Source organism: uncultured Psychrobacter sp. (genome assembly GCF_947488565.1).
In the GTDB taxonomy this organism is placed as follows: Bacteria; Pseudomonadota; Gammaproteobacteria; order Pseudomonadales; family Moraxellaceae; genus Psychrobacter; species Psychrobacter saeujeotis.
The window spans coordinates 403,700-461,370 of sequence record NZ_CANKZC010000004.1 but is presented as its reverse complement, the minus strand read 5'-3'; the positions used below and the strand labels follow the sequence as shown (position 1 = coordinate 461,370).

The following is a 57,671-nucleotide window of genomic DNA, read 5'->3' as shown; positions in this document are numbered from 1 at the left end:
TTATTCAGCCTGAGTATCTTCATGCTGCAGGTTATAAACGATTTGATCATACGCGTCACGTAAGGATGATTTTTGTTCATCAGGAATATTGTGAGTGGTTAGGCAGCGCTCAAATACCTCTGCTTCATTTAAGTCTTGGAGAGTTTCAGAGGTTTGTTGTTGGTTCAGTACTTTATTATAGGTGCGCGTGTTTTTAATCTTTAACACTTCACACGGCAAGCCATCTACCATTGATTGGATATGCTCATGCAGCTCGCTGATAACCTCATCGCCCGTATAAATAACTTCTAACCAAATAGAGTCTGTTGCATCAAGAGATTGAATGTTTTTATCAATATACTGATGAATAGACGCTAAATCACCTGATATTTGTGCCAGTTTTTGAAATTTTGGAATGGCTAGGGAGATGATTTGCATCTGATTAGAATCATTACGGTACAGGATTTTATTGGTAGTAGCGGCATCAATAGACAGTGATTGATTGTGTTCGTCTTGATTAGCAGAAGTGTTTTCTATGACAGCAGTTTTTACCATCTCATCTTTATTATCATTAACCGACGGCTCGTCAAAGCCAAACAAGTCATCCATAAAGTCAGTCGCCTGACTGGCTACTTTTTTAGCGGCTTTTTCTACCGATTTTTCAATCTTAGTCACTGTATCGGTAAGCTGAGGCATACTGCTTGCAGCAGTAGTATTTGATGCCGATTTTCGCTCGCTAAAATCATTTTTCACATCGCCAAACTGTACCAGCAATACTTGTTTTTGCTGGCGTGCCTCACCAAAACCCATCGGCATAGGCGAGCCTGAATAGCGAATATGCTCTTGCCCGCCAACGCGCTGCGGCACATGCAAATGACCAAGCGCGACGTAATCAAAAGCCTCATCAAACATATCAGCAGAGATCTTGCCAAGAGAGCCGACATAAAGCTCACGCACACCATCATCTTCCGTAGTCGTGCCGCCAGCCGCAAACAAATGCCCTGTGGCGATTATCGGAATGTGACGCTGATGGGATTTTATTAATTGAGCTTGCTTGGCTTTAGCAATGCTCGCAACGTCATCATAATGGGCGCGAATGCCTTTGATGACATTGGCGTCTTTACTATCGGCGGACTCACCAGCGCTGCTACTGCGTACATCACGATCACGCAAATACGGTACAGCGGCGATGATGCAATGCGGCGCGCCATCTGTATCGTTTAATACCAAAACTTCATCGTTTAAGTCTTCACAAGCGGTGCCGATGACGTGAACGTTTAAGAACTTAAGTACGTTACTTGGTGCATCCAAAAAAGTCGGCGAATCATGATTGCCTGCGACGATGACGATATGCTCACAGCATGACTTTGAGACTCGGCCCAAAAATTCATAATACAGCGCTTGCGCTCGGTTACTCGGGGTCATGGTGTCAAAGATGTCACCTGCGACAATCAGGATATCGACGTTTTGCTCGTCAATGGTTGTTTCAAGCCAGTGTAAAAATGCTTCAAACTCGTTATAACGCATGCGCCCGTATAGCCTACGTCCTAGATGCCAATCTGAGGTATGCAGGATGGTTAAAGGTTTAGCAGGTATGGACTTGGTATTAGCAGGTGTGAGCATAGTTAAGCTTAAGGATATTTAATAGAAAGCTGTCATTCTAGCAAGAATTGTTGCGGTTTGCTTTGTTGCAAGCGCATAAAAAACCCTGCCAATAACATATTGACAGGGCTATATTATAGTCCGTTCGAAATCAAGCAAACATTATCCAATCACTAACTGCTCTAAATCCTCTTTTTGCTGCGCTGCCAAATTAGCGACCATAGAAAGCGCATGGGCTTGCTGGTCTATCGGTTTTTTTGCATCTTGGTCCGTGACAGCTGTTCCTGCACGTAACCAGTTAGCCTCTGTATCGCTGGTATCTTTATTGTGTTTGTTGTACCACGCCAAATCATCATGCAGCGCCACCACATCTCCCATGATAAGTAAGGCGGGCGTGGGCAGCTGGTTTTGCTTTTGCAATTTGACGATACTCTCAAGCGTACCAGTTAATACTTGCTGATTGGGCATGCTGGCATTGGAGACGATGGCAATCGGTGTCTCAGACGAGCGGCCAGCGTTAATTAGACCTGTCGTCAACCGTGCCAGCGAATGTAGGCCCATATAGAACACCACAGTTTCATTGGTATCAAGTAAGTTTTCAAACTTCTCATTGGGCGCACCCGCCTTTAAAAACCCAGTGACAAAACGCACCGACTGCGAATGATCACGGTGGGTAAGGGGAATACCAGCATAGCTGGCTGCAGCATTAGCAGCGGTAATACCTGGTACCACTTGGTAAGGGATGTCATGCGCGCGCAGGCTCTCAATTTCTTCACCACCACGCCCAAAGATAAAGGGATCGCCACCTTTTAGACGTACCACACGGCGTCCTTCTTTGGCGCTATTGACTAATAGCTCATTGATGCCCAATTGCGCGACCGCATGATTGCTACGCTTTTTGCCGACAAACACTTTATCAGCATCACGGCGGCACAGATCCAATACTTGCGGAGAGACTAGCGCATCATAAAAAACAATATCCGCTTGTTGCATGAGACGTAGCGCTTTAAAAGTTAATAATTCTGGATCACCAGGGCCTGCGCCGACGATATAGACTTCACCAACAGCGGCTCGCGCGGGTTTTGATTGAGTAACCGTTAATTCATCTGTTGCTACAGGCGCAGTTGCCGATAGTGATTCTGTACTGTGGCTCTGTGAATGCTGGCTAGTCGTCGTAGCAGGACTATAGGCATTAGGATCAATAGTATGATTAACACTATTTTTAAGCGCTGCTACTGTGCTGTCTAAATCTGCTTGTAATTGTGCAGTAGCCTGACGCTCATTACCGGCAAAGATTAGCTGACTAACTTGACCTTCAAAAGCACGCTCCCAAAACTGACGACGGCCTGTCAGGGTTGGGATTTTACTTTTTACCTCGCTACGAAACTCGCCGGCAAGCTTGGCTAATTTGCCATAGCCTTGCGGAATAAGGGTCTCAAGCCGTGCGCGAAGTAAACGTGCCAGCACCGGCGCTTTACCATTCGATGAGATGCCGATGACGATGGGATTGCGATCGACGATAGCGGGGAAGATAAAGTCGCATAAATGCGGCGTATCAACCACATTGACCGGAATATTAAGCTCGGTGGCATCCGCGTGTACTTGATGATTGAGCGCCTCAATATCAGTGCCTGCGATGATAACGCGTGCACCTGTCATGTACTTTTTATGATAATTATCAAAAATAAGAGTGTGCTTATCATCGTGTAGTAAAGCTTGTAGTTCCTTGCAGATATCTGGCGCGACGATAGTAATAGCAGCACCAGCACGACTGAGTAAGTCAGCTTTGCGCAGCGCGACATCACCACCACCGACGATCAACACTTTACGATTATCAAGCTTAAAAAACAGCGGAAAGGTATTCATAATGGCACCGAATGTTATGCAAATTTATATATGTCGTCATTATGAAGTATCGCGCGTGGGGTCTCCTCTAGCGAATTGGCATTAACATAGTCATTTATGTCATAACAAGTGGGGTTTATGTCTTAAAAGGGAATAGATGAACATCTACGGCGGCTTGTTTACCTCTTTTATTTATAATCGATAGCTTATTAAAACGCGAAAGCCCTCTCTTAGTCTAAGAAAGGGCGTTTAGTTTCAGTAAACCTTTGAGCCTATAATTGCGTATGCAAACCACACTCGCGGTGCTCTTCTACCTTCGTTGGGTCAAAGTAATCAAACTCATTTGGCAGATTATGCTCAAGCAAATAGTCGTCTAAATCGCTATCGGTTTTTTCAAATAACGGCGCGACTTTTAATACCCCGTCTTTTGATAAGCTCAGTACATCAAGACCTTGACGGAACTCGGTTTGATCCTTGCGAATAGCGTTAAACCAAACATCAGGCTGTAGCTCATCGAGTGCACGGCGGAATGGTTCTAACTTGACTTGTTCGGTAAATTTATCATGCTGCTCATCATTGACACCCGGAATACCATTCATCGTGACATCACGGTGGGCGGCCGTTTGTTTAGGAATATAAGTAATGACGTTTAGATCTAAATCATTAATCACTTTATTAGCAAAGCGGTAAGTGGCATCGGTGTTATAACCAGAATCTACCCATAATACGGTGATATCCGGACGCTGCTTGGCAACCAAATGCAAAATCGCTGACTCGTAAGGACGGAAATTGGTGGTGATGATTGGGTTTTTCGCTTGGGTTAGTGCCCACGCAACGATTTGCTCAGGTGATTTGCCTTGCAGGTCTTGATTGGCTTGGTCAATGTCTAGGTTTGGGTGTAACTGGCTCATTGTTTTTCCTTAAGGGTAGTTAAAGTCGTAGGCTGGGTTTTTAACCCAGCTTTAATGTCTTGCAAAATTGATATGCTGGGTCAAAACCACAGCCTACAAAAGAAAGTTAAATCTTTATAAACAGGTCATTATAAAAACTAAGATGCTGCAAACATAGGCAGTTTTGAGGCGTCGCGACCGTCATAACTGCTAGCAAGGGCAGTAAATGCTTGAGAAATATCAAAGTCTGACTGTAAGTCGTGTTCACTGAGCACAAAGCTGTCGACGCCTACGCGTAGTAAGTAAGCAATTTGATCACGGCCAAATGCGCCTGCGACCCGAATCTCGCCTTGATAGCCAATTTGGCGCAGCGTTTGAGCGAAGCTAAAGCCGCGACCATCCGCAAATTTGGGCACATGTATGACGATAAGCGTCTGCTTTAATAGCAGCTCACTCAGTGCTGCTAGTGCCTCTGTGTCCGTATCAGCAGTCACCCATAGACCAGTACGGCTACTGTGCTGGACAATCAGCTCATACACTTCTTTTACCAAGCCCGTGGCCAGTGCCCCTGAGCCGTCTAAGAGATCGGCCAGCGGCACAAGCACATCTGGTTTTTCTTGTTTTTGTAGCAGCTCAAGTAGCGTTAGCTCTATCGAGGCGATACCATCTGGCAGCGTATCCGTGGCGAGAGCATACCAGCTGTCTTGAGCGCTAATATCGACGCCGCTACTGTCCAAGATATGATGATTAGCCATAGACCTTCTCCTTAAAGGGATCAATACCGACGCGCTCAACCAATTCGCCAAAGCTCTCGACATCATTGTCCGTGGTGGCTCGCAGCTCGACATAGACATCGACGATCTGTTGAATGGTATCTGCCACCGCTTCGGTAGGGACGGAGCGGCCAAGTATTTTACCCAGCTTGGCATCGTTGCTTGAATTACCGCCAAGGCTGATTTGATACCAGTTTTCACCTTTTTTATCGACGCCGAGGATGCCGATATCACCGGTATGGTGGTGGGCGCAAGCGTTGATACAGCCCGACATATTCAGACGTATATCACCAAGATCGTAAAGGTAGTCCAAATCGCTAAACTGCTTTTCGATTTGCTCAGCGATATTGTGGGTGGTGGCATTGGCCAGCGAGCAATAGTCCCAGCCTGGGCAGACGATCATATCAGTTAAGGTGTTGATATTTGGACGCGCCAGATGCAGGTCGGTCAGCTTTTGCCATAGCTCATACAGCTGGTTGGTTTGCACATCAGCGAAGACCAGGTTTTGCTGATAAGTGCCACGCAGCTCGCCAAAGCTGTATTGGTCCGCAAGATCAGCCAACGCATCCATTTGTGACTCAGTGACATCGCCTGATGGAACGTATTTACCATCGACAAGACCTGCCTTTAAGGAGATGACAATCGCGCGGTAGCCTGCGATTTTATGGGCCACTGTATTTTGGTTGTACCAATTGGCAAAGTCTTTATCCGCACTTAATTGCTGCTGCAAATCAGATTGCGCTTGCAATGCATCAAATTCTTTATAATCAGGCTCACTAAAAAAACTGCTGGCATGTTCAAAGTTGGCATCTGTCAGTGTTAACGGTCCGTCTTTGGTATGCGCCTCCCACTCAGCATCGACCAATTTCGCAAAGGCAGGGCCGCCCAAGGTATCGACTAAGATTTTGATACGTGAGCGGTATTTACTGCCTTTATCACGGCGACCATGCAGGTTATAAACCCGCAAAATAGCGTCCAAATAGCTAAGTAGATGCTGACGGGGCAAGAACTTATTGATAACTTTGCCAAGCACAGGAATACGACCAAGACCGCCGCCGACTAGGACTTCAAAGCCAAGCTCGCCGTCTTCATTTTTCTTTATGTGCAGACCAATGTCATGCACGCGGGTGGCCGCACGATCGTTTTCGGTGCCGATAACAGCAATCTTAAATTTACGCGGCAAAAAAGCAAACTCAGGATGAAAGGTCGACCACTGACGAATGATTTCACAATACGGACGCGGATCAGCAATCTCCTCTTGATGAATACCAGCATAAGGGTCGGTGGTGGTATTGCGAATACAGTTGCCCGAGGTTTGGATAGAGTGCATCTGTACTGAGGCCAGCTCCGCTAAGATATCAGGCACGTCTTCTAGCTTTGGCCAGTTCAGCTGCATATTGGTACGGGTGGTAAAGTGGCCGTAGCCTTTGTCGTATTTGCGGGTAATCTCAGCCAATTTACGTAATTGGTAGCTGGCAAGTAGTCCATAAGGAATGGCGATACGCAGCATGGGTGCATAGCGCTGGATATACAGACCGTTTTGTAGACGCAGCGGTAAGTACTGCTCCTCGGCAAGCTCGCCTGCCAAAAATCGCTCGGTTTGGTCACGAAACTGGGCGACCCGTTCCTCTACCAAGGTTTGGTCAGCGTAATTATATTGATACATGACGTAATCTCAATTTTTTAGACATAAAAGCAGCGACAAAAATGTTTTGCGTGTGTACTTGATCTTATTGCCAGTCGCAAGGTAAACAATTCAGAGTCACATCATATAAGCTTGCGTCTATAAACATAAATTCCTTTAAGACATATCTATATCCAAAGTCAGCATAAATTTTCATAACCAAAGTTAGGTAGCCTAGGTTTATCAAATTTATCACGACTCATTTGGTCACTATCTATAAAGGTTTTAAAAAATGACATCTACTACCGCTAATCAACAACCATCTAAACTCGTGCCACCACATGGCAGCAAGAATCTTAAGCCATTGTTATTAAAGGGTGAGGCGCGCCAGCAAGCTCTAAAGCTTGCCAGCACCTTACCAACTACTACGTTAAGCTCTCGTGAGCGTGGCGATTTGATTATGCTCGGTATTGGCGGTTTTACCCCATTAAATGGTTTTATGAATCAGGCCGACTGGCAAGGGGTGGTCGATGACATGCGCTTGCAAAGCGGCGACAATGCGGGCTTGTTTTGGCCGATTCCTATTACGTTGTCAGCACCGAAAGCGACTGCCGATAGTCTAAACCATGGTGATAAAGTTGCATTGGTCGCTCAAGATAATGAGATTATGGGCATACTGACGGTAGAAGAGACTTATACCATCGATAAAGAACATGAGTGTCAACAAGTCTTTACCACCACGGATTCTGAGCACCCGGGCGTGCAGCAAGTACTTAATCAGGGTGAAGTCAATATCGCAGGTCGCGTTGAAGTGCTAAGCGAAGGCGAGTTCCCAACCTTATACCCTGAGATTTATAAAACACCCGCTGAAACACGGGAAATACTAAATAATAAAGGCTGGAAAACGGTCGCCGCCTTCCAAACCCGTAATCCCATGCATCGCTCGCATGAGTACCTTGCCAAGATTGCTATCGAGATTTGTGATGGGGTGTTGATTCATTCATTGCTTGGGGCGTTAAAGCCTGGCGATATTCCAGCTGAGGTGCGCCAAGAGGCCATTAAAACCTTGATTGATAATTACTTTAAGCAAGACACCGTCATTCAGGCAGGCTATCCGCTCGATATGCGTTATGCTGGGCCACGTGAGGCACTGCTGCATGCGGTATTTCGTCAAAACTACGGCTGTAGCCATCTGATTGTTGGTCGTGACCATGCAGGCGTCGGTGATTATTATGGCGCCTTTGATGCGCAGACGATCTTTGAATACGTCGGCAAAGATGATTTGATCACGCAGCCGCTAAAGATTGGTTGGACCTTTTGGTGTAATGCTTGTAGCGCCATGGCGTCTGATAAAACCTGCCCGCATGATGTCTCTGAGCACGTCAAAGTCTCAGGAACCAAGCTGCGTAAAGCGCTATCAGAGGATCTGGAGGTGCCAGACAACTTCAGCCGTCCAGAGGTATTACAGATTTTGCGCAATTACTATGCTGGTATCGCTATCGATGACCGTGCTGAGGTGAAGCTTACAGGTGCTTCTGCGGTATAACTATCAGTTCTTCTATAGATTAAACAGAAACAAAAAAAGGTGTCAGATTTATAGTCTGACACCTTTTTTATTAATGAGCAGCTAAAGAGCGCTGTATTTAGGTGAGCTCTAGATGATTCGAGAGCTTCTGATAGTCGCCAACTAGCGTACCGCCACCAGAGCAAAATTGATTGAGTACATACTTATCCTGACTATCAATAGTCAGCTCACCGTCTTTGAATTGAAAAAAAGCCATACTGTCATCAACGGTGGTCTGAAAAACAACCCCATGCGCGTCGTCTTGACCCATTAAGGTGGCTTTTCCATCAAAATGACAGGTCGGTTTTTTTATATCGCTACGAGCGCGTACTTTAATATCAATCTGTTCGCTGTCATCTCTGTCATCTGCCCGTACGATGACACCCACCCAGTCATTACCTTGCGCCCGCTTGTCATAACCTACAGAAGCATAATCACCAACGACCTTTTGTACAGCAGGCGTTTGAATAACGGTAGCATTCTTCACCGCGCTCTTAACGACTAAATCATTATTGTAGCTACAGCCCGTTACGGACGTGAGGGCAGTGGTAACAAACAGTAAGGTTGCAATAGAAAGTAACGAGCGCTGGCGTGGGTAGTTGGTCATAAGAAGGGCTCCTTAGTATTGGTAAATGGGTGGCAAGATGTATGCCATGACTGAGCGTTGAGCGATTAAAGTATGCCATAGTCTACAACAGAACGCTCTGCTCACCTTATAGGATTAACGTTACGTAAACTTACCTGCCAGAGAGTAGAGTCAGGAAGTGGCTCATTAATTGGCTATATGTGTATATTATTCCATTTTGGCAATAACATACGCATATTAGTCATTAAACATAATAAGCCAGCACTGTTAGCATACTTGCATTACATAACAAACTTTTTTGAGGCATTTATGACATCTTACGCAGCAGGCTATCAACATAAAAAGAAAGCGCTTAGCGTCTTAAGTATCGCAGGCGTTGCGCTCACCCTTGGAATCGCTGGCTGTAGCAATAGTGAGCAGGCAGAAACCACTGCTAATGCTGATGGTACCGCAGCGACTACAGAGGGGCAAGATATTGAGCTGCTAAACGTCTCTTACGATGTAGCACGCGATTTTTACAAGGACTACAACCCGCTATTTGTAGAACACTATAAAAGCGAGCACCCAGACAGTAATATCTTAATTAAACAGTCACACGGCGGCTCAAGTAAGCAAGCATTGTCTGTGGCTAACGGTTTGCAAGCAGATGTCGCCACCATGAACCAAGGCTCAGATATTGAGCTGCTTGAGAAAAAAGGCTTGGTTGAGTCAGATTGGGAATCTCAGTTCCCTGATAACGCCGTGCCTTTTACCAGTACCATCGTATTTTTGGTGCGTAAAGACAATCCAAAAGGCATCAGTGATTGGGAAGACTTGACCAAAGAGGGTGTTGAGATTGTCATGGCCAACCCAAAAGTCACGGGTAATGGTCGCTATGCATTTTTAGGGGCTTATGGTTATGGTCTACACGCCTTCAATAATGAAGAAGCGCCTGCCAAAAACTATGTAAAAGACATGCTCAAAAATGTCAAAGTTTATGAAAATGGTGGCCGCGCCGCAACGACGACCTTTGTTCAGCGCGGTATTGGCGATGTATTGGTCACCTTTGAAAACGAAGCCAACTTGGCCGCAACTGATTTTGGCGCCGGTCAAGTAGATATCGTTTATCCAGAATACTCGATTAAATCAGAAAGCCCTGTGGCTATTGTTAAGTCGGTAACGGATAAAAAAGGCACAACTGATGCGGCAAAAGCGTATCTTGACTACCTATGGAGTGAACCTGCGCAGCAGTTGGCTGCTGACCTGTACTTACGCCCAAGTGTGAAAAGTGTCCTTGATAAAAATGGTGACAAACTACCGCCAGTTGAAACTTTCCGCCCAAATGATGCTTTTGGCACTTGGGATGAGATTATGGGTACTTACTTTACCGATGGCGGTGTATTTGATCAGCTTGCTATCAACGCCCCGCAATAAATACTTGGTACCAATGTAATAGAGCTGTTTAAAAAGTACGCTGGCTTCTCATAAGGCCATTTGACGAGTAACGTCCAATCATATAAAGGACATGGCCACCTGCGCTATGTCCTTTGTACCGTAAGCAGACCAATCTAATAGTATATCTGACACAACGTGGTCTGTACCCTAGGCATTACCGCCAAGTACCTAACAAGTACCTAATTACATATTAAATCAAGCTCTAAACTCAGTGCTGACGTTAGGCTATAGGACATCACTATGAAAGCAAAAACATCTTCTGCCAATAAACCCCTTCACAAAAAAGGCTGGTTGACCCGTTTGCGTCAACGCAATGTGTTGCCAGGGTTTGGTCTGAGCATGGGCATTACGGTCTTTAGCTTATCATTATTGGTCGTCCTACCGTTTGCAATGATGGCTTATACCACGACACAGATGGGCTGGGCTGGGTTTTGGGAGACCATCAGTCAGCCGCAAGTGACGGCTGCTATTAAGCTGAGCTTATGGATGTCGTTTTTGGCCATGCTGACCAATATGGTATTTGGTACGCTGGTTGCGTGGGTGCTGGTACGTTACGAGTTTTGGGGCAAATCAATGATTAACGCCTTGGTTGATTTGCCATTTGCGCTGCCGACCGCGGTCACAGGTATCTCTCTTGCCACGCTTTATGCACCTAATGGTTTGATTGGTCAGTGGTTTGCCAAGTTCGATATTCAGGTAGCTTTTACGCCATTAGGCATCTGGCTGGCTTTAGTGGTAGTTAGTTTTCCGTTTATTGTCCGTGCGGTACAGCCAGTACTCGCAGAGTTGTCTGTTGAGTTTGAGGAGGCTGCTGCGGTATTGGGTGCCAATCGTTTAACGACCTTTCGCAAGGTCATATTGCCGGAGCTACTACCAGCGCTGCTGATGGGCGCTGGCATGATGTTTGCGCGTGCGACTGGCGAGTATGGCTCGGTGATTTTTATCGCGGGCAATATCCCTATGCAATCTGAGATTTTACCACTCATCATTATCGGTAAGCTTGAACAGTTTGATATTCAAGGCGCATCAGCCGTTGCTTTATTTATGCTACTGATCTCATTTGTGATTTTATTAACCATCAATATTGCTCAGTGGAAACTGTCGCGCCGTGTGGGAGCTCGCTAACATGCAAATATCTAATAGCTATGATTATCAGAGCAATCCTGCAACCAAAGACACGCCTTGGATACGGCGCACCTTTATTGCTGTTGCGGTTTTATTTATGATTGTTATGTTGGTCATACCACTACTGGCGGTGTTTTACGAAGCTTTTAAAAATGGCTGGCAGTTGTATATCGCCTCGCTCGTTGATCCAGAAGCCTTGCAAGCTATCAAGCTGACATTGATTACCGCGGGTATCGTGTTACCGATCAATATGGTGATGGGTATTGCGATTGCTTGGCTGGTCACGCGTTATCAATTTAAAGGCAAACAGCTGGTCACCACCTTACTTGATTTGCCATTTTCGGTATCGCCAGTCGTCGCCGGTTTGATGTTTGTGTTGCTATTTGGTCTGAACTCTACCGTTGGCGGCTGGCTTGAGAGCATGGGTTTTCAGGTAATTTATGCTGTACCAGGAATTGTATTGGCGACATTATTTGTCACCTTTCCATTTGTCGCGCGTGAGCTGATACCGCTCATGCAGACGCAAGGCGATAGTGAAGAGCAGGCCGCGCTTACTTTAGGCGCGAGTGGTTGGCAGACTTTTTGGCATGTCACCTTGCCAAATATCAAGTGGGCACTACTTTATGGCTTGATTTTGACCAACGCGCGGGCGATGGGTGAGTTTGGCGCTGTTAGTGTGGTATCGGGTCATATTCGCGGCGAGACCAACACCATGCCGCTACTGGTTGAGATTGCTTATAACGACTATAACTTTACCGCCGCTTTTGCTTTATCAAGCTTGCTTGCTGCACTTGCCTTAGTGACACTGCTCATACAACAAGTGATGACCAAGCTACAAGAGCGCAAGTTTGCCAAATCCGAACGACTAGCGGCTGCGCCTGAGCTACCAGTGAGCGCTAATGCCACCGATGCTACGACGTCACAAGCTGTCAATAGCTCAGGGAATGTATAGGTGACAGGGTCTAAAATGGTGATAGCCGACTTGAATACAATTAATACTGCCGCCCTCAAACAATTTGCCACGATAAGCAAAATATAAATAAAGGTACCATTATGAGCATCGAAATTCGTAACGTAAATAAAAACTTTGGTAACTTTACCGCCTTAGATGACATTAATATTACCGTTCCTACTGGGAAATTAACCACTTTGCTTGGACCTTCAGGCTGCGGTAAAACCACCTTGCTACGTATTATTGCTGGTCTTGAGTATGCAGATTCTGGACAGATACTTTTCGATGAGCTTGATGTGACCAATACGCCAGTACAAAAACGCCGTATTGGCTTTATGTTTCAGCATTATGCGCTATTTCGGCATAAAAATATCGCGGATAACATCGCTTTTGGACTGACGCTATTACCAAAGAATGAACGTCCTAGCAAGACCGATATCAATAAGCGTGTGGCTGAGCTACTAGACTTGGTTCAGTTACCGCAATTGGCGAATGCTTACCCACATCAGCTATCTGGTGGTCAGCGTCAGCGAATTGCGTTGGCACGCGCTTTAGCGGTTAAGCCAAAGTTATTACTGCTTGATGAGCCATTTGGTGCGCTTGATGCTAAAGTACGTAAAGAGCTACGTACTTGGTTAAAAGATATTCACCACGAGCTTGGCATCACCAGTATCATGGTAACGCACGATCAAGAAGAGGCACGTGCAGTATCTGATGAGATTGTGGTTATGAATCATGGCCGTGTAGAGCAGGTAGGTACCTCAGAAGAGTTGATTCATCATCCAACCAATGCTTTTGTTAGTGATTTTTTAGACTTAGCATAATTTATATTTGCCATAACAAACGTTTTAATAAAATATAAAAAAAGACCTAAATAATGTAGGTCTTTTTTTATTCATAAAAGATGCATATAGCAAAGCTGACTACTAACTGGCTTCTGGCTGGCTTTGTAGCGTGTTATAAGTAATTTCTAATATTTCTTGACACCACTCTGGTAAATCGTCAGCCACTTCATACCACATCCATGTACCTTCGCGTGAGCAACTAAGGATGCCTAGCTTTTTTAGATGGTTTAGGTGACGAGAAACTGTAGGCTGCGGTTGATCAAGCAGATCTACCAGTTCGCATACACAGCGTGACTCTTTATTAAATAAAATCTGGAACAACTTCAAACGAGTTGGATCAGACAGTACTTTAAATAATTCAAGAGGCTGCATAGCAAAATTATTGTCAGACATAGAGTATATTCCAAATAGATTGTCACACTTACTTATGAATTTTATTCATCTTAATAAGAGAGAAGTTGAGTAGTTAATAAAATAGATAATCCATTACCTAGTAGTATCCGATAACTTACTATCTAATCAATCGAGTCATTAAAACGCATTCATTTCGTAAAAGATTTGAAGCATAATTATATTGATCTTGTAAACAGAATCGACTTAACGTCAGCTAACCAATATCACTTCAGCTATGGTCCAAAATTGAGCATTCAGTTTATACATAAGTATACATAAATAATAAACTAAACGAACAATAAAAAACATTTAAGCAACTGAAAACAATAATAACATAAAATATATATTTATATACATAAAAATATCTTTTATATGCCCACTTGTCTGTATTTTAACACCGTTCATCGGCAATATATTAATATTTACGGATATATAAATATATTTTTCTATATTTTAATATCAGTAAACTTATTTTTTATGTTTGTGTAGCATTACCAACGCCTATTACTTAAGCGCACCAAATAAATCGTTATTGAAAATTGTTGTCAAAACAGTCATTGTAAATGGTAATAATTATCGTTATTATAAACAATACTAACTAGCTATAGTGATAGGAACAAACTATGTATGTATGTATCTGTAACGATGTAAAAGAGAAGCAAATTCAAGCGGCTATCGCTTCAGGAGTTGATACCCTTGAGGGTTTAAAAGACTCTCTTGATGTTGCTACTTGTTGTGGATGCTGTGAACCCATGGTAAATGACTATTTAAACGAGCATCATGCCAAACTCGATATATTGGCTTATGCGGTTTAAATGATGCAATTGTTATGCCAATGAAAAGCAAGTGTTTGATTAAAGACGGCTAATTGACATAAATAAGTTGTGAAGCACATTAGTTTCCAAAAATGAACACTTGGTAAGGCGTATGTAGTAACTTTCTACTACCTACTATTTCCCCTTTTTATCAACAATTCCAAATCATGCTTAAGTGTTATCTGCTTCTTTATAGTCACTCTTACAATGATGTTAGTTATTATTCTCAACTGACATCTTATTCCTAGTTCATAACGTTACACCCCTTATCCTGCCTTTGTGCTACTATATTTTACTAATGCTGTTAGATACTTTAGTCATATATTGGATATAGTTGAAGGTCAATAAACGACTGATAAATACATTTTTTTGTATTAATAGAACCATCTTAGAATAAATAAAAAATCGAATGAGTATAGGAATAGGAGTACGCGTTATGATAGGCAGCCAAAAAGTCATTGATTATTTAAATTTCTTACTGGGCGGTGAGCTTGCAGCCCGTGACCAGTATTTTATTCATTCAGAGATGTATGCTGAGTGGCATTACGGTAAGCTATATGACCGTATCCATCATGAAATGGAAGATGAAACTTTGCATGCGCAGGCCATTATTCGCCGTATTTTGATGCTCAGCGGTACGCCAAAAATGACCGTTAATGAGATTAAAGTCGGTAGCACTGTTCCTGAGATGCTGCAATATGATCTTGATTTAGAGTATGAGGTGCAGCAGCATCTAAAAGACGGTATTGCGCTGTGTGAAGAAGAGCAGGATTATGTGACCCGTGAGATGTTGGTTGAGCAGCTCAAAGATACTGAAGAAGATCATGCACATTGGTTAGAGCAGCAGCTACGCCTTATTGATATGGTCGGTCTGCCTAATTATCTACAAAGCCAAATGGCAGAGGTATCTCCTGATATTGTTTAACTTCATTATAGATGTAATGAATCACAATATTTAGAGTCAGTATTAAGAGGTTAGGGAGAAAGAATATGAAAGGGGATAAAGAGGTCATTCGCGCCTTAAATAAAGTGCTCGGACAGTCGTTGATTGCTATTAACCAGTATTTTTTGCATGCACGTATTGCCCGCCACTGGGGGCTTGAAGCATTAAACGAAAATTTTTATAAGCAATCTATTGCTGAGATGAAATGGTCGGACGATCTGATTGCGCGTATCTTATTACTGGGTGGCCTGCCAAACTTGCAAGATTATGGCAAGATGTTTCTTGCAGAAGATGTACCTGAGATGATCGAGTGTAATCTGCGTTTAGAAAGGCAAAAGTTTACTATTATCACTGATGCGGTTACCTTGTGTGAAACGCATCGTGACTATGTATCGCGCCAGCTGTTGGTCACTTTAAAAGATGGTAATGAAGAATATGACGATTGGTTGGAGACTCAAGAAGATCTGATACAGAGTATTGGGGTCGAGCGCTATATCCAATCGCAAATGCATGACGATGACGCGCTATAAGATGCTTAGCGTCTAACACTGCGTTAGTTTTATTGTGAATAGACTATTTTTGCCAGCCTGTCTTTGGATATATATCTAAGGACAGGCTGGCATTTTTATGTCTTATGTTTATGATTTTAAAGTATGCCGTTTATAGCACCCATAACATCGATGGGTTTGAGAGAGCTAGACATTACGGGTGTTAGTATAAACCGCGACCATCTTCAGGCTTGAGTCGTAAAAAGTATAATCCTGAGAGGATGGTTAACACGCCAAGTACCCAATACGTCGTTTGAAACGCCGCCAAAGTATCAAGCTCAAAGCGCTCACGCAGCAGGTTGAGCACCGCTGCCCCAAAAGCAATACCAAAGCTAATTGCTAGCTGCTGATTGACGGCCATTAGGCTATTACCACTACTGGTCTGCGCGCCTTCTAGGTCGCCGATAGTAATGGTGTTCATCGCACTAAATTGCATAGAATTACACGCACCCATCATGATGAGAAGAGGTATGAACCATAGCCAATTATCAGGGTTATCGAACTGTGCTAACACAATAATTAATAGGCCGATTAATAAAGTATTTAATACCAAAACCTTACGGTAGCTAAACCGCTGGATAATTTTACTGACCCAAGGTTTAATACCGATGGCTCCGATAGCAATAGGGGCGAGTAACCAACCTGCTTGTGATGGCGAGTACTCAAATACCACTTGTAACAATAACGGCAGTAAGAACGGCACAGCACTGATGCCCAAACGGGTAAATAAATTGCCTGTAATACCGATGCGAAAGGTGCGAATATCAAATAGAGTAAGCGGAAACAGGGGTGCTGCGCCGCGTTTAGCATATGCCACATAAGCGCCTAATAATACGCTTGCTGCTACAGCCAATAAGAGGCCATATATACCGCGCCCAACTTGCGAGCCAAATTCTACAGCAAGAGTGAAGCCGCAAGCTGCTGCTGCAAACAACCCAAAGCCTAGCCAATCAAGGCGTTTGGTGTCTTCAAACAAAGCGGGCACCAGCTTTTTACCCATGACAAACCCTAAAATACCCATCGGAATATTAATCAAAAATATCCAATGCCAGCTGGCATACTGAACAATATAGCCACCCAGCACTGGTCCCACGAGTGGCGCAACCAATGCTGGTATCACCGCAAAATTCATGACGGTCAGTAGTTTATTACGTGGATAAGACTTGACCAGTATTAAGCGTGCAACCGGCGTCATCATGGCGCCGCCAATCCCTTGAATCACCCGCGAACCTATCAAAAAGTCCAACGTTGGGGATGCGGCGCACAGTACCGAGCCGATAGAAAATATGACAATGGCAGTCAAAAAGATGCGACGTGTGCCGTATTTGTCAGCCAAAAAACCACTAATAGGGATAAAAATCGCTAATGTTAACGCGTAACTGATGACCGCCCATTGCATTTTAAGTGGCGACTCGCCTAGTGCTTGTGCCATTTGCGGTAGCGAGGTGTTTAGGATAGTAGCATCTAGGATCTGCATAAACAGCGCTACCGCTAACACATAGGGCAGGTATTTTTCTTGCGTTGGGGTTAGCGTTACCATGTCACTCTCATTGGATTTTTGATTTTAAGACAAGCAAAACGGCCTGTTAAGCGGTGCAAGCTGAGTAGTATAAGAAAGAGCGGCTCACAATAACAGTAAATCAAGGTAGTATTTTATAAAAGGTCATGTTTGAAGCGCTAGATTGATTACAAGAGAGGACTTTAATATACCGTTAATTTTTCGCTATAGTGAACCTTGGCTTGATGCTTACGTAAAAAATAGACAAAACACATGAGCTGATAAAACATCGATAACGTAAATTAATAAACGCAAATTAAGGATATATTATGAGTCAGGATAACAACCATTCTAACAACAATACTGACGAGCAGAACGCGGCTTACACACCGCCCAAGGTTTGGGTACAAGACAAAGACAACGGTGGCAAGTTTGCTAATATTAATCGTCCAACCGCAGGCGCGCGTTACGAGCAAGCATTACCTGTAGGCGATGCACCCCTGCAGCTATATTCACTTAATACCCCAAATGGTGTCAAGGTAAATATTCTTTTAGAAGAGCTGGCTGAGCTGGGCGTCAAAGGCGTCGAGTACGATGCCTATAAAATTGACATCTCTGAGGGTATGCAGTTTGGCTCAGGCTTTGTGGACATCAACCCCAATTCAAAAATACCAGCTTTAGTCGATCATTCTAATCGTGAAGCTGACGAGCCTGTGGCCATCTTTGAGTCTGGGGCTATTTTAATGTATCTGGCCGAAAAATTTGGCAAATTTATTCCTTTATCCTTAAGTAAAGCGCGTGCAGACTGCTTGTCTTGGGTCATGTGGCAGATGGGCAGTGCGCCTTTCTTAGGTGGCGGTTTTGGACATTTTTATGCCTATGCACCAAAGCCATTAGAGTATCCGATCAATCGCTATACGATGGAGGTTAAACGTCAGCTTGACGTATTAGACAAGCACTTAAAAGACCACAAATACATGGGCGGTAATGACGATGCCGATTACAATATCGCTGATATGATTATTTGGGCATGGTATGGACAGTTGGTGCTTGGCAAGCTCTATGATGCCGCTGAGTTCTTACAAGTGGATGAGTATGAGCATGTCAAACGCTGGGCACAAAATATCGCTGAACGTCCAGCAGTAAAAAAAGCGGTTGAGCTGTCATTAAAAGCCATCGTTTAAATAACTCATTATTGTCAATTTAATACAATTTTGATGATTGACGTTTTGTGGTATTCAATTCAATTATTATCTAATAGCGGCTCTTACATTGGTTATTTTTAGACATAATTTGTATTTTAGGTAGAAGAAAACAAAAAAGCCAATCAGCACCATATTGATTGGCTTTTTTGTTACTAACTGATTGAAATATTGATGATAAATGGTTTAAAGTTGTTTGCTTATAGCATTACATAATGATACATTGTAATAACAAATTGACACGTCAGTGGGCTAAGACAATAATTAGCTGTGGTCATCATGCTACAGTTTTATATTTCCTCTGTTGATGAGTGAGAGTTATGAAAGGTTTATTTTATAAGCCTATACAGTCAAATAGGACTGTGGGCAATACTGGTATGCAGTACAAAAATAATAAGAATAAATTGGCTTGGATAATGGGTACTTCTTGGGACAAAGCACATAGTAGCACCTCTTTAAAAAGTATTTTCCCTATGAATAATATAGCAGCGTCTACACTAGTAGCCATCAGTGCTATAGCGTTAAGTTCGATAAGTAACGCAGCGGTTGAGCTGACGCATCAAGACTGGCAAGTTGCTTGTGACAATACGCGTACTTGCCGGCTAGCAGGTTATCAAGCAGAAAATAGCGATTTTCCTATTTCTATATTACTCATGCGCCGTGCAGGTAGTGATGCTAATGTCATCGGTAAAATTAAACTTGGCGGAACCAAAGAGAGCTCTACCAAAGCGCTGCTACAACTGGGTAATCGCCACCGTATGTCGTTATTTATTGATGGTAAAGATTTGGGAGAAACCAAGCCTTTTTCGACAGTTGCAGGTGATGCCGAGCTTACCACCACCCAAGTTTCAGCATTGCTTGAAGCGCTGACCAAATCTAGTAAGATTGAGCTGGTCATGCGCAACTCGCGTTGGGAGTTATCTGATAAAGGCGCAACGGCGGTGATGATAAAAGCTGATGAAGCACAAGGGCGAGTAGGGACACCTAGTGCGCTAGTCAGTACCAATGGCACAAGCAAGTCTAACAGTAATGTACTACCACCCAAACCTGCTCCTCAACTGCGTTTAATAGTGCCTAACATCAGGGCCACATCAAGCCGTAAAGAGAAGTTTAGTATGAAGTCCTCACAGTTATCGGCATTGACAAAAGGCACCATAGCCAATGTAGAGACTGACTGCCCAAATTTAACAGACAAATCACCTTGGCGAATCAGTCGTCTGAATGGGTCACAATTGCTAATCCAACATAACTGCTGGATGGGTGCTTATAACGCGGGAACAGGAATGTGGGTAATCAATGATAAAAAACCTTATAACCCAGTGCTAATAACCACTGAGGCGACTGATTATACAAACGGGAAGATCAGCTCGGTACAAAAAGGCCGCGGTATTGGTGATTGCTTAAATAAAATTGATTGGATATGGACGGGTAAAAGTTTTGTAAAAAGTCATGAGAGTAGTACGGGGCTGTGCCGTATGATTGAAGCGGGCGGGGCATGGCAGCTGCCAACTTATGTGTCTGAGGTCAACACCCTGCGTTAAGCTCTACAGATTCATAAAACCCTGTTTTTAACTTGCAAACATTATGTTTTTGCCAATACATTAAAAAATAGGTATTGATAGCCGTTTCATTGTGCTATACTGCGTCGCCACGTTAGCATAGGCTCTCGTGAATTATGAGATTGATAACATCGCCTGCGATTTTGGGTCTAGGATTGACCATTAGTAATTGTTGCCGATGATTTTGTGTACTTAAATAACCTTGATAATATGTCAGTTATTTTTGACTCATATCTTATCTACTGACCCATGAGTATGGGCTAGATTGGTTGTTATTCGCCCTTATCTGCTTTGGATAAAGCATCGATAATGCGCTTGTATCAGACAAGGATAAGACACTCGGCACTACCACCAAAATACGTCAGACAGCACGCACGCATTTATTGTAGAGGCTCTAAGCTTTATTGGCTTGGCTTTTAATTATCGACACTTTTTTGTGTTTCGGTAATGGTTGATAAAAGCAGCGTGATGAACGGTTATCAGTGGTATGCATCAAGCTTGCTGAATGTGCAGCAACTTATACTTACCAAGGATTCTCATGACTGATATCTTATCTACCATCGCCGCTGAAAACGGCATCATCGAAAATACTGATACTGCAAATACCGACACCTCTGATACTGATAATCAAGCGGCTACTGCTGCCAAAGAAGATCAAGTTACCTTTACTGACCTTAATATTGCCAAGCCAATTTTGACGGCGCTTGATCGCGTTGGTTATACCAATCCAACTCCCATTCAAGCACAAGCCATTCCTTTTGCTCTGCAAGGCCGTGATTTATTATTGTCGGCGCAAACCGGTAGTGGTAAAACCGCCGCTTTTGTCATCCCAGTACTGGATCGTTTGAGCCGTGCTACCAGCTTTGATAAGCTCACCAAAGCCCTTATTCTAACGCCAACACGCGAGCTTGCCCAGCAAGTACATGATAGTGTGCGTACGTATTCTAAAGACATGCGCGGTCTATTTTGCGTGCCATTGGTTGGCGGCGCACCATACAACGGCCAGATCACAGCGTTAAGAAAAGGCGTACAGGTCATTGTCGCCACACCAGGTCGTCTACTTGACCATATCAAAGCAGGCCGTGTTGACTTATCAAACCTTGAAGTACTCGTGCTGGATGAAGCGGATCGCATGCTAGACATGGGTTTTGCTGATGACATTAGTGATATCTTGAGTGCGGCACCAACGGATCGTCAAACGATTATGTGTTCAGCGACTTGGGACGGCCCAGTTGGCAAAATCGCTGCAAGCTTCACTAAAAATCCTGAGCGTGTGTCAATCAAAGTTGAATCAGCACACATTGAAGAAAAAGTGTATTACTGTGATGATTTTAATCACAAAAATAGTTTGCTTGATAAAATCGTTTGTCAACCAGAGATGGATCAGATTATCATCTTTGCGGCGACCAAACGTAGTACAGAAAAATTGGCCAAATCGTTACAAGAACAAGGTCATAAAGCCAGCTTCCTACATGGTGACTTACCACAAAGTAAGCGTAACCGTATTGTGCAAGACTTACGCAATGGCAAGTGCAAAATCTTGGTAGCGACTGATGTTGCCGCCCGTGGTTTAGACGTACCAGCCATCTCACACGTCATCAACTACGATTTGCCGCGTCAAACAGAAGACTACGTCCACCGTATCGGCCGTTGTGGCCGTGCAGGACGTACTGGTGTGGCTATTAGCTTATGTAGCATGGATGATCGTCCACAGCTAAACGCTATCAATCGCTACTTGGATCGTAAGATGGAAGTCTGTGTCATTGAAGGCATGGAGCCAAAGAAAACTTATGTACCGAGTGAAAACAAAGGTAAAGGGCGTGGCCGTGGTCGCGGACGCTCTAACGGTGGTGGTCAAGGCCGTGGCCGTTCAAGCGGCGGTTATGCTGGCAAGTCCACCGGTGGTCGTTCAAGTGATCGCGCAGCGACTGGTCAACGCGCCAGCAACGACAGTGGCTATCAAGGCAAACCAAATGAGCGCTCAGGCGGCAAACCATACCAAGGTAAACGCAGTGGCCCTAACCGCGGTGACGGTAATAGCGCACCGCGCGGTGAACGTGCCGCTTCTGGTCGCGGTCGTCCAAATGGTAGCCAAGGTCGTCCAGCCAATCGTTCTGACAGCCGTGGTCAAGGTCGTCCAACTGGTGGCAACCGTGGTAGAAACTCGTAATAACGTTAGCTTTAACGGCTAATCACGGTTTATAGCAAAGCCGCTCATTTAGCCCTATAGTAAAGTTGTAAAAAGCCAGTTACGTGTTATCTGGCTTTTTTTGTGTCTATCCAATTTAGGGTTTGGTCAAATAGCAGCTTGCACCTATTTTTTGCCTTGTCTATACTGACAAACTTTGATAAATCGCACACTCCGGAGCCCTTTGATGCCCGCTACCTCAAGTTTTGCAATTGATAGTTTGCCACTAGCGTTTGGTATTATCATGGCCATTATAGGCTTGGTATTTTATACCCAAGGATTGCCCGGTAAGTTTTGGCGACGTTTTTATGCTGTATTGCCCGGTATCGTATTGTGCTGCTTTATACCGGCGACGTTGAATAGCTTGGGCGTCTTTGCTGATGGTATTGGCTCACAGATTTATGGCTTTACCGCTACCTACTTGTTACCAGCCAGCTTACTACTGATGACCCTGTCGATGGATGTGCCCAAGATATTGGGCTTAGGCTGGAAAGCCATCGCTATGTTTTTTGCCGCCAGTATTGCCATTATTATCAGTGGTCCGATTAGTTTGGGTGTGGCTCAGTGGGTATCGCCTAGTATGTTTGGCGATGATACGTTATGGCGCGGGTTTTCAGCAGTGGCGGGTAGCTGGATTGGCGGTGCTGCCAATCAGGCAGCGATGAAAGAATTGTTTGGGGTCAGTGATGATTTGTTTGGCATGATGATTTTGGTTGATACGACCAATGCCTCATTGTGGCTATTGGCTATCTTGGTCATGGCCAAGCACAGCGATAAGATAGATCGCTTATTAAGGGCTGATAGCAGTAGTATTAATAAAGTGATTGCAGCGGTTGAGAGCTACGAGCGTGACCATGCACGTCCAGCGACACTTAATGACCTCATGGTGATGTTCGGCTTATGCTTTGCTATGGTAGGAGTGGCACACTTTATTGGTGGGCAAATCGCAGGATTTTTTGCGCCTTATAGTTGGGCAGTACAATATAGCTTTGCCAGCAGCTTCTTTTGGATGGTTGTCATCATTACCATCATAGGGGTAATCTTTTCCTTTACCAAAGTTCGCCGGCTTGATCATGTGGGTGCTTCCAAAATCGGTACGGTGTTTATCTTCGTACTCATCGCAGCTATCGGTATGCAAATCAATCTGGCTGGCATCGTCTCACAGTGGCGATTGCTGCTCATTGGTCTGCTATGGATGAGTATTCACGTAGTGATTATCTTTGCTATCGCTAGGCTCATTCGTGCGCCGTTTTTCTTTTTGGCAGTCGGCTCCAATGCCAATACAGGCGGCGCATCTTCAGCACCAATTGTCGCTACCGCCTTTCATCCTTCCTTGGCACCTGTAGGTGTGTTTTTGGGTATTCTTGGTTATGCGGTCGGTACCTTTGGCGGTTATATCAGTACGCAGATGATGCGGCTGGTGGTGGGGTGAGATTAAAAATATCTCCGCAAGTTGCCAATACGTATCATTTCATAACAAAAAGTCGACTTAACTGTCGGCTTTTTAGTTATACCATCGTTGGTGAGATGTTGAACGATTGGTCAAAATCAATCTTCAAAGTTACAATAATGAGAATATATAAGGATAAAATTATGCAAGCAGCTTACAATCAAAAATTGCTTTCTGGTACCAAGTTTCCTGAGATGGAAGTACAGCTATATAATGGCGAGATGCAGTCATTGGGAAAACCGGCGCATGGTCATGATTGGAAACTGGTCGTTATTTATCGCGGTCAGCATTGTCCGATGTGTACCAAATATCTCAATGAGCTTGAGACTAGAAAAGCGTCTTTTTATAAGACAGGTGTCGATATCATTGCAGTATCTGGCGACAGTAAAGAGCAGCTAGAAAGCCATTTTGACGATATAGATATAAATTTCCCGATCGCTTATGGCTTGAGCGTCGAGCAAATGAAAACGCTGGGGCTTTATATCTCTGATCCGCGCTCAGAAAACGAAACCGATCACCCGTTTGCTGAACCTGGTATCTACGTGGTCAACGACAAAGGGGATATTCAAGTCGTGGATATCTCAAATAATCCTTTTGTAAGACCTGATCTTGAAATACTCGCAGAAGGTTTGGCGTTTATCAGAGACAAAGACTATCCCATTCGTGGTACTCATGATTATTAATAGTGATTAATAATTACGCGTCATAAGTTATAGACGCATCGACTGGTAAATAAATAGCGCGCTAAGGCCATCTTTAGCGCGCTATTTTTATGCTCTTTTAAGTGTCAAGTTATCATTTTGTCTTTCTATGCTATGAATACGTAAGCCCAGCCATAGGCTACAACCAAGGTATGTTAATCTCTGATGAATCAAATCTTATAATAACAATGAGTTAAGAGGAAAGACTGCGGTATGGTCAAGCACAATAACACAAACTCCCACGATCTCTATAGTACTCCCAATCATCAACGGAGCAGGCAACCAAACAACCACGTTCAAGTCCGAGGCGCACGTGTCCATAATCTAAAGAACGTCGACGTTGATTTGCCACGTGATGCGCTTGTGGTGTTCACGGGCATATCAGGGTCAGGCAAGTCATCGCTTGCGTTTGGGACTTTGTTCGCCGAATCACAGCGGCGTTATCTGGATTCAGTGTCACCGTATGCAAGGCGTCTGATCGATCAAGTGGACGAGCCAGATGTTGATGCCATAGAAGGCCTGCCACCCGCAGTCGCCTTACAGCAGCAACGCGGCGCGCCCTCTGTACGCTCCTCCGTTGGCAGTGTCACGACCATATCGAACGGCTTGCGGATGTTGTACTCACGAGCTGGCGAGTACCCAGCAGATCAAGACATGCTCTACGCTGATGCATTTTCGCCCAATACACCAGAAGGTGCATGCCGAGCGTGTTCGGGTATTGGCCGAGTGTTTGATGTGACCGAAGATTTAATGGTGCCTGATAGTACCAAGTCCATTCGTGAGCGGGCGATTGCGTCGTGGCCCGGCGCTTGGCAAGGACAAAACTTAAGCCGGATATTGACCACGCTTGGCTATGATATCGATACGCCGTGGCACAAATTGCCCAAAAAGTCTCGCGATTGGATTTTGTTTACTGATGAAACGCCAACGGTACCAGTCTATCCTGAATACAATATGACGCAAACGCGCGCTGCAATTGAAAAAGGAGAGAAGCCCAATTATATGGGCACGTATATCAGCGCCAAAAACTTTATTTTAAATGCCTTTACCACTACTCAAAGTCCGCGGGTCAAAAAACGGGTCTCGCAGTTTATGCAAATATCCGTATGCCCAGAGTGCCACGGTAAAAAGCTCAAAAAAGAATCGCTATCAGTAAAGTTTGCAGGGCTGGATATCGGCGAGCTGTCGCAACTTACCTTAACCGATTTGGCGCTAACGCTGGAAAAAACAGCGCATATAAAAATCGAAGATGACACCCCCAACCGCGAAAAAGCCATCGTCGCACAGCGGATCGCTAGCGACATTTTAACGCGTGTTGAGGCATTAACGAGACTGGGTTTGGGTTACTTATCGCTTGAGCGCACCACGCCGACCTTATCTCCAGGGGAGTTACAGCGTTTGCGTCTGGCCACCCAAATACGCTCGCAGCTGTTTGGGGTGGTATATGTGCTTGATGAGCCATCCGCAGGTCTGCATCCTGCCGACACGCAAGCACTACTCGGTGCATTGGATGAGCTCATCGCCGCTGGCAATTCAATGTTTGTCGTCGAGCATGATGTGAGCGTTATTCGTCATGCCGATTGGGTGGTCGATGTTGGGCCACAGGCAGGTACGCATGGCGGCAAGATTGTCTATAGCGGGCCTGTAGAGGGACTGCGACAGGTTGCTGCATCAACAACGGCGCAATATCTCTTTACCGATAAAGAGACGACACACAAACAACCGCTTAGAAAACCTAACGCTTGGCTAAAGCTTGCTGATATAGAGCGTAACAATATACAAGGGTTAAGTATTGAGTTGCCACTAGGGGTTATGAGCTGTGTGACTGGCGTATCGGGATCAGGTAAATCAAGCTTGGTCAGTCAGGCGCTAGTTGAGCTGGTTAATGAAGCGTTAGGAAAAAAATCCAGTGCAGATACGCCAGCGGATGAAGCGGATTTACTAGAGCAGGAGTTTGAGACGGTCACTAAAGGCAAAATCATTGCTGGCATGGACAAGGTCAGTCGCCTTATTGATATCAATCAAAAAGCCATTGGCCGTACGCCGCGCTCAAACCTTGCCACCTATACAGGGATGTTCGATGATGTCCGTAAATTATTTGCGGCAACGGCAGAGGCCAAAGCCTGTGGCTATGATGCGGGACGTTTTTCCTTTAACACGCCAAAGGGTCGCTGCCCCAACTGTGAAGGGCTGGGGTTTGTTAGCGTCGAGCTTTTGTTTTTGCCAAGTGTTTATGCGCCTTGTCAAGTCTGTCACGGTCAGCGCTATGATAATGACACGCTGGCGATTACTTACCGAGATAAAAACATCGCTGAAGTGCTGGATCTCACGGTAGAAGCCGCTTATGCGTTTTTTGACGGTGAGGCCTTGATATTACGTGCTTTAGATGCTCTCTTGCAAGTTGGCCTTGGCTACTTGCGTCTGGGGCAGCCAGCGACTGAACTGTCGGGCGGGGAGGCGCAGCGTATCAAGCTTGCCACCGAGCTACAACGTACCCAGCGTGGTGATACGCTCTATATCTTGGATGAGCCGACCACCGGTCTGCATCCTGCCGATGTGTCGATGCTAATGGCGCAATTGAATGCGCTCGTCGAGGCGGGCAATACCGTCATTATGGTTGAGCACGATATGCAAGTGGCCAGCAATAGCGACTGGATTATTGATATTGGGCCGGGAGCAGGGGATGCAGGCGGGCAAGTCGTTGCTCAAGGCACGCCTATTGAGGTGGCGCAGTCCAAGACTAGTCGTACCGCACCCTTTTTATTGGTGTAGTGTTATTAGTATTAATCAAACTAACAATGTCTTTAAAAAAGGTGTGCTGGATAAATAAGCAGTTGTCGCAGTATTTTCGACAACTGCTGCAGATGGTGAAAATTATCGAGTAGATCACTGCATTTAAGTAACTCAGTACTATAGCCGTTAAAGCGAGTCTCAAAATTAAAAAATCATAAATACTTAGGCGTACGACGCACATTATTGGCCTGTTCAAATGCATAACCCAATCGGAATAAATCAGGCTCGTGATAGGGCAAAACAACCAGCTCCATACCGACAGGCAACCCATTTTTACTAAATCCAGCAGGCAAACAAATCGATGGCATCCAAGTTTGTGAAGCAATTAAAGTATTTGTTGGGAAAGTTAATACTTGATGCTTGCCATCACGGACATCTTGTTTCGATGGTGGCAAAATCTGAATACAGGGAAATACCAACGCATCTAAGTTGTTTTTTGCAACGATTCCGGCAACTAGGCGCTGGAATTTGTCACGAACGGCAAGTTTTTTAAAATAATCAGGCTCATCTTCTGGGTTTACAGGTCCTTCAAATATATCAATCAAAAGATCCAGCACAGGGTGAAACAAGCCCTTTTCTTTGATTTCTTCAAGGCTTTTGATTGGCATATTCTCACGTGAGGCTAAAAACTCATTAATGTCGTGTCGCGAATGCGAACCATATAAGGAGGTTTCAGTAATGTGCTCCATCATATCTGGAATTTCAACGTCAATTAGTTCTGCACCAGCGCTCTTTGCTTGTTCAAGCGCTGAGTCGATAATCTGATTAACTTCTGCTGACTCAGTATTGTCGTTTGATCCATAAGCATTACGGACAACGCCCAGACGCGCATTTTTAAGACTGTTAATATCCATCGCATCCGTATAGCTGCCTTGATGATTGGCAATACTCGCGGCAGTAGTATATTCATCTTTTGGATCATAGCCTACCATTGCATCCAAAAGAAGAGCAGCATCTGTAACGGTACGCGCCATCGGTCCTGCTGTGTCTTGAAATACCACAAGCGGTGAGGTGCCGTCGCGACTGATTAGGCCTGGTGTGACACGGACACCAACAAGATTGGTAAAACTGGCTGGCAGACGTATAGAGCCACCAGTATCTTCGCCAACTCCAACCAACCCTAGATTCGCCGCTATCCCAGCAGCTGTACCACTACTAGAGCCGCCCGGATCATGTGACAAAACATACGGGTTCTTAGTTTCGCCTTGTTTTGAGCAGAAGCCAAACCATGATGATGCAAAATCTGGCAACACTGTCTTAGCAAGAATAATAGCACCTGCTGCTTTGATCTTTTTGACAGCGGTTGCGTCGTCTTTTGGTTGGTAACCGTCCTGAGCGATAGAACCAAAGGTCGTCATCATATCTTTGGTTTCTATCTGATCTTTTACAAGCACCGGTACGCCATGCAACGCCCCAACAAATTCGCCTGTTTCTGCAAAATGTGAATCAAGGCGATCGGCTTCATCGAGCGCGAGTGGATTGATCGTAATGATAGAGTTAAGAGTAGGACCAGATCTGTCAATGGCTTCGATTCGGTCGAGGTATGCTTCAACCAAGCCTCGTACAGTAAGCGATCCATTCTTAAGGTGCGTCTGCATATCAGCGATAGTTAATTCTTCAATTTCGAGATTTTTCATGATTATTTTCCTTCTTCCTTGAAATTATTGTTAATGAAAATTAAGTTAAGGAGCCGCTACCTCGATGCCCGCGTTATCAAGAGCGGCTCGTACTGCTTTGATCAGTGAAAGGGCGCCTGGGGTGTCACTGTGAATACAGACAGAATCAAATTTAACCGTTAACAGCTGGCCGTTAATTGACTCTACTTCATTATGCTGGCAGGCACGTAATACTTTTTGTGCCACAATCTTAGGATCAAGTTGCTTGATCTTGCGTACAAACACAAGATTTCCTTCATCGTCGTAATCACGATCTGCATAAAACTCATGCACTCTACGTAACCCAGCATTTTTTGCTGCATGATCTATCGCTGTGTCCGCTAAGCAGTAAATAGCTAAGTTAGGAGCGACAATTGCTAGGGCAGAAGTTAGCTTTTCAGCAAATTCCTCATCTTGTGCTGCGTGCATGAATAATGCGCCATGCAGTTTGAAATGATGCATCTTGAGGCCTTCAAGATGGGCAAGTTCTCGTAGAGCACCTAATTGGTACAATGCATCATTCACCAATTCATCAGCAGATGCTAAGATATGGCGACGTCCAAAGCCGACCAAGTCACGAAAACCTGGATGGACACCAATGCATACTTCATGGCGCGCTGCCAGACGCAGCGTCTCAGACATAGTAGAGGGGTCGCCGGCGTGAAAACCTGCGGCAATATTGGCTGAGCTAATAAGTGGCATAATATCGGGATCGACCCCGTCGCCAATCGTCCAAGCGCCAAATCCTTCTCCCATATCTGAATTTAAGTCAATCGTTGATACCATCGAAAAGCTCCTTAGCAATATCTTTATGTTTATGTCCATTAAAAAGCTATATGAATATTATTAAAACCATTTATGAATGAGGGTTGCGCAAAGTCAAAGCGGTACAGGTAGTAGCTAAAGCAAAAAGGTTTATTGTTATAAAAGCTTCATGCGTAGCTCTAGGACATGTACTTTAATCATAGACGCTTTGATAGAAGAGAGATATATTACAATGTAATTTTTAATTTAAGTTTTTTTGAAGAAGGTAAGCTTACAGTAGTAAGTCATTAGCCGTGTAAAGTCCATTCCATGTGCCATTAAGATTAAATGATAGCAGCTATAAATGAGCACTATAGAATCAATACAACAAGATGAGAGCAATTATGAAAATGCAAGAAGCCAAATATCACGTTCAACAGTGGCGACAAGAGCTGTTTACCGCTGGTGCTGATATACATAAGGTAATGGCAAAACATTGGCCTGCAGAGGCACGTTTCAAAATAGCCTATCCCTTTGACAATCAAGATCGTGACGGTGCCATTGAAAACTATTTTGGACCACTGTTCGAGAGCTTTACTGATATTGCCCGTCGCGAAGATATTATGGTCACGGGTGAGGATGAAGGCGCTATCTGGGTCGGTATCACTGGTCATTATGAGATGAGCTTTTGCCAGCCATGGCTTGGCATTCCTGCAACAGGAAAGCGCGCAACTTTGCGTTTTGGTGAGGTATATCAGGTCGATGATTCAGGGCTAGTTGAGGCGCAGATTTTAATCGATATTCCTATGCTAATGGCTCAGGCCGGAGTTAATCCGCTGCCGCCAAGTTTAGGTAGCGATTTATTTGTGCCCAGTCCGGCAACTCAAGATGGCATGCTATACGACCCTCAATCGCCTGAGGACTCAAAAACCACATTAACACTGGTCAATGATATGTTAGCAGGGCTTATGGAGTTTGATGGAAAAACTCTCGAGTCGATGGCGATTGAACGTTTTTGGCACCCTAACATGAACTGGTATGGCCCGTGCGGTATCGGTACGACTCGCGGCATCGCAGGGTTTCAACAAGGTCATCAGCATGATTTTGTGATGGCTTTTCCTGATCGTGATGTGATTACCGATGTTCGCTTTGCTGAGGGTAATTACGCAGTATCAAGCGGTGTGCCCTCTATGAGCGGTACCCAAAGCGGTGGCGGCTGGCTAGGTATGCCGGCTACCAATAAGAAGATTACCATGAACGTAATGGACTGGTGGCGCCGCGATGGTGATCTGTTAGTTGAGAATTGGGTGTTGATTGATATACTGGACATCTATCGCCAGCTTGGTGTCGATATGCTGGAGCGTATGCGCAAGTTGCAAGCAGGAAGTGCTATTTCTCCCTCAATAAGTTAGCAGATACATAAACACTATTTTGGTTTTGCTAAAGTCTCATCAACCATTTGCTGAAAAAATGCGCTTAATGTGATTCCTGTCTCTTTTACCATGGTCGGAATAACACTTTTAGGTGCAAAAGAGCAGTACAAGCCCGCCTCTAAAAACCAGGGCTTACCTTGGCTATCGATGCGAAAATCAAACAGACTGTAATGACGGCATCCTAATGCTCGATGGCTCAGTTTTGCAGCCTCCCAAACCCGAGTAATGTCCGGATCATCAGTATTGACCAGCCATGTTTGAGTACTGTCCTTGCCAGCAAATGCCAAACCCCCTTGAGCATCTTCTGTTAACTTGCTGGAATAGGCGCGGATAGGGTGCGTTTGGGCATCCATACGGTATTCTTCTAGCGGTAGACAAATCAGCTCTCCTTTTTTCTCAATAATGCCGCAACGTATTTCTCGTCCAAGCTCAATAAAGCGCTCAACCAATACCTCATCCGACTCAGCAAAGGCCATTTCTAGTGCAGTTGCATATTCAGCTTCGGTGTTAACTAGCGTCACGCCTAAGGAATTGTCTGCTTGGGCTGGCTTGACCACCACGGGAGGTTTGAAACTCGGCTTATCTCCTAGCCGTAGCAGCTCACTCTCAGGTACTACCACGCCAGCAGCTGCAACCACAGCTTTGGCTTTGGCTTTATCCGCAGTGAGCGCCATCAGCTCTGGCGTATTGCCTACATAAGGAATATTGAGTAAATCCAATAGTGCACGATAATCTGTCATACCTGAACGACAAAACATCTGTGGCAAAGCAATGTCGATATGTTGTTTCGATAAAACCTGCACAGCTTCAGCTAAGGATAGCGCCTTAGCAGCGGTAATGTCCGCGTCATCTAGTGAGGCAGGAAAACACCATTTTTTGTTTGGCGTGATATAAGCGATCTGAAAGGTATAACGTGCTGGGTCTGCTAAGGCGCGAATGCAGTTATCGGCGTAGAAACGTGACAGATCACAATAAAACTGATCGGTAGGAGAGCCTACTAGATGAAGAATAACGCGTTTTGATATGATGACTCGTTCCCCTTTATTATTTATGATGTTATGAATGACTACACTATATAAATTTAAAGCTGACAGATGCATTTGCATTCGCCAGCTTTATAGGTTTAGGTAACATACTTATAAACAGTGTATGTAGATCGCTTACTCAGGAATCGTTAACTCAAACCCTTCAAGAGAGGTTAGCTGCTGATCGGCTTTGCTAAAATCTTGCTGATCAGTGAATTTACCTGGAGTTACTACCGTGTATATTCCTGCCTGCTTGGCGGCATGTAAGGAGGGTGAGCTGTCTTCAATAGCGATCACTTCGCTACTGTCTAGTGAAAGACGTTTTAAGGCCTCAAGATAAACGTCTGGCGCAGGCTTATTATTTTCTGCATCGTCTCTGGTAAATACGGCGCTAAATTTTTCCAGTGGCAAATCATCACCTGCGGCTTTTGCAATCGCGTCGATATTTACCTGATACGTCGATGTCACTAGAGCCACTTTCATGTCTTGGTCTAACGCGTGCTTGACTAATTCAGCAACTCCTGGACGCAAAGCAACACTTTCGTTGACTATTTCTTGACGCGCCAACTCTGTTTTGCGCGCATGAATACGCTGAATGTCATCATCGCTAAGGTTGGCCTCTTTTTCTTTATTAAGACGTGATAAACGCTTGACCCCACCAGAATCAGTTAGTAAATCTCGATAGGTATCTTTGTCCCACTGCCAATCAAGTCCAGCCTCTTTTAAGGCTTGATTGTAGGCGCGACGCTGAATGTCAGAGGTTTCGGCCAGTACGCCGATTGAGCCAATAAATAGGGCAGAAGGTGTCATAGTGTTTTCCTAAGCGTTAATTGTTGTTGGTATTGTTTGGAGCATAGATAAGGTATCTACAGTTTGGTTAAAAAGTGCAATGCTTTTCTTAATATCTCATCATAATTTATAAGCTATATTGACCGTATGCAAGTAACTAAACGTAAGCCATGTATAGCCAATATCTAATACTAACCATACAACGTCTACTAAGCGTTACATAATGGGTGCTAGACAATAAATGTTTAATTGTTAGACAATAAACAGAGCAATCTTAAATTCAATAAAACCCTAATTCTGCTAATAACTTATCATCATCTCCAAAATTTTCTATTTATAATTTATTTAAAATCAATAAGTTGAAAACAAGTCACGAGTAGGGTTTAGACTAAAAGCGATTACTGTCATGGAAGATTTTGGACTACTTAATTGGACAATTTTGATTGTCTATCTTATCGGTAACGTATTCATGGGTTTGATGTTCAGTAAAGACATCAATAGTGCTGAAAACTATTATCTGGGTAGTAAAACCATACCTTGGTGGGCTATTGGTCTTTCAGTGCTAGCGACCTATGTGAGTGCCATGTCGTTTTTGGGTGGTCCGGCTTGGTCATATGGAAGTGGCCTTGGGGTCATGATGATTCACATCAATTATCCTATAGTGATATTTTTAGTCATCACACTATTTTTGCCATTTTTTTACAATAGTGGCGTGGCATCAATATATGACTATCAGGAAAAACGCTTTGGTAAAAAAGCCCGTAGCGTCATGTCGATCATTTTTATGATGACGCAAACGTTGTCTTCAGCAGCCGTACTGTACGCTACAGCATTGGTCGTCAGCTTTATTATTGGTATAGAGGTTAATATTGCTATCGTGGTTATTACCATAGTGGCTTTGGTCTATACTTTAATGGGTGGAATCACTGCGGTCATTTGGACTGACGTCATTCAGTCTATTATTTTGATGGTAGGTGCTGTTATTATTTTTTATTTCTTACTAACTGATTTGCCTCAACCGTTAATGTCAACTCTCTCAGAGTTAAAAGCTCAGGGGAAAATGAATATTTTAGATTTTTCTCTTGATACTAAAGTAGAAGCCACCGTATGGACGGGTGTCGTGGCTATGGTTCTTTATCATACTACGGTCTATGGCGCCAATCAGATGGTCGTGCAACGCGCGCTTGCGGCTAAGAGTATTGGTGATGCCAAAAAGTCCTTTTTATTGATGGGATTTATAGCATTCTTTATATACTTTTTATTCTTACTATTGGGTGTATTGTTTTACAGCTATTACAACGGTCAAGAATTTGACAATAACAATACTATTGTTCTGCAGTTTGCAGCCGATACGGGATTACCAGGATTACTAGGAATTATTACCGCTGCCGTGATAGCCGCGTCTCTTTCAAGTCTTGATTCGGCACTTAACTCTTTGGCCACAGTCACTACTTTGGATTTTTATGAAAAGTACTTTAAAAAGGAGGCATCCTCAAACCATTATCTAAAGGCATCACGCTGGTTTACAGTGTTTTGGGCAGGACTGATTGTCGTGCCGGCCATTCTTTTTGCTCAAAGTGAAGGTTCGGTATTGCAGTTATTAACCAAAGTAGGCTCTTATTTTGTTGGTGCTAAGTTGAGTATGTATGCTCTTGGTTTCTACTCTCAGCATACGACAGAGCGAGGATTGCTGATTGGAGTGGTAGCAGGATTTTTAGCAGTTTGGGTCGCAGCTACGCAAACTAATATTGCTTGGCCTTGGTATTGTGCTATCGGTTTCATCATTAACGTACCAGTTTCTATTGGTGCCAGTCTGTTATTAGATGGTCGTCAAAGTGAGCTTTCCGTTTATACTATTAAAGGTCAGAAAAAAATGTATCGAGAGCAAAACCTACCAGTTAAACAAGATGGCTGGTATCTGATCCCAGGTAAAGTGGATAATATTAGCTGGTTATTGGTTGTATTTTTCATCGCTACTTTAGGGTCTTTATACTTACTGTCAATCTTTATATAAGAATATATAAAATAGGAAAAATCATGTTTGAAATAATAAAAGACTGGCGCGAGCAGCGAATACTGGATAATAGTGAATTTACCGAGGCTGACTGGACGCAAGCTGCCAAGCGTATTGTGATACTCGATAGACTAGACAAGGATGAGATGTCTCGTTTGTTTGATTTGGCGACATTGTTTTTGGACGACAAATCTATTAACGGCGCTCAAGGCTTTGAGATTACCGATGCTGTTAAGCAGTCTATTGCCTTGCAAGCTTGTCTGCCTATCTTAAATTTAGGACTTGAGTGGTACGCTGGCTGGTCGTCAGTCATCATCTATCCTGGTTCATACAAAAGCGAGACCAAAACAGTAGATGAGTTTGGTATTGTTCATGAAGGCCAGCAACATCGAAGCGGGGAGGCATGGCAGCGTGGGCCTGTGGTTTTATCATGGAAGGATGCCAAGCATTCAGGCGAGCGCGATGGTCATAATGTCGTCATTCACGAGTTTGTGCATAAGCTTGATATGCTTAATGGCCGCGCCAATGGCTTCCCGCCCATGCAGCCGGATATGGATCCAACGCGCTGGACGACAATTATGAGCCGCGACTTTGAAGACTTTCAAAAGCATCGTAAATCAGGCTTGGATCGCTACGGTGCGACCAATCCGGCTGAGTTCTTTGCGGTACTTAGCGAAGTATTTTTTGAGACCCCGCAAAAACTGATAGACGCTTATCCTGATATTTATGAGATTATGGTCAAGTTCTTTCGCCAAACACCACTATGATTTATATAAAAAAATGAATATTTAGCCATAACAACAAACAAAAAGGGCAGTGCATCATATACGATGCATTGCCCTTTTTTAATGAAATTTGACTATAAAATCATATGCTTAATTGTTGATCAAACTGTCCATTGGTCATTAATAATAGCGACCAAATAGCGTTTACCTTGATAGTCATCAAACACTAAGCGCATGATGCGCCAGTCCATACCGTCATATTCTTCAGACCCTTTATAATAGAACTCAACCACATCCGAGTGTTGATAGATATCTCTTAGATTATTAATCATACCGCCAGTTTGGCGGAATTCATTGATGCTGATGGCGCTATTATTATACTTTTGCGCGTCCACCCAAGTAGCTAGGTATTCTGGTAGTGAGATTATTAATGGATTGCCAGTACCATCAAGTTCGCCCCAAGTGAAGCGAATGTTAGGCTGTTTTAGATACTGTGCATATTGCTCACGGCTAAAGACTTTATCAGACTCAGAGCGCACATAAGCGTACATTGAGAAGCGCACGCCACGTGTCGGATGGATATCATTGGTAATGCGAGCATAATCATTATTAGCGAGGGCACGCTGGATGCGTAACGCTTGTTGTCTAAGGGTTTGTTGACTTATATCTGAGACAACTGTTGTCGATGAGTTACCGTTTGATTGATGAGTAACGGTTGCATTTGACTCAGCAGAAGATTGGCAACCGGTAGTAACCAGTATTGAAGCAAAGCACACAGTGGCTGATAGTTTATAAAGATAGGACTTAGAAATATCAAAACGAGATGACGGCATCATAAATATATCCTTATCATAGCTTATTGTTTTTATAAAAGTGGAATTAAAGAAGAGTTAGACTAATATAAATACTAAACAATTATGCAGTAAAATGATAGTTTATATGTGTTTTAATGAATTTAATACTTAAAATATCCTCATCCATGGAGGACACCATGCAAAAAACGATATTGTCCATAGTAATGCTAATAATAGGGTTTTCTGCTATGACGGCTAGCGCTAATCTAACTGAGCCGTTACAGAAAGTTTTCGCTATGAAAGTTAATACTATTGCCAAAATGTACCAGCAGGATGCGAGAAATCAAGGTCAAGATTATCCGGTTGTACTGCAACAATATGGCAGTCCAGAGCTACAGGCGGCCATGCAGCTTGAGCAAGTTTACTTTGTTAGAGAACAAGCGTCTTGTCATATTGGTTATGATGTGTTGTGGAGCTCACAAGATCCTGACTATGCACAAGACAAGCAGTTTTCAGTGACCACAAAAGGTTTGGTCAAAGTCAGCTTAGTGCAAGGTAATGATGTTTATTATGAGCTGACATGTGATAGCATCGATAATGAAGAAAATTGCCAAGTAGCAGACGTCATCTTAGATGAGGATGGCACATCGTTACGAGAGCATTTATTGAAGCATTGTCGTTAGCTGGAATATAAGAGATAGATGTGAGCATTAATATTTATTAAGAAGGAATATGGATATTTAAGTATGAAATAAATTTCTTTTAGAAATGAATGGCAAGACTTGTAGACAGAACTGGATAACAAATAATTGAACTAAAACATTATACGCTCAACGTCTAAGACCGTTGGTTTGTTTTCGCATAATGTATATTATGTTAAATAGACTGTTTTATATCAAACTGCGATGGCAGCTCATGTCTATAAAAAAACAAGGGATATTTATTTATCCCTTGTTTGTGCTTAGTGAGTCTTTACCAGCTATAACCCAAACCTACACCACCAGAAGTCTCATCTTTGGTGAAAGCGCCACCGACGCTGACACTTGCATTAGGATGGATGACACGTTGATAGCCGACTGAAACCGCTTGTTCAGATCCTTGAAAACCTGCACCTACGCCTATACGGTTTTTACCTGACAAACCTGAGGTGCTGGTCGCCATATTTAACATCGCGGCACTCATGGCACCCTGACGATCAAAACGCTCATCGACCTCCCGAAAACGTCTGTCAGTCTCAACCTCATAATTTTGGAATGTGTTATTCAAAGTCGCTATACCAGTATCGGTATAGGCATTGGCCGTTTCGATAGCGTTCGTTTTTTCAGCTTGTAGTTGACGGACGTTTACGGCATCATGATCAGCTGCGCCATCCTCCACATTAATGATTTGACGTTGGTTACTAGCAGAGCCAACGGATACGGTGTTGTCACGATCACGATCAAGATTAGAGCTAGCAGAACTAGAATTATTACCCAATACCACAGCATTGTCGGCTGACGTATTGACATTATTACCTAGGACAAAAGTATTATCACCAGACACCGTGTTGTCGTTACCAACGCTGTAACTGTTGTCGCCACTGACGACACTTGGGTCACCAATCGCCCCAGAATGGTCTCCTGTGACCTTATTACCGGTACCGATACTAATGGATTGCACACCGCTTGCTTCTACACCATCACCAATGGCAATAGATTGCTCACCTTCACCTTGCCAGGCTGCGTTATTGACGCTCGTAGCATTATTATCTATAGCATTTCCCTCTACCGACCTCATACTTGCATTGTCGGCAGTTGCAAACTCTGCAGACGTAAACCTACTGATTTCATTCTCAATAGGTGTAGGTCCAATAGATGCAGGCTGAATCATAGCTGACTGCGGGGCAACTAAAAAGTTTCTTTGTATCACTAGTATTTGATCATCGACGTAACGTTTATTGGCAGCATCATAATCGTTTTGTGGACCAGCAACGTTGGTGATACGTTTCTCGCTACCTGCGCGGCCCACTGAAACGGTATCTACCTCATCCGCAAGAGAATTATGGCCAATGGCCGTGGCACGTGCTGCTATAGCGCGGCTGTTACTTCCAAATACGCTACTAAAACTACTTGAGGCAATATTTCTATAACCCACCGCACTACTATTAATGCTCGTTGCTTTATTAAAAGAGCCTAGCGCACTGCTATATTCACCATCCGCGTCATTTTTGTAACCCACCGCACTACTTGCATTACCTGATGCGATATTGGAACGACCTACAGCATTACTAGCAATACCCACTGCTCTATTGCTAATGCCTATGGCACTGCTAATATTACCTGATGCCGTATTGGAACGACCTACTGCGCTACTATTGCTAGCAGATGCATAATTATCACTACCCAATGCGCTGCTATTGCTAGCAGATGCTATATTATTAGAACCCAGCGCACTGCTAAAATCGCCCTTTGCACTATTACCACTACCCATCGCACTACTTCCATAATCCGATGTTTCATTAAAAGCACCTACTGCACTGCTACTATCACCCTGTGCACTATTAAGAAAACCTAGCGCATTGCTTTCAGTGCCTAATGCTTCATTACCGACACCCACCGCACTACTACGTTCCTCCGATGCGGTATTATTAGCACCTACTGCACTGCTGTGTCTATTCGATGCTGTATTATTATGACCCAGCGCACTGCTAAACCTACCCGATGCGGTATTATTATTACCCACTGCACTGCTGTTTGTAAAAGATGCTTTATTGCTGAAACCCAGCGCACTGCTGCTATTACCCGATGCAGTATTACCATTACCTAAAGCATTACTTAGGGGGCCACTTGCAGTATTATTATGACCTAATGCACTACTATTAAGTCCTGATGATTCATTTGTATAACCTACTGCACTGCTATATTCACCCGATGCGGTATTTTCAGAACCCACTGCACTACTGTATATACTCGATGCGGTATTGCTAAAACCCACCGCACTGCTACGTTCTTCCGATGCTTCATTATTAGCACCCAGCGCACTGCTGTATCTATTCGATGCGCTATTGTTGGAACCCACTGCACTGCTGTATGTATAGAATGCGACATTTTGATAACCCACCGCACTACTTGCATTACCTGATGCTGTATTTAAACGACCTACTGCACTGCTATATTCACCCGATGCAGTATTTTCAGAACCTACTGCACTGCTATTTTCACCGAATGCTGTATTGTTATAACCGACTGCACTGCTCCAATCACCTTCTACGCTATTACTATTACCTAATGCACTACTATTAAGTCCTAATGATTCATTTGTATAGCCAACCGCACTACTATTTTCACCCGATGCTATATTGGTATAACCTACCGCACTACTATTTTCACCTGAAGCAGTATTCTCGTTACCCAATGCACTGCTATAATACCCTGATGTAGCATTGCCACGGCCTAGCGCATTGCTCCAACCACCCTCTGCGACATTACCATTACCTATTGCGATGCTATATTCTTCTAATGCTGCATTGCCATTGCCTATCGCACTAGTTCCCCAAGTCTGCGCGTTATTGTTACTACCCACAGCACTGCTCTGATGACCGAATGCCTTATTATTATAACCTAGAGCATTGCTACCATCGTGCATTGCTTGATTTTTACTACCGACTGCACTACTAAATATACCCCCTGCCATATTATCAAAACCGACTTCAGTACTGAATGAAGGCATTGGATTTTCATCAAGGTCTACATCACTACTGTTTTTATTTAAATCAATGTAACTAGGATCTGTATTATCAAAACCGGTATCTGCCCAAACCGTAGTGCTAATCGCTGTCATACCAAGAACTAAAGCTTTTAGAGTCAGCATTGGATAATTAGATGAACTGTTGGATGAATGACTAGATAGGCTAATCGTTTGGCTAATACTACCAGTTACGCCGCTGGTTTTGCCTGCACTTTTTGCCGTCTCAGAGGTGACTACCACCTGCCCTAATGATTGGTTCCAAATTTTTTTGAATATCTTATTCACTGCTTGCTCCTTCACTTTAAAAAATACTTTCAGTTAGTATTCATTAAAGCGAATATGTTTACAAGCTTACAAAATGTAAATACAGAGTAATTATTTATTACTACTCTATACAAAAGAATATGACAAGAATATTAGCGAACAATTTTCTATCTATTTAATTAATGAGAAAATTAATCTCTTACAAAGTATATGGTATTCCTATAACTATCGAAAATATACCGCCAATATAAAAAAACACGCTCTATTATTGAATAATAATTATCCAATAATAGAGCGTGTTTAATCTTGATAAACCAGTAGCCTAACTCTAAGTATTACTACCTTACGACTAGCTTGCTTTCAATACCAATTCGCTTTCAAACAAATGTAATCTTTTATTAATAAAAATAATTTAATAACAAAAGTCTGTTTAAATAGTTTTGTGTGTATTTGTTATCTTACTACAATATTCACTTATTAATTCTATAAAAAATAGTATTAATATTATATTTTATCTTTAAATATTTTTACTATAAATCTAAAGCTGTTTCTTATAAAACCTACTTTAAGTACTTACAATTTGATTATATGTCACAACGACTAGTTATTCGTTTCTCGATATAGAGTACTTTGCGCCTCCTCTGCAAAATCCTCATAACTAATTGTAGCCTCATTATCGCTATTTTTGACAAGGTCAGCTTCTGTATCGTTGGTATCGGTCTTTGGAGATACTGCAGTAACCAGTTGTGTTGTGCTAGTCTTTGACCGCGTATCTTTTATTTGTTCATCGCTTAACGTAGATTTGTCGATTGGCTTGTCTACAGACAACTCTCCTACCGTTGCAACGTTATCTGACAAATTTGCCTCACTTACATCACTTACATCGTCGGATTTCGCTACCGTCTCTTCACTACTCAATGTCTTTATGCTCGCAGTATCTGGTCCATCAGCGCTCACCACTGTTGTATTTGGGCTTTCTGTGGCTGGCTCAGTATTAGTAAATATACCTGTCATAGTCAGTATAGCAATCACAAGGGCGCTCAGCAGTAACCCGCAAACAATACCAATAATCAATAGCTTGAGTTTTAGGCTACCTATTTGCTTGTCCTCTGATACGCCTGTTTGTTGAATGTTAGCGTCTGCTTTTAAGTCAGTAGGTAGTACGGATGCTGTCGCGGCGTCGTCAAGCGTGGGATCTTCATGTGGAGAGAGCAAAGACAGTTCCAACCCATCATCAGTGTTTTCTGTATTTGCTTTAGAGGTAACTAGCTGTTGAGCTTTGATTTTTTGATCATTGTGTGAGGTCTGTTCAGTTTCTAAAGAAAGTTGCCACTCTGCATTATCTAAAGGTTCAGATGCAGTTTCTGCATGAGGTAATTTTTCTTTAAGATTGGCACGACTTGAATCTTTGTCAACATTAGATTCACTAATACCCTGTATGCGATTAATAAAACGCTCATATATGTCACTGGTTTTATTATCTTTTCTGCAAACGGAGGCAGATAAATTTTCTTTGTCCTCTACGTTGTTTTTGTACAAATCACTATTTTCTGATTTATTTTTGCTTAAATTATGGTCATCTAAATTAATTTTTTCTAAGCTACCTTTGTTGAATTCATTCATATGTTAATAAACCAAGTAATGCCGTTAATATTAAGTGATTGCAAAAACTACGCTATCATAACTGCGTTATGATACTTTGGATCCAATTGACATACGCACGACGCCATTAATTCGATCAAAGACGAAAAAAGCTACTATGATAGGACTATAAACAATGGATTTAAAGCAGATCAATGCTTTTATTGCTATCGCCGACCTCAAAAGCTTTAGTGCTGCCGCTAAAAAAACAGGCTTATCACAACCAAGTCTTAGTCGCCAGCTAAAGCAGCTTGAGGCGGGTATGGGCGTGATACTGGTTGATCGTTATCACCGGCCATTACAACTGACTAAGGCCGGCCAGTTCTTTTATGATAAAGTCAGTACAGTATTGACAGAGCTCAATACCATCACCAGTATGACCCAGCGCTTATCAGCACCAAGTAAAGCACTTAACATAGGGTTTGTGCCATCAGTACTTTATGGGCACCTACCAGACATCATTGCATCCTTAAAACAGCAAAATCCTGATATCGAAGTCAATCTTAAAGATATCAGCTCATACCAACAAGTAGAAGCGTTAAAATCTGGTGATATTGATGTTGGCTTTGGTCGCTTTGCTCATCAAGATGCATGGATACAGCAAATTTTATTGCGTCATGAGCGCTATCTGGTGGCATTGCCCAAAGCCCACCCACTTGCCAATACTACAGATCAACGCTTGATCGATTTGGCAAACAACCGCCTAATTTTATATCATCAAACACATTTACCAGTATCTACTACTGCAGCCACAACCCTATCGACCAAAAGTGGCGAGACAGGCAGCGAACCGTTAGCAGTTAGTGAACCTGTCACCGAACCTTTGTTACACTTGTTTGCAAGGTATGGCATCACCCCGCTAATGACGACTGAGGTGAGCGACTTACAAGTTGCGCTTGGACTTGTGGCGGCAGGCGAAGGGATTACATTAGTACCAGCCAGCCTACGCACAGTACGCACCGAACAAATCAGTTACCAGCGCTTGATTCATGAGAATATCACCTCTCCTGTGTACTTGCATACATTAAAAGACTTTATTCACCCTAAGATCCCCAATCTTTTAGACGCAATCTACGCCGTTTATGAACAACGTGGTATTACTTATCGACAGCAAAAATTTGGGTCAAAGCTATAAATTATAAGAATAGTCTGAAATTATCAGATATAGAATGCATATTATGGTATAAAGAACCGCCAAAAAAAACAATGCTAATGCTTGATATTATTTATTCATTATGATAACCACCAGTAATGGCAATGCAAAAAAATAGTAATAATAACTTGAATAATCATTATTCTGAATAGCATAGGTGTGCTAAAGTCGATACGATATGAATCGTTTTATATTTCGGCCCGACTTAGATAGAACGATTTTTTAATGATCATTGGCAAGCTGACACAGGTAAGTGATAATTTGCCGTTTTAACCATTTCGAGGTACTTATGACCACACAACCAATTAATAACCCTGATACTGTTAGAGAGGCTCAAAAAGAAGGCTTCAGTTGGCGTATCTTTGGGCCAGGTATTTTGATGGCAACTGCTGCCATCGGCGGCTCGCATCTGATTTCATCAACGCAGGCGGGGGCTATATACGGCTGGCAACTGGCGATTATGATTATTCTGGCCAACGTCTTTAAGTACCCTTTCTTTCGTTTTGGCACAGATTATGTTTATGATACCAGCGAAAGTTTGATCGCCGGTTATGCCAAACGCTCAAAAGCGTATCTTTGGATTTACTTTGTTTTATCTATCTTATCCGCGGTGATTAGTACAGGTGCCGTGACGCTACTGGCTGCAGTAATATTGGGCTTTATGTTGCCAGCTTCTATAGGGTTGTCCAGTATCAGCTTGGCTATCATAATCGTTGCTGTATCGTGGTTTTTTCTCATTGCTGGTCATTATAAGTTGCTTGATGGGGTGACTAAGTGGATTATGATTGCACTCGTCTCCGCAACAGTGTTAGCGGTTTTGATTGCTGCTGGCAAACCGACGGTAATGACTGCTGACTTTATTCCTACGTCTCCTTGGAATTTAGCGACCTTAGGGTTTATTGTGGCATTGATGGGTTGGATGCCAGCGCCACTTGAGTTTGCTGCCATTACTTCGATGTGGACCTCTGCAAAGAGAAAAGCGGACAATACCACTCATAAACAAGGTCTGCTTGATTTTAATGTGGGCTTTTTAGTGTCTGCTATTCTAGCGTTGTTCTTCTTATCCTTAGGTGTTTTTGTTCAATATGGCTCCGGTCAAGAGATTCAAACTGCAGGCGTTGCTTATATTGATCAGCTTATCAATATGTATACTGCCACTATTGGTGAGTGGTCAAGGCTGCTGGTCGCCTTCGTCGCCTTTATGTGTATGTTTGGTACTACGATTACCTGTGCAGATGGTTATGGCCGTGCCAATGCTGAATGCTGGCGTTTACTAAAAGGTGAGAGCGAGATTAATAAAAAGCAGGTTGCTTTTTGGACGACTTATGCCATTGGCGGTGGCTTGGTTATCATCACTTTCTTCACCGGACAATTAGGCGCGATGTTAAAGTTTGCTATGATATCAGCCTTTGTATCGGCGCCTATCTTTGGTTGGTTAAACTATACTTTAGTAAAGAATCATCAAAAGCTATCAGCAGGTATGAATGCTTATTCGATAGTAAGCTTACTGTTCTTAGGCGGTGTCGCTCTATTATTTTTAGCCAACCTTGCAGGTCTGCTTGGTTAAAAGCGTATTGAACAATTGAAGCCATAAATAGTAAACGATCAAAGCCCTTTTAGCTGCTAGCTATTAGGGCTTTTTTATTACAAAAAATATAAAAGTTCTTCCGATGAGACATCCTTCACAGTCAAGCGATTATAATCGATGAGTTATAAACAGGATAAGTGTAACTAAATATTTCATAGTAGCTTGGTTATAACGTACTGTTTTTATTAATATGCATAACAGAATAGATATATCCTCAATATATAGATACTATTATTTAATAAGTACATAGTATTACATAAACTTAATAGTCAATAAATTTTTATTAAATAATACTTAGTAAAGACTACTTTCAAATTAAGGCCAGATGCGTATACTCTAAGTTAATAAAAATTTAACCATACAAGACACTGACTAGGATTTTGTATGGTGATAATAAGATTAACCCTCCATGCAAGGACTCTCAAATGACATCATCAGCTGGCGCGCGCTTTCGCAATGCCATGAAACAAAAGAACGATAATAACCAACCACTACAAATCGTCGGTACTATTAACGCCTATACGGCCATGATGGCAACGCAAGTCGGTCATCAGGCAATATATCTATCTGGTGGCGGGGTTGCCAATGCCTCATTTGGTCTGCCTGATCTTGGTATGACCAGCCTTGATAATGTGCTTGAAGATGCGCGCCGTATTACTGACGCCGTCGACACTCCTCTATTGGTCGACATCGATACGGGATGGGGCGGCGCATTTAATATCAGCCAATCTGTTAGAAAAATGGAAAAAGCGGGCGTGGCAGCTGTCCATATTGAAGATCAAATCGCGCAAAAACGCTGCGGTCATCGCCCTAATAAAGAAATCGTCAGTATCTCTGAGATGGTAGACCGTCTAAAGGCTGCGCTTGATGCCAAAACTGACCCTGACTTTGTGGTCATGGCGCGTACTGATGCACTATCAGTTGAAGGGCTTGATGCAGCAGTTGAGCGAGCGGTAGCGTTTCAAGAGGCGGGCGCTGATATGATCTTTGCAGAAGCATTAACTGACATTGAGATGTATCGTAAATTTACTGATGTATTAGATATTCCGGTACTGGCCAACATGACTGAGTTTGGTCAAACTGACCTGTATACCACTGAGCAGCTACATGGCGTAGGTGTTGATATGGTGCTATATCCATTATCAGCCTTCCGTGCGATGAACAAAGCGGCATTAAACGTTTATCAACATATCTTAGATGACGGTACGCAAGAAAATGTCGTCGATACCATGCAGACGCGCATGGAGCTTTATGACTTCTTAAATTATCATGAATTTGAGCAAACCTTAGACAAGCTGTTTGCTGACAATAAGTAAGAAAAAACAAGTAAGGTATAAACGGGTTTTTTCAAGCATTTTCAACAGTGAACACTGTTTAACCCAATCACTTTAACAACAAGCTACCAACAAAAGGAATTTAATCATGGCAGCAGGCAAACAACTATCAGGCGCAGGACTACGTGGTCAAGTTGCTGGCAAGACGTCATTATCAACTGTCGGTAAATCAGGCTCAGGTCTTACTTATCGTGGTTATGATGTCAAAGACTTGGCTGAGCAATGTATCTTTGAAGAAGTGGCTTATCTACTGCTTTATGGCAACCTACCCACCCAAAGTGAGCTGGATGCCTATCAAGCCAAACTCAAAAAGATGCGCGGTCTACCACAAGCATTAAAAGATGTACTTGAGCGTATTCCAAGCGAAGCCCATCCAATGGATGTATTGCGTACTGGTTGCTCAATGCTAGGTAATCTTGAGATGGAAACCGACTTTGAACAGCAAAACGATAAAACCGATCGTATGCTGGCGGTATTCCCATCAATCATCAACTATTGGTATCGCTTTAGCCATGACAATGAGCGTATCGAGACTGAAACCGATGATGACACTATCGGTGGGCACTTTTTGCATCTGCTCAAAGGCGAGAAGCCAAATGAGCTTCACGAACGCGTGATGAACGTTTCACTTATCTTGTATGCTGAGCATGAGTTCAACGCCTCTACCTTTACCGCGCGCGTTTGTGCGTCTACCTTATCAGATATCCATTCTTGCATCACCGGTGCGATTGGTTCATTGCGCGGGCACTTGCATGGCGGCGCTAATGAGGCGGCGATGGATATGATTGAAGACTTTAGCTCACCCGATGAGGCCGAAAAAGAGATGATGGCCATGCTTGAGCGTAAAGACAAAATCATGGGCTTTGGTCACGCTATCTATAGCGAATCTGATCCGCGTAATGTCATCATCAAACAATGGGCGGAAAAACTGGCTGAGGACGTTGGTGATACGGTTTTATATCCAGTCTCTGTGCGCTGTGAAGAGGTCATGTGGCGTGAGAAAAAACTGTTCTGTAATGCTGACTTTTTCCATGCCTCAACCTATAACTTTATGGGTATTCCAACCAAGCTATTTACCCCAATCTTTGTCTGCTCACGCCTGACTGGCTGGGCAGCCCACGTCTTTGAGCAGCGTGCCAACAACCGTATTATTCGTCCAAGTGCAGAGTACATCGGTGAAGAGCCAAGAGACGTACCTTCTATCGCTGAGCGTGGTTAATTGAGCATCGTCATTTAATAGTTTGTTTCATTATAGGGTGCGTATGGCGCACCCTATCAATCTCTAAAATTGCCATAATATTTATTTAGCAAAATTTACTATCAATAATAGGTTTTGCTAAATGAATCATACTTATACCTTTAACTTAACTAAATATAGTTCAACTCATTTCATTTATATGGTTAATGTACTTTAAAAAGAACATAGCGCTACTGAGATGAATTTTATGCAGCCTCTGTCGGCATAGGCACAGCAAGAAAATAAAATTTATACCAGTAGTGTGTTTAAAATTATATAACCGTTTTATTTTCAACTCACTATACCACTCTACTTATAAAGGAAAGCACGCCATGAGCGACAGCAAGCAGCCTTTAACGCAAGTTAATCCGCAAACCATGAATGAGCAGTATAAAAAGCCATTGCCGAATACTGATCTATATTATTTCGACGTCGAGCAAGCAGTGAATGAGATTGAGCCGGGCGCTTATGCCAAACTACCATTTAGCTCAAAAGTGCTGTGTGAAAACCTTGTGCGCCGTTGTCCGCCGGAAGATTTGACCGAGGCGCTATCACAGCATATTTATCGCAAGCAAGAAGTAGATTTTCCTTGGTACCCTGCCCGCGTGGTTTGCCACGACATCTTAGGGCAGACTGCGTTTGTCGATTTGGCAGGCTTGCGTGATGCTATCGCAGCAGAAGGCGGTGATCCTGCCAAAGTTAACCCTATCGTACCAACACAGCTTATCGTCGATCACTCCTTAGCGGTCGAGCATGCAGGGTTTGAGGAAGATGCGTTTGAAAAAAACCGTGCTATCGAAGAGCGCCGTAACGAAGACCGTTTTCATTTTATCAACTGGTGTCAGTACGCCTTTGATAACGTCAACGTGGTACCACCCGGTAACGGTATCATGCACCAAATCAATCTTGAAAAAATGTCGCCAGTGGTACAAGTGGTGGCTGACCAAGACGGCGATGCCATCACCTTCCCTGATACCTTGGTCGGTACTGATAGTCACACACCAATGGTCGATGCGCTCGGCGTTATCTCTATCGGTGTCGGCGGACTAGAAGCCGAAAGCGTCATGTTGGGCAACCCTTCATACATGCGCTTGCCAAACATCGTTGGCGTTGAGCTAACAGGTAAGCTACAAGAAGGCATTACCGGTACCGATTTGGTACTCGCCATGACTGAGTTCTTACGTGAGGAAGGCGTGGTTTCCGCCTACCTAGAATTTTACGGTGAAGGCGCACGCAATCTGACCGTTGGCGACCGTGCTTCTATCTCCAATATGACACCAGAGTACGGCGCAACGGCTGCGATGTTCTCTATCGATGAGCAAACCATTGATTATTTGCGTTTGACTGGGCGCTCAGAGCAGCAAATCGAAACGGTTGAAGCCTATGCCAAACAGGTTGGTCTGTGGGCAGATGGCCTAAAAGATGCCGAATATGAGCGCGTGCTGCGTTTTGATTTGTCAAAAGTCGTGCGCAACATCGCCGGCCCGTCACGCCCCCATGCGCGCGTATCGACGACTGATTTGGTAAAAGAAGGCATCGCTCATGGCGAAGGTAACAAGTTGCCAGAACCAAAAGATGGTCTGATGCCAGATGGTGCAGTGATTATCGCCGCTATCACCAGCTGTACCAACACCTCAAACCCGCGCAACATGGTGGCTGCCGGTATTGTCGCTCGTAATGCAGTAGAAAAAGGCCTGATTCGCAAACCTTGGGTGAAGTCCTCACTCGCGCCAGGCTCAAAAGCCGTTAAGCTGTATTTAGAAGAAGCCAACTTATTGCCCGAGCTACAAAAACTGGGCTTTGATGTCGTCGCCTTTGCTTGTACCACTTGTAATGGCATGAGCGGTGCGCTCGACCCAGAGATTGAGCAAGAGATCATTGAGCGGGATTTGTTTAGTACCGCCGTCCTCTCAGGCAACCGCAATTTTGATGGCCGTATTCATCCATATGCCAAGCAAGCTTTCCTAGCTTCACCGCCTTTGGTGGTCGCCTATGCTATCGCTGGTAATATCCGTTTTGATATCGAAAAAGATTCACTTGGCAAAGACCAAAATGGCAACGATGTGTATCTAAAAGACATCTGGTTTGATGACGCGGAAGTTGATGCTATCGTTAAAGCCTCGGTGAAACCTGAGCAGTATAATGCCGTCTATATTCCGATGTTTGATGAAGCCAAAGCACAGGCAGGTCGTAATGAAGCGTCGGTTATCGACCCTCAGTACGACTGGCGTGAGATGAGTACTTATATCCGTCGCCCTCCGTACTGGGAAGGTAAGATGGCGGCAATGAATAAGTTAAAAGGTCTGCGTCCACTCGCTGTGCTTGGTGATAACATCACAACCGATCACATGTCGCCCTCTAACGCGATTATGGGAGATTCCGCTGCTGGCGAGTATCTCGATACGATGGGATTACCAAGCGAGGACTATAACTCATACGCCACGCATCGTGGCGACCATTTAACCGCTCAGCGCGCCACTTTTGCTAACCCGAAACTGCTCAATGAGATGGTACGTGATGAGAAAGGCGACGTTATCCAAGGGTCACTCGCTCGCGTAGAGCCAGAAGGCCAAGTCATGCGTATGTGGGAGGCGATTGAAACTTACATGAATCGTGAACAGCCGCTGATCATCATCGCCGGTGACGGTTATGGTCAAGGTTCAAGCCGTGATTGGGCGGCCAAAGGCGTGCGTCTGGCTGGCGTGGAAGTCGTTGTCGCTGAAGACTTTGAGCGTATTCACCGTCAAAACTTAGTCGGTATGGGCGCGCTTCCCGTGCAGTTTAAAGAAGGCACCAACCGTGAGACGCTAAACATTGACGGGTCTGAGGTTTTCGATCTCGAAGGTGAGGTATCAGCGGGCGGCGGTATGACGCTGGTGATTCATCGTCAAGATGGCAGCGTTGATAAAACGCCGGTTATCTGCCGCTTAGATACCGCTGATGAGGTGAAGATGTATAACTCTGGCGGTATGCTACAGCGTTTTGCCAAAGAGTTTATTGAAGGAACGATTGATATTGCTTAGTTTTTGGCGTAAACGCTAATAATTAGTAAATGAGCCGATGTTGTATAGAAATATGGCATCGGCCTTTTTATAGTTGATAACGTAAGTCTTAATCTCGAATTAAAAAAGAGACATCTTATAAAAACTTTCAGTTTTGCAGAAGCTAATCAAGATTTTAAACAAATTTTAGATATAGTGAACGATGATACTAATGTGGTCTGTATAAAGCATCAAAATAATGATGATGCGGTTGTCATGTCGCATGCTCATTATAATAGTTTGAAAGAGACACTTTATTCGTTAGGGTCGCCTGCAAATGCAGCGCATTTGGCTAAGTCTATTGAGCAGTATCAAGCTGGAAATGTTAGCTTTAAAGCATTAACTTAACATCACGATAAAAGTTCTCATGTGTTCCTAGCATAAGCAGCGTAAGAACTAGCTGACCATCATCTATTTGATAAGCTAATAACGTTAACTGTTTTGTCATCTTAAATTTATGGACGCGCACAGACGAAAGATCACCTGCTTTGAGTATGCCTAAATGAGGATTATCGATGATAGCCTGTACAGCACCATCAAGGTCTGCTTTTTGATTCTTATGCAATTTTTTAACCGCTTTTTTGAATCCATGAGACTGAATAACACGTAGAGATTGAGTCATAGTTTTTCCAAATCAAACTATCCAAATTCATAAGGCTCAGTCATACCCGCGTCAACCTCTGCTTGTGCAATTAATAACTGACGAACAAATTCATAAGATAAATCTGGATTATCCTCCATAATTTGACCAATAGTTGCCCAATGCTCAATCTGCTTCGGTGGTGTCCGATGTTGTGCTTTTGCAATAGCATGAGCTTTGTCAACCAGTGACTTATTAAGTCGTATACTTGCAGTGGACATAATGCCCTCCTTATTTAACAACACTAACCTTTGTGGTATTTTACCACAAACAAGAAATATTAACTATTTACATTATAATAAGACTTAAAGGAATGAAAATCATGACCCAACCTACTTTCGCCCCGCAACTCTCTGTCCCCGCCACCTATATGCGTGGCGGTACCTCAAAGGGCACGTTTTTTAAGTTATCCGACCTACCTGAGCGCTGCCAAGTGGCTGGCAAGGCACGTGATAACTTTCTACTGCGCGTCATCGGCAGCCCTGACCCTTATGGCAAGCAAATCGACGGCTTAGGTAATGGCAGCTCTAGTACGTCAAAAACGGTGATATTGTCTGAAGCAAAACAAGCCGACCACGATGTCAATTATTTATTTGGGCAAGTTAATATCGCCAAACCGATGATAGATTGGGCGGGCAACTGTGGTAATTTAACCGCTGCGGTGGGTGCCTGCGCGATTAATATGGGTTTGGTTGCTACTGATAAAGTCGCTAATAGTATTGATGATGGTGCCGATAGCGGTATTTGTGAAGTGCGCATTTGGCAAGAGAATATCGGCAAAACCATTATTGCTCATGTGCCTGTATATAAAGATGAGAACGGCAAGGTGCAAGTACAAGAAACTGGCGACTTTGAATTAGACGGCGTCACCTTCCCTGCAAGCGAAGTTAAAATTGAATTTATCGATCCCGTTGACTCCTCTAGTGATATGTTCCCGACTAATAACCTCGTTGATGATTTCGATGTTTCAGGTTGTGGTCTAAGCACTGATAACGTAAAAGCGACCTTTATCAGCGCCGGCATCCCAACTATCTTTATGAAAAGCGATGACTTAGGGTTTACGGGAGTTGAGCTACAAGGCGATATTAATAGTAATGACGAACTATTAGCCAAGTTGGAAAAAGTTCGTGCGCGTGGTGGCGTCGCTATGGGACTATTTAAAGATGAGTCTGAGGCACAAACCAGCCAACATATTCCTAAGATCGCTTGGGTCGCTCCAGCGCAAAGCTATACCGCGTCGAGTGGTAAAGACGTCAGCGCAGACGACATCGACTTAGTGGTGCGGGCGATGAGTATGGGACAGCTGCATCATGCGATGATGGGTACGGCAGCGGTCGCTATTGCAGCGGCAGCGACGACGCAAGGAACATTAGTGAATGCAGCCGCTGGCGCTGGCGAGCTATCAGAGGTGCGCTTTGGTCATCCTTCAGGTACGCTATTAGTTGGCGGCAAAACTGAACAAGTTGATGGACGCTGGCAGGCCAAAAAAGTCTCTATGAGCCGCTCAGCCCGTCGTATTATGGTAGGTGAAGTTTTTGTACCTAGTGATGCTTTTTAAAACGTTTAGCGGTATGAAGTATGTAAGGTGATATGTAGTATGTAGGGCACGTCCCGCTCACCATTTATAATATTTGGTACTTGTAGCGTACTCTACACCCTTGCAAAAAAATAGAAAACGTGGCTAACATCATAGCCTACGTTAACTTATAAATAGTGATATCTAAAATTAACAGTCATCCGCTGTATTTTTAAATAAAATGCAGGATAATAGAATAGTTACCAGCTGCTATATTTTTGACTCTAAATTTTATTGGCTTCAATCGTAAGACCAAAACCTTAATATGCCAAAACCGTCTAAACCTACACGTGTCCTAAATGATAATCCTTTTTTAAATACTGCACCCGTTGAAAAAACGGAGCGCCGCGCACTGCTGTGGAACATTTTAAAAAAGCTTGCTAACTTCGCCGCGCCTTACAAAGTGTTAATCGTAGCCACTTTAATCTTAACCGTACTTGGCTCTTTTACCGCGCAGGTCAATGCCTTTGTATTGCGTTATACCGTCGATACTTTAACTGAGATTGCCGCGCTTGCCGATCCTTGGCAGGCAGGTTTGCGTATGTTGGGTATTATTAGTGCCGTGTTGTTGACTAAAGAGATATTATCGATATTCATCTCTTTTGGTCAGCGTTTTTTTGGTGAGAAAATTCGTATTAATCTGTCACGCGATCTATCACAAAAGATTATAGAACGCATTCTCACCTACCGTATGGCGTTTTATACCAGTAGTCAAAACGATAGTGGCAAGCTACAAACCCGCATCGATTATGGTGTGATGAGCCTGACCAGCCTCGTGCAAAACTTCTTTATTGATATGCTGCCACTGTTTGCCAGTGCCATTGTGTCGCTTATTATTATGTTCTCGACCAACTTTTGGATTGGCCTCGTTGGTTTGATTATCATACCCATTTACTTTTTTATTAGTCAAAAGCAAGCTAGGCGCTTACAAGGTTACCGCCGGCAGATGCGCGGCTTTCGAGAGGCCAAAAGCGGGCTTGTTATCTCGCTTATTAACTCTATTAGCGTGGTCAAATCCTTCGTCCGTGAGCCGATCGAGGCGCAAAAGCATCTAAAGATTCAAAAAGAGATGACAGGCAATCAGCTGCGCATTCGTAGCATTGGCTTTATCTATGACGCGGTAAAGACCTTTATTGAGCAAATTGGCATCGTCATTATTATTTTATTGACTGCCTATTTTGTTTTACAAGGCGAGATGACCATCGGCATGGTTTTGTTTCATGTACTGCTGTTTCAGAACGTCGCCGCTCCTATCCGTCAATTGCATCGCATTTATGATCAGATCAATAATGCGCTCACTTATGCAGAAGGGTTTTTTGAGATATTGGAAGATGACAAACAAGTTGAGAATATTGACGGCATCAGTAGTAAAGATCTAAAGGGTCATATTGAGCTAAAAAACGTCGATTTTACTTATCCTAACGGCACGCAAGCACTAAGAGATGTCAGTTTTGAGATTCGTCCCAATCGTATTACCGCCCTTGTTGGCCTCTCTGGCGCTGGTAAGAGCACCATTATTAGTTTGTTAGTCAAGTTCTACGAGCCAGACGCAGGCGTGATCTACTTGGATGGTCATGACTTGGCAGACTGTGATACCCATGATTTACGTCACAATATTGGCTTAGTATTACAGAGCAATCATATCTTCTCAGGGACTATTAGCGAAAATATCCGTTATGGCGACACCAATGCGACACAAGAGGACATTATTGTCGCTGCTAAAAAAGCCTCGATTCATGAGCAAGTTATAAAGCTTAAAGAGGGTTATGAGAGTACGGCAAAATCACTATCAGGTGGTCAGCAGCAACGCATTGCGCTGGCAAGAATGTTTTTAAAAGATCCACCGATTGTGTTCTTAGATGAACCAACCGCCAGCCTGGATGCTATCGCCAGTCAGCAGGTCAAAAAAAGCTTAGATTTAATCAAAAAAGATCGTACGGTGATTATGGTGTCGCACAATATCGCGCAGATTATTGACGCCGATGATTTGGTAGTGATAGAAAACGGTCAAGTGGTTGAGACTGGGACGCATGAAGCGCTGTATGATAAAGGTGGTAAGTATTATGAGATATTTAGCGCCATGTCGGATAGTTTAAACTTGGACAAAATTAGTCAAACACTCCATGGTTAAGCCTATATAATGTTAAATTCACTTAAAGTATATTGAGAAAAAAATGTTAATGAACTCAGTAAGTGCAGTCAATCTTCAGCAAAAAACCATGATGATGTGCGCGGCTGTGCCACAAATTGTGGCTTCTAGAGTTTGGATGCTTGCCACCTCTCCTATGAACCCCACATTGCAACAAAAAGAGATATTTACTATGGTTGAAGAAAAGCAAAAAGCTTTTGTAGATTCTATTAGTGATATAAATTTGCAAATTATGTCATCACAATCGGTTTTATTAAATAAATGGATGAGCAGCTGTCAACGTTTTATGTTAGGGCATTATCATGCTTTTAATAGCTTTGAGAATGATATCGATGAAGAAACGATTAAAATCTTGGATAAAGGCATTAGCCCTTATGCAGCGACTGTAAAGGTAAACCAAAAACGTCTAAACCGTTAAGAATCATTAATTATGACCTGTGAATTTTCTATAAAAACCTTTGATGAGCTGACCTCAGTTGACCTCTATCATATTTTAAAGGCCCGCTCACAAGTATTCGTTGTCGAGCAACACTGTGCTTACCAAGATATGGATGAGGTAGACTTTGATTGCTTGCATCTGATCGCTCATAAAGATGAGGCGCTGGTTGGCTATTGTCGCATCATTGGACCTAAATTCAATCCCAAAAAATCTTTAGAAAACTCAGCACACTCAATGCCAGCCATCGGAAGGGTGCTGGTATTAAGCGATCATCGAGGCTATGGTTTAGCGCGGCAAATCATGACGCATGCTATTAAGTACTGCCGCAAAAAGTACGGTAAAAAACCGATTATTATCTCAGCACAGACCTATTTGCTCAGCTTTTACGAATCATTGGGGTTTGTCACTGAAGGCGCAGTGTACCTTGAAGACAATATCGAACATATCACTATGGTCTTACCCATTTTAAAAAAGGGTAAAGCAAAATCCCAGAAGTCAGCTGGTTCTGAAAGCTCAGGATTTGTCATCAAATTGTTGAGTTTTTTGCTTTTAGTATTGAGCCTCTTATTCATCGCAGGCTTAATCTACTTGATGACTTAAGCGGCTGACTTGATGTGATAAAATTAATGCAATCATGAGATCTTACGTATAAAGCCTCAAACGATAAAGTTCTTTTACACGACTTCACTGTTGTTCTATATTGATTGTGCTACTTTTGAGTCATGACTATGATCGTAAGACTGAAAATACTGATAAACGGTCGATAGTCAAAAAATCATCTGACTCAAGGAAGAGGTAACGACTATGTCTAATGTAGAAAGCAATGTCCGTCCAGAATATGATGACGAGATTCAAAAAATCGCCGATTATGTTCTCAACTACTCTATTGATGACTCTCCAAATAGCGCCGATGCTTGGACGACTGCACGCCACTGTCTAATGGATACGCTAGGCTGTGGCCTGCTCGCACTACGTTTTCCTGAATGTACCAAGCATCTAGGGCCTGAATGCACCGATCAGATAACGCCTAATGGCGCGCGCGTCCCCGGTACTTCTCATCGTCTAGACCCCATCAAAGCCGCTTTTGATATTGGCTGTATGGTGCGCTGGCTTGATTATAATGATACGTGGCTTGCCGCTGAATGGGGACATCCCTCTGACAACTTGGGTGGCATCTTGGCAGTGGCTGACTATATTAGCCAGCAAAACGTCAGTAAAGGTCGCGCAGCGCTTACCATGAAAGATGTGCTGGAATCTATGATTATGGCGCATGAAATCCAAGGTGTGATGGCGCTTGAAAACTCATTTAACCGCGTGGGTCTGGATCATGTATTCTTGGTCAAACTTGCATCAACCGCTGTCGTTGCCAAATTATATGACCTACCACGTGAGCGCATTATGGCCGCGATCTCACAAGCCCTTGTTGATGGTCAAGCGCTACGTACCTATCGCCATGCACCCAATGCTGGTAGCCGTAAATCATGGGCAGCAGGTGATGCGACCAGCCGAGCGGTACGCTTGGTCGATATCACCCGTCGCGGCGAGATGGGAGTTCCTGGTGCACTGACCGCGCCGCAATGGGGATTTTATGATGTATTATTTAGTCATACCAATAAAGATCTTGCACTCAAGCCTGAAGATGAGCGCCGCTTTAATTTTCAGCGTGACTTTGGCACCTATGTGATGGAAAACATCTTATTTAAGATAAGTTTCCCCGCAGAGTTTCATGCACAAACCGCCTGTGAAGCCGCAGTTATTCTACATCCGCGCATCGAAGATAGAATTGATGAGATTGAAAAAATCGTCCTGACCACGCATGACTCAGCGATTCGAATCATCTCAAAAGAAGGCGCGCTTGCCAATCCTGCCGATCGTGATCACTGCCTACAATATATGGTTGCCGTCCCTCTACTAACTGGCGATCTCATGGCAGAGAACTATGAAGATGACTATCATGAGCAGCATCTATCCATCGATGAGCTGCGTAGCAAAATGGTGGTAGAAGAGGACGAGCGCTACTCAGCAGACTATCATGACCCAAGTAAGCGCTCTATTGCCAATGCGATTCAAATCTTCTTTGAAGATGGCACTAGTACCGATAAAGTCGCTGTGGAATACCCGATTGGTCACAAACGCCGCCGTGAAGAAGGCATTCCTATACTAGAAGCAAAGTTTCGCGCCAGTTTAGCGACTCGCTTTATTGAAAGTCGTTGTGACGAGATTGTTGCGCTATGCGACGATCAAAGCCGATTAGAGCAGACGCCTGTTCATGAGTTTATGGACTTGTTTGTTATCAATTAGAGTGCTGTAAATAAAAAGGGTATGTCATTGATTGAATTATGACATACCCTTTTTCTTATTTTAACAATTCAATTTTTAAGTCCTTTTTTACCAC

General features: G+C 43.5%; 47 protein-coding genes (1 of these 47 cut by a window edge). 29 read left to right on the top strand and 18 right to left on the bottom strand.

The features are described 5' to 3' along the window. The 5 genes from Q0890_RS11150 to Q0890_RS11130 all read right to left on the bottom strand — a co-directional run bounded on the left by Q0890_RS11150 (position 1) and on the right by Q0890_RS11130 (position 6,755). Positions 1–1,602, bottom strand: a complete 1,602-nt coding sequence (locus Q0890_RS11150) for an exonuclease SbcCD subunit D C-terminal domain-containing protein (protein ID WP_299220823.1) — start codon at positions 1,600–1,602, stop codon at positions 1–3. A 141-nt stretch (positions 1,603–1,743) separates the two neighbouring features. Continuing rightward, on the bottom strand, positions 1,744–3,447 hold the full coding sequence (gene cobA / locus Q0890_RS11145) for a uroporphyrinogen-III C-methyltransferase (RefSeq protein WP_299220821.1): 1,704 nt from the start codon (positions 3,445–3,447) through the stop codon (positions 1,744–1,746). Positions 3,448–3,698: 251 nt separating this feature from the next. Next, on the bottom strand, positions 3,699–4,337 hold the full coding sequence (locus tag Q0890_RS11140; protein ID WP_299220818.1) for a phosphoadenosine phosphosulfate reductase family protein: 639 nt from the start codon (positions 4,335–4,337) through the stop codon (positions 3,699–3,701). 137 nt (positions 4,338–4,474) lie between these two features. Then, positions 4,475–5,071 carry a DUF934 domain-containing protein gene (locus Q0890_RS11135; RefSeq protein ID WP_299220815.1) on the bottom strand — a complete coding sequence of 199 codons (597 nt, stop codon included), beginning with the start codon at positions 5,069–5,071 and terminating at the stop codon, positions 4,475–4,477. Beyond that, on the bottom strand, positions 5,064–6,755 hold the full coding sequence (locus Q0890_RS11130; protein WP_299220812.1) for a nitrite/sulfite reductase: 1,692 nt from the start codon (positions 6,753–6,755) through the stop codon (positions 5,064–5,066). The genes Q0890_RS11135 and Q0890_RS11130 overlap by 8 nt, the downstream gene beginning before the upstream one ends. A 250-nt stretch (positions 6,756–7,005) precedes the next feature. On the opposite strand from Q0890_RS11130, the gene sat reads away from it, so the two are divergent. After that, positions 7,006–8,259: a sulfate adenylyltransferase gene (sat, locus tag Q0890_RS11125; RefSeq protein WP_299220809.1), complete on the top strand. Its 1,254-nt coding sequence runs from the start codon at positions 7,006–7,008 to the stop codon at positions 8,257–8,259. A gap of 97 nt (positions 8,260–8,356) precedes the next feature. Here the strand turns inward: sat and Q0890_RS11120 are convergent, their stop codons facing one another. After that, positions 8,357–8,884: a hypothetical protein gene (locus Q0890_RS11120; RefSeq protein ID WP_299220806.1), complete on the bottom strand. Its 528-nt coding sequence runs from the start codon at positions 8,882–8,884 to the stop codon at positions 8,357–8,359. Between the two features lie 288 nt (positions 8,885–9,172). Between Q0890_RS11120 and Q0890_RS11115 the strand changes: the two genes are divergently transcribed. The 4 genes from Q0890_RS11115 (at position 9,173) to Q0890_RS11100 (ending at position 13,198) form a co-directional block, all read left to right on the top strand. Continuing rightward, positions 9,173–10,276, top strand: a complete 1,104-nt coding sequence (locus Q0890_RS11115; protein ID WP_299220803.1) for a sulfate ABC transporter substrate-binding protein — start codon at positions 9,173–9,175, stop codon at positions 10,274–10,276. A gap of 261 nt (positions 10,277–10,537) precedes the next feature. Continuing rightward, positions 10,538–11,422 (top strand): sulfate ABC transporter permease subunit CysT, encoded by an 885-nt coding sequence (cysT, locus tag Q0890_RS11110; RefSeq protein ID WP_299220800.1) that lies wholly within the window; start codon positions 10,538–10,540, stop codon positions 11,420–11,422. A gap of 1 nt (position 11,423) precedes the next feature. Next, positions 11,424–12,374 (top strand): sulfate ABC transporter permease subunit CysW, encoded by a 951-nt coding sequence (gene cysW, locus Q0890_RS11105; RefSeq protein WP_299220798.1) that lies wholly within the window; start codon positions 11,424–11,426, stop codon positions 12,372–12,374. 101 nt (positions 12,375–12,475) lie between these two features. Beyond that, entirely contained in the window at positions 12,476–13,198 is a 723-nt protein-coding gene (locus tag Q0890_RS11100; RefSeq protein WP_299220795.1) for a sulfate ABC transporter ATP-binding protein, read from the top strand. A 102-nt stretch (positions 13,199–13,300) separates the two neighbouring features. Here the strand turns inward: Q0890_RS11100 and Q0890_RS11095 are convergent, their stop codons facing one another. After that, positions 13,301–13,612, bottom strand: a complete 312-nt coding sequence (locus tag Q0890_RS11095) for a helix-turn-helix transcriptional regulator (RefSeq protein ID WP_299220792.1) — start codon at positions 13,610–13,612, stop codon at positions 13,301–13,303. A gap of 623 nt (positions 13,613–14,235) precedes the next feature. Between Q0890_RS11095 and Q0890_RS11090 the strand changes: the two genes are divergently transcribed. The 3 genes from Q0890_RS11090 (at position 14,236) to bfr (Q0890_RS11080) (ending at position 15,900) form a co-directional block, all read left to right on the top strand. Then, the gene (locus tag Q0890_RS11090; RefSeq protein WP_299220789.1) at positions 14,236–14,427 is read left to right on the top strand and encodes a (2Fe-2S)-binding protein; all 192 of its coding nucleotides are present in this window, start codon (positions 14,236–14,238) and stop codon (positions 14,425–14,427) included. A 436-nt stretch (positions 14,428–14,863) separates the two neighbouring features. Further along, positions 14,864–15,352 carry a bacterioferritin gene (gene bfr, locus Q0890_RS11085; RefSeq protein ID WP_299220786.1) on the top strand — a complete coding sequence of 163 codons (489 nt, stop codon included), beginning with the start codon at positions 14,864–14,866 and terminating at the stop codon, positions 15,350–15,352. A 65-nt stretch (positions 15,353–15,417) separates the two neighbouring features. Next, the gene (bfr, locus tag Q0890_RS11080) at positions 15,418–15,900 is read left to right on the top strand and encodes a bacterioferritin (RefSeq protein ID WP_299220783.1); all 483 of its coding nucleotides are present in this window, start codon (positions 15,418–15,420) and stop codon (positions 15,898–15,900) included. A 181-nt stretch (positions 15,901–16,081) separates the two neighbouring features. On the opposite strand, the gene Q0890_RS11075 is transcribed toward bfr (Q0890_RS11080), so the two are convergent. Further along, complete coding sequence (locus Q0890_RS11075; protein ID WP_299220781.1) at positions 16,082–17,458, bottom strand: DHA2 family efflux MFS transporter permease subunit; 1,377 nt, start codon at positions 17,456–17,458, stop codon at positions 16,082–16,084. A 287-nt stretch (positions 17,459–17,745) separates the two neighbouring features. Between Q0890_RS11075 and yghU the strand changes: the two genes are divergently transcribed. The 6 genes from yghU (at position 17,746) to uvrA (ending at position 27,288) form a co-directional block, all read left to right on the top strand. Further along, a complete protein-coding gene (gene yghU, locus Q0890_RS11070) occupies positions 17,746–18,600 on the top strand; it encodes a glutathione-dependent disulfide-bond oxidoreductase (protein WP_299220778.1) in 855 nt (284 codons plus the stop codon). A gap of 338 nt (positions 18,601–18,938) precedes the next feature. After that, the gene (locus tag Q0890_RS11065) at positions 18,939–20,159 is read left to right on the top strand and encodes a DUF1176 domain-containing protein (RefSeq protein WP_299220775.1); all 1,221 of its coding nucleotides are present in this window, start codon (positions 18,939–18,941) and stop codon (positions 20,157–20,159) included. Positions 20,160–20,715: 556 nt separating this feature from the next. Next, positions 20,716–22,347, top strand: coding sequence for a DEAD/DEAH box helicase (locus tag Q0890_RS11060; protein ID WP_299220772.1), 1,632 nt, complete (start codon positions 20,716–20,718; stop codon positions 22,345–22,347). A gap of 205 nt (positions 22,348–22,552) precedes the next feature. Further along, positions 22,553–23,797 carry a DUF819 family protein gene (locus tag Q0890_RS11055; protein ID WP_299220770.1) on the top strand — a complete coding sequence of 415 codons (1,245 nt, stop codon included), beginning with the start codon at positions 22,553–22,555 and terminating at the stop codon, positions 23,795–23,797. A 161-nt stretch (positions 23,798–23,958) separates the two neighbouring features. Then, complete coding sequence (locus Q0890_RS11050; RefSeq protein WP_299220768.1) at positions 23,959–24,498, top strand: redoxin domain-containing protein; 540 nt, start codon at positions 23,959–23,961, stop codon at positions 24,496–24,498. A gap of 231 nt (positions 24,499–24,729) precedes the next feature. Then, positions 24,730–27,288 (top strand): excinuclease ABC subunit UvrA, encoded by a 2,559-nt coding sequence (gene uvrA / locus Q0890_RS11045; protein ID WP_299220765.1) that lies wholly within the window; start codon positions 24,730–24,732, stop codon positions 27,286–27,288. 173 nt (positions 27,289–27,461) lie between these two features. Here uvrA and Q0890_RS11040 read toward each other — a convergent pair whose 3' ends face one another. Next, on the bottom strand, positions 27,462–28,946 hold the full coding sequence (locus tag Q0890_RS11040) for an amidase (RefSeq protein ID WP_299220763.1): 1,485 nt from the start codon (positions 28,944–28,946) through the stop codon (positions 27,462–27,464). 45 nt (positions 28,947–28,991) lie between these two features. Then, positions 28,992–29,750: a 5-oxoprolinase subunit PxpA gene (locus Q0890_RS11035; RefSeq protein WP_299220760.1), complete on the bottom strand. Its 759-nt coding sequence runs from the start codon at positions 29,748–29,750 to the stop codon at positions 28,992–28,994. A 362-nt stretch (positions 29,751–30,112) separates the two neighbouring features. On the opposite strand from Q0890_RS11035, the gene Q0890_RS11030 reads away from it, so the two are divergent. Beyond that, complete coding sequence (locus tag Q0890_RS11030; protein WP_299220757.1) at positions 30,113–31,120, top strand: ester cyclase; 1,008 nt, start codon at positions 30,113–30,115, stop codon at positions 31,118–31,120. Positions 31,121–31,134: 14 nt separating this feature from the next. Here Q0890_RS11030 and Q0890_RS11025 read toward each other — a convergent pair whose 3' ends face one another. Beyond that, positions 31,135–32,247, bottom strand: coding sequence for a hypothetical protein (locus Q0890_RS11025; RefSeq protein WP_299220754.1), 1,113 nt, complete (start codon positions 32,245–32,247; stop codon positions 31,135–31,137). 54 nt (positions 32,248–32,301) lie between these two features. Continuing rightward, complete coding sequence (locus Q0890_RS11020) at positions 32,302–32,976, bottom strand: HAD family phosphatase (RefSeq protein ID WP_299220752.1); 675 nt, start codon at positions 32,974–32,976, stop codon at positions 32,302–32,304. Between the two features lie 385 nt (positions 32,977–33,361). On the opposite strand from Q0890_RS11020, the gene Q0890_RS11015 reads away from it, so the two are divergent. Both Q0890_RS11015 and Q0890_RS11010 read left to right on the top strand, forming a co-directional pair. Continuing rightward, a complete protein-coding gene (locus Q0890_RS11015) occupies positions 33,362–34,969 on the top strand; it encodes a sodium/solute symporter (RefSeq protein ID WP_299220749.1) in 1,608 nt (535 codons plus the stop codon). A gap of 23 nt (positions 34,970–34,992) precedes the next feature. Then, positions 34,993–35,736, top strand: a complete 744-nt coding sequence (locus Q0890_RS11010; RefSeq protein ID WP_299220747.1) for a zinc-dependent peptidase — start codon at positions 34,993–34,995, stop codon at positions 35,734–35,736. Between the two features lie 119 nt (positions 35,737–35,855). On the opposite strand, the gene Q0890_RS11005 is transcribed toward Q0890_RS11010, so the two are convergent. Further along, entirely contained in the window at positions 35,856–36,530 is a 675-nt protein-coding gene (locus Q0890_RS11005; protein WP_299220744.1) for a hypothetical protein, read from the bottom strand. 155 nt (positions 36,531–36,685) lie between these two features. Here Q0890_RS11005 and Q0890_RS11000 point away from each other — a divergent pair, with 155 nt between their 5' ends. Next, a complete protein-coding gene (locus Q0890_RS11000; RefSeq protein WP_299220741.1) occupies positions 36,686–37,171 on the top strand; it encodes a hypothetical protein in 486 nt (161 codons plus the stop codon). 289 nt (positions 37,172–37,460) lie between these two features. Here the strand turns inward: Q0890_RS11000 and Q0890_RS10995 are convergent, their stop codons facing one another. Both Q0890_RS10995 and Q0890_RS10990 read right to left on the bottom strand, forming a co-directional pair. Beyond that, entirely contained in the window at positions 37,461–40,499 is a 3,039-nt protein-coding gene (locus Q0890_RS10995; protein ID WP_299220738.1) for an ESPR-type extended signal peptide-containing protein, read from the bottom strand. A 579-nt stretch (positions 40,500–41,078) separates the two neighbouring features. After that, positions 41,079–42,101, bottom strand: a complete 1,023-nt coding sequence (locus tag Q0890_RS10990) for a hypothetical protein (protein ID WP_299220734.1) — start codon at positions 42,099–42,101, stop codon at positions 41,079–41,081. A 154-nt stretch (positions 42,102–42,255) separates the two neighbouring features. On the opposite strand from Q0890_RS10990, the gene Q0890_RS10985 reads away from it, so the two are divergent. From Q0890_RS10985 to Q0890_RS10960, 6 genes are all read left to right on the top strand, one after another. Further along, entirely contained in the window at positions 42,256–43,254 is a 999-nt protein-coding gene (locus Q0890_RS10985; protein WP_299220731.1) for a LysR family transcriptional regulator, read from the top strand. Positions 43,255–43,561: 307 nt separating this feature from the next. Further along, complete coding sequence (locus Q0890_RS10980) at positions 43,562–44,839, top strand: NRAMP family divalent metal transporter (RefSeq protein ID WP_299220728.1); 1,278 nt, start codon at positions 43,562–43,564, stop codon at positions 44,837–44,839. A gap of 446 nt (positions 44,840–45,285) precedes the next feature. Next, positions 45,286–46,176 carry a methylisocitrate lyase gene (prpB, locus tag Q0890_RS10975; RefSeq protein WP_299220726.1) on the top strand — a complete coding sequence of 297 codons (891 nt, stop codon included), beginning with the start codon at positions 45,286–45,288 and terminating at the stop codon, positions 46,174–46,176. Positions 46,177–46,282: 106 nt separating this feature from the next. Beyond that, the gene (prpC, locus tag Q0890_RS10970; RefSeq protein ID WP_299220723.1) at positions 46,283–47,413 is read left to right on the top strand and encodes a 2-methylcitrate synthase; all 1,131 of its coding nucleotides are present in this window, start codon (positions 46,283–46,285) and stop codon (positions 47,411–47,413) included. 395 nt (positions 47,414–47,808) lie between these two features. Further along, positions 47,809–50,454: a Fe/S-dependent 2-methylisocitrate dehydratase AcnD gene (acnD, locus tag Q0890_RS10965; RefSeq protein ID WP_299220898.1), complete on the top strand. Its 2,646-nt coding sequence runs from the start codon at positions 47,809–47,811 to the stop codon at positions 50,452–50,454. Between the two features lie 57 nt (positions 50,455–50,511). Beyond that, positions 50,512–50,820, top strand: a complete 309-nt coding sequence (locus Q0890_RS10960; protein WP_367276848.1) for a type II toxin-antitoxin system Phd/YefM family antitoxin — start codon at positions 50,512–50,514, stop codon at positions 50,818–50,820. Here Q0890_RS10960 and Q0890_RS10955 read toward each other — a convergent pair. Together Q0890_RS10955 and Q0890_RS10950 are read right to left on the bottom strand one after the other, a co-directional pair. Continuing rightward, positions 50,804–51,094, bottom strand: a complete 291-nt coding sequence (locus Q0890_RS10955) for a type II toxin-antitoxin system RelE/ParE family toxin (RefSeq protein ID WP_299220720.1) — start codon at positions 51,092–51,094, stop codon at positions 50,804–50,806. The genes Q0890_RS10960 and Q0890_RS10955 overlap by 17 nt on opposite strands. Before the next feature lie 17 nt (positions 51,095–51,111). Next, positions 51,112–51,333, bottom strand: coding sequence for a hypothetical protein (locus tag Q0890_RS10950; protein WP_058368813.1), 222 nt, complete (start codon positions 51,331–51,333; stop codon positions 51,112–51,114). A 101-nt stretch (positions 51,334–51,434) separates the two neighbouring features. On the opposite strand from Q0890_RS10950, the gene prpF reads away from it, so the two are divergent. The 5 genes from prpF to Q0890_RS10925 all read left to right on the top strand — a co-directional run bounded on the left by prpF (position 51,435) and on the right by Q0890_RS10925 (position 57,577). Beyond that, positions 51,435–52,670: a 2-methylaconitate cis-trans isomerase PrpF gene (gene prpF / locus Q0890_RS10945; protein ID WP_299220715.1), complete on the top strand. Its 1,236-nt coding sequence runs from the start codon at positions 51,435–51,437 to the stop codon at positions 52,668–52,670. Between the two features lie 283 nt (positions 52,671–52,953). Continuing rightward, a complete protein-coding gene (locus tag Q0890_RS10940; RefSeq protein ID WP_299220712.1) occupies positions 52,954–54,819 on the top strand; it encodes an ABC transporter ATP-binding protein in 1,866 nt (621 codons plus the stop codon). A gap of 43 nt (positions 54,820–54,862) precedes the next feature. Further along, positions 54,863–55,255, top strand: a complete 393-nt coding sequence (locus tag Q0890_RS10935) for a hypothetical protein (RefSeq protein WP_299220709.1) — start codon at positions 54,863–54,865, stop codon at positions 55,253–55,255. Positions 55,256–55,267: 12 nt separating this feature from the next. Continuing rightward, the gene (locus Q0890_RS10930) at positions 55,268–55,876 is read left to right on the top strand and encodes a GNAT family N-acetyltransferase (RefSeq protein WP_299220706.1); all 609 of its coding nucleotides are present in this window, start codon (positions 55,268–55,270) and stop codon (positions 55,874–55,876) included. A 204-nt stretch (positions 55,877–56,080) separates the two neighbouring features. After that, complete coding sequence (locus Q0890_RS10925) at positions 56,081–57,577, top strand: bifunctional 2-methylcitrate dehydratase/aconitate hydratase (RefSeq protein ID WP_299220702.1); 1,497 nt, start codon at positions 56,081–56,083, stop codon at positions 57,575–57,577. Positions 57,578–57,664: 87 nt separating this feature from the next. On the opposite strand, the gene Q0890_RS10920 is transcribed toward Q0890_RS10925, so the two are convergent. Then, a protein-coding gene (locus Q0890_RS10920; RefSeq protein WP_299220699.1) for an SDR family oxidoreductase crosses the window boundary here: on the bottom strand, positions 57,665–57,671 show its 3' end. The gene runs 776 nt beyond the window's last position; 7 of the gene's 783 nt are visible here — the last part of the coding sequence; its start codon lies off the right edge, out of view; its stop codon occupies positions 57,665–57,667.

Excerpts from the sequence above, each read along its gene's own strand:
- prpC (WP_299220723.1), top strand. The coding sequence starts at position 46,283 with ATGGCAGCAGGCAAACAACTATCAGGCGCAGGACTACGTGGTCAAGTT.
- prpB (WP_299220726.1), top strand. The coding sequence starts at position 45,286 with ATGACATCATCAGCTGGCGCGCGCTTTCGCAATGCCATGAAACAAAAG.
- cysT (WP_299220800.1), top strand. The coding sequence starts at position 10,538 with ATGAAAGCAAAAACATCTTCTGCCAATAAACCCCTTCACAAAAAAGGC.
- Q0890_RS10990 (WP_299220734.1), bottom strand. The coding sequence starts at position 42,101 with ATGAATGAATTCAACAAAGGTAGCTTAGAAAAAATTAATTTAGATGAC.
- Q0890_RS11055 (WP_299220770.1), top strand. The coding sequence starts at position 22,553 with ATGCCCGCTACCTCAAGTTTTGCAATTGATAGTTTGCCACTAGCGTTT.
- Q0890_RS11040 (WP_299220763.1), bottom strand. The coding sequence starts at position 28,946 with ATGAAAAATCTCGAAATTGAAGAATTAACTATCGCTGATATGCAGACG.
- Q0890_RS11005 (WP_299220744.1), bottom strand. The coding sequence starts at position 36,530 with ATGATGCCGTCATCTCGTTTTGATATTTCTAAGTCCTATCTTTATAAA.
- Q0890_RS11115 (WP_299220803.1), top strand. The coding sequence starts at position 9,173 with ATGACATCTTACGCAGCAGGCTATCAACATAAAAAGAAAGCGCTTAGC.
- Q0890_RS11060 (WP_299220772.1), top strand. The coding sequence starts at position 20,716 with ATGACTGATATCTTATCTACCATCGCCGCTGAAAACGGCATCATCGAA.
- Q0890_RS10980 (WP_299220728.1), top strand. The coding sequence starts at position 43,562 with ATGACCACACAACCAATTAATAACCCTGATACTGTTAGAGAGGCTCAA.
- Q0890_RS11020 (WP_299220752.1), bottom strand. The coding sequence starts at position 32,976 with ATGACACCTTCTGCCCTATTTATTGGCTCAATCGGCGTACTGGCCGAA.
- Q0890_RS11100 (WP_299220795.1), top strand. The coding sequence starts at position 12,476 with ATGAGCATCGAAATTCGTAACGTAAATAAAAACTTTGGTAACTTTACC.
- yghU (WP_299220778.1), top strand. The coding sequence starts at position 17,746 with ATGAGTCAGGATAACAACCATTCTAACAACAATACTGACGAGCAGAAC.
- prpF (WP_299220715.1), top strand. The coding sequence starts at position 51,435 with ATGACCCAACCTACTTTCGCCCCGCAACTCTCTGTCCCCGCCACCTAT.
- bfr (WP_299220783.1), top strand. The coding sequence starts at position 15,418 with ATGAAAGGGGATAAAGAGGTCATTCGCGCCTTAAATAAAGTGCTCGGA.
- Q0890_RS11075 (WP_299220781.1), bottom strand. The coding sequence starts at position 17,458 with ATGGTAACGCTAACCCCAACGCAAGAAAAATACCTGCCCTATGTGTTA.
- Q0890_RS10985 (WP_299220731.1), top strand. The coding sequence starts at position 42,256 with ATGGATTTAAAGCAGATCAATGCTTTTATTGCTATCGCCGACCTCAAA.
- Q0890_RS10925 (WP_299220702.1), top strand. The coding sequence starts at position 56,081 with ATGTCTAATGTAGAAAGCAATGTCCGTCCAGAATATGATGACGAGATT.
- Q0890_RS11130 (WP_299220812.1), bottom strand. The coding sequence starts at position 6,755 with ATGTATCAATATAATTACGCTGACCAAACCTTGGTAGAGGAACGGGTC.
- Q0890_RS11090 (WP_299220789.1), top strand. The coding sequence starts at position 14,236 with ATGTATGTATGTATCTGTAACGATGTAAAAGAGAAGCAAATTCAAGCG.
- Q0890_RS11140 (WP_299220818.1), bottom strand. The coding sequence starts at position 4,337 with ATGAGCCAGTTACACCCAAACCTAGACATTGACCAAGCCAATCAAGAC.
- Q0890_RS11010 (WP_299220747.1), top strand. The coding sequence starts at position 34,993 with ATGTTTGAAATAATAAAAGACTGGCGCGAGCAGCGAATACTGGATAAT.
- Q0890_RS10940 (WP_299220712.1), top strand. The coding sequence starts at position 52,954 with ATGCCAAAACCGTCTAAACCTACACGTGTCCTAAATGATAATCCTTTT.
- Q0890_RS11050 (WP_299220768.1), top strand. The coding sequence starts at position 23,959 with ATGCAAGCAGCTTACAATCAAAAATTGCTTTCTGGTACCAAGTTTCCT.
- Q0890_RS11135 (WP_299220815.1), bottom strand. The coding sequence starts at position 5,071 with ATGGCTAATCATCATATCTTGGACAGTAGCGGCGTCGATATTAGCGCT.
- Q0890_RS10930 (WP_299220706.1), top strand. The coding sequence starts at position 55,268 with ATGACCTGTGAATTTTCTATAAAAACCTTTGATGAGCTGACCTCAGTT.
- Q0890_RS10950 (WP_058368813.1), bottom strand. The coding sequence starts at position 51,333 with ATGTCCACTGCAAGTATACGACTTAATAAGTCACTGGTTGACAAAGCT.
- Q0890_RS11120 (WP_299220806.1), bottom strand. The coding sequence starts at position 8,884 with ATGACCAACTACCCACGCCAGCGCTCGTTACTTTCTATTGCAACCTTA.
- cobA (WP_299220821.1), bottom strand. The coding sequence starts at position 3,447 with ATGAATACCTTTCCGCTGTTTTTTAAGCTTGATAATCGTAAAGTGTTG.
- Q0890_RS11035 (WP_299220760.1), bottom strand. The coding sequence starts at position 29,750 with ATGGTATCAACGATTGACTTAAATTCAGATATGGGAGAAGGATTTGGC.
- sat (WP_299220809.1), top strand. The coding sequence starts at position 7,006 with ATGACATCTACTACCGCTAATCAACAACCATCTAAACTCGTGCCACCA.
- Q0890_RS11015 (WP_299220749.1), top strand. The coding sequence starts at position 33,362 with ATGGAAGATTTTGGACTACTTAATTGGACAATTTTGATTGTCTATCTT.
- bfr (WP_299220786.1), top strand. The coding sequence starts at position 14,864 with ATGATAGGCAGCCAAAAAGTCATTGATTATTTAAATTTCTTACTGGGC.
- Q0890_RS11065 (WP_299220775.1), top strand. The coding sequence starts at position 18,939 with ATGAAAGGTTTATTTTATAAGCCTATACAGTCAAATAGGACTGTGGGC.
- Q0890_RS11095 (WP_299220792.1), bottom strand. The coding sequence starts at position 13,612 with ATGTCTGACAATAATTTTGCTATGCAGCCTCTTGAATTATTTAAAGTA.
- cysW (WP_299220798.1), top strand. The coding sequence starts at position 11,424 with ATGCAAATATCTAATAGCTATGATTATCAGAGCAATCCTGCAACCAAA.
- Q0890_RS11025 (WP_299220754.1), bottom strand. The coding sequence starts at position 32,247 with ATGCAAATGCATCTGTCAGCTTTAAATTTATATAGTGTAGTCATTCAT.
- Q0890_RS11000 (WP_299220741.1), top strand. The coding sequence starts at position 36,686 with ATGCAAAAAACGATATTGTCCATAGTAATGCTAATAATAGGGTTTTCT.
- Q0890_RS11150 (WP_299220823.1), bottom strand. The coding sequence starts at position 1,602 with ATGCTCACACCTGCTAATACCAAGTCCATACCTGCTAAACCTTTAACC.
- Q0890_RS11030 (WP_299220757.1), top strand. The coding sequence starts at position 30,113 with ATGAAAATGCAAGAAGCCAAATATCACGTTCAACAGTGGCGACAAGAG.
- Q0890_RS10935 (WP_299220709.1), top strand. The coding sequence starts at position 54,863 with ATGTTAATGAACTCAGTAAGTGCAGTCAATCTTCAGCAAAAAACCATG.
- uvrA (WP_299220765.1), top strand. The coding sequence starts at position 24,730 with ATGGTCAAGCACAATAACACAAACTCCCACGATCTCTATAGTACTCCC.
- Q0890_RS10955 (WP_299220720.1), bottom strand. The coding sequence starts at position 51,094 with ATGACTCAATCTCTACGTGTTATTCAGTCTCATGGATTCAAAAAAGCG.
- acnD (WP_299220898.1), top strand. The coding sequence starts at position 47,809 with ATGAATGAGCAGTATAAAAAGCCATTGCCGAATACTGATCTATATTAT.